This window comes from Rothia sp. HMSC069C04, from assembly GCF_001812895.1.
Taxonomy (GTDB): Bacteria; Actinomycetota; Actinomycetes; order Actinomycetales; family Micrococcaceae; genus Rothia.
This window is the reverse complement of the sequence record NZ_KV810755.1, coordinates 115,238-164,786: the sequence shown is the minus strand read 5'-3', so window position 1 is coordinate 164,786 and position 49,549 is coordinate 115,238. Positions and strand designations below refer to the sequence as shown.

37 protein-coding genes and 1 tRNA gene are annotated in these 49,549 nt (G+C 61.2%); 7 read left to right on the top strand and 31 right to left on the bottom strand.

Annotated features, from left to right (window positions below; translation table 11 throughout):
* Positions 1 to 73 precede the first annotated feature (73 nt).
* The 5 genes from HMPREF2879_RS07535 to HMPREF2879_RS07515 form a co-directional block, all read right to left on the bottom strand.
* Positions 74 to 1,861 carry a DEAD/DEAH box helicase gene (locus tag HMPREF2879_RS07535; RefSeq protein WP_070635170.1) on the bottom strand — a complete coding sequence of 596 codons (1,788 nt, stop codon included), beginning with the start codon at positions 1,859 to 1,861 and terminating at the stop codon, positions 74 to 76.
* A gap of 293 nt (positions 1,862 to 2,154) precedes the next feature.
* On the bottom strand, positions 2,155 to 2,454 hold the full coding sequence (locus HMPREF2879_RS07530) for a DUF3039 domain-containing protein (RefSeq protein WP_005506434.1): 300 nt from the start codon (positions 2,452 to 2,454) through the stop codon (positions 2,155 to 2,157).
* Positions 2,455 to 2,749: 295 nt separating this feature from the next.
* The gene (locus tag HMPREF2879_RS07525; protein WP_070635169.1) at positions 2,750 to 4,426 is read right to left on the bottom strand and encodes a transporter; all 1,677 of its coding nucleotides are present in this window, start codon (positions 4,424 to 4,426) and stop codon (positions 2,750 to 2,752) included.
* Complete coding sequence (locus tag HMPREF2879_RS07520) at positions 4,402 to 5,418, bottom strand: ABC transporter ATP-binding protein (RefSeq protein ID WP_049352977.1); 1,017 nt, start codon at positions 5,416 to 5,418, stop codon at positions 4,402 to 4,404. The genes HMPREF2879_RS07525 and HMPREF2879_RS07520 overlap by 25 nt, the downstream gene beginning before the upstream one ends.
* Before the next feature lie 319 nt (positions 5,419 to 5,737).
* On the bottom strand, positions 5,738 to 6,736 hold the full coding sequence (locus HMPREF2879_RS07515; protein ID WP_049350321.1) for a co-chaperone YbbN: 999 nt from the start codon (positions 6,734 to 6,736) through the stop codon (positions 5,738 to 5,740).
* Positions 6,737 to 7,030: 294 nt separating this feature from the next.
* Between HMPREF2879_RS07515 and HMPREF2879_RS07510 the strand changes: the two genes are divergently transcribed.
* Entirely contained in the window at positions 7,031 to 8,317 is a 1,287-nt protein-coding gene (locus HMPREF2879_RS07510; RefSeq protein WP_070635168.1) for an AI-2E family transporter, read from the top strand.
* A 181-nt stretch (positions 8,318 to 8,498) separates the two neighbouring features.
* Here HMPREF2879_RS07510 and HMPREF2879_RS07505 read toward each other — a convergent pair whose 3' ends face one another.
* Positions 8,499 to 9,317: an alpha/beta hydrolase gene (locus HMPREF2879_RS07505; RefSeq protein WP_070635167.1), complete on the bottom strand. Its 819-nt coding sequence runs from the start codon at positions 9,315 to 9,317 to the stop codon at positions 8,499 to 8,501.
* Between the two features lie 84 nt (positions 9,318 to 9,401).
* Positions 9,402 to 9,728 (bottom strand): ATP/GTP-binding protein, encoded by a 327-nt coding sequence (locus HMPREF2879_RS09220; RefSeq protein WP_083297885.1) that lies wholly within the window; start codon positions 9,726 to 9,728, stop codon positions 9,402 to 9,404.
* A 186-nt stretch (positions 9,729 to 9,914) separates the two neighbouring features.
* On the opposite strand from HMPREF2879_RS09220, the gene nucS reads away from it, so the two are divergent.
* Positions 9,915 to 10,628 (top strand): endonuclease NucS, encoded by a 714-nt coding sequence (nucS, locus tag HMPREF2879_RS07500; protein ID WP_005506450.1) that lies wholly within the window; start codon positions 9,915 to 9,917, stop codon positions 10,626 to 10,628.
* Positions 10,629 to 10,878: 250 nt separating this feature from the next.
* Here the strand turns inward: nucS and HMPREF2879_RS07495 are convergent, their stop codons facing one another.
* From HMPREF2879_RS07495 to HMPREF2879_RS07435, 13 genes are all read right to left on the bottom strand, one after another.
* Positions 10,879 to 11,136 (bottom strand): F0F1 ATP synthase subunit delta/epsilon, encoded by a 258-nt coding sequence (locus HMPREF2879_RS07495; protein ID WP_070635166.1) that lies wholly within the window; start codon positions 11,134 to 11,136, stop codon positions 10,879 to 10,881.
* Positions 11,137 to 11,138: 2 nt separating this feature from the next.
* Positions 11,139 to 12,602 (bottom strand): F0F1 ATP synthase subunit beta, encoded by a 1,464-nt coding sequence (gene atpD / locus HMPREF2879_RS07490; protein WP_005507810.1) that lies wholly within the window; start codon positions 12,600 to 12,602, stop codon positions 11,139 to 11,141.
* A 56-nt stretch (positions 12,603 to 12,658) separates the two neighbouring features.
* Positions 12,659 to 13,600 (bottom strand): F0F1 ATP synthase subunit gamma, encoded by a 942-nt coding sequence (locus HMPREF2879_RS07485; protein ID WP_049363885.1) that lies wholly within the window; start codon positions 13,598 to 13,600, stop codon positions 12,659 to 12,661.
* Positions 13,601 to 13,675: 75 nt separating this feature from the next.
* Complete coding sequence (gene atpA, locus HMPREF2879_RS07480) at positions 13,676 to 15,301, bottom strand: F0F1 ATP synthase subunit alpha (RefSeq protein WP_049340655.1); 1,626 nt, start codon at positions 15,299 to 15,301, stop codon at positions 13,676 to 13,678.
* 187 nt (positions 15,302 to 15,488) lie between these two features.
* Positions 15,489 to 16,301, bottom strand: coding sequence for a F0F1 ATP synthase subunit delta (locus HMPREF2879_RS07475; protein WP_049340656.1), 813 nt, complete (start codon positions 16,299 to 16,301; stop codon positions 15,489 to 15,491).
* Positions 16,301 to 16,858, bottom strand: coding sequence for a F0F1 ATP synthase subunit B (locus HMPREF2879_RS07470; protein WP_049326923.1), 558 nt, complete (start codon positions 16,856 to 16,858; stop codon positions 16,301 to 16,303). Before HMPREF2879_RS07470 ends, HMPREF2879_RS07475 begins: the two co-directional genes overlap by 1 nt.
* A gap of 51 nt (positions 16,859 to 16,909) precedes the next feature.
* Complete coding sequence (atpE, locus tag HMPREF2879_RS07465) at positions 16,910 to 17,113, bottom strand: ATP synthase F0 subunit C (RefSeq protein ID WP_005506461.1); 204 nt, start codon at positions 17,111 to 17,113, stop codon at positions 16,910 to 16,912.
* A 143-nt stretch (positions 17,114 to 17,256) separates the two neighbouring features.
* On the bottom strand, positions 17,257 to 18,048 hold the full coding sequence (atpB, locus tag HMPREF2879_RS07460) for a F0F1 ATP synthase subunit A (RefSeq protein ID WP_049347485.1): 792 nt from the start codon (positions 18,046 to 18,048) through the stop codon (positions 17,257 to 17,259).
* A gap of 111 nt (positions 18,049 to 18,159) precedes the next feature.
* Positions 18,160 to 18,420 (bottom strand): hypothetical protein, encoded by a 261-nt coding sequence (locus HMPREF2879_RS07455; RefSeq protein ID WP_012903763.1) that lies wholly within the window; start codon positions 18,418 to 18,420, stop codon positions 18,160 to 18,162.
* A 28-nt stretch (positions 18,421 to 18,448) separates the two neighbouring features.
* Positions 18,449 to 19,015 (bottom strand): hypothetical protein, encoded by a 567-nt coding sequence (locus HMPREF2879_RS07450; protein ID WP_070635165.1) that lies wholly within the window; start codon positions 19,013 to 19,015, stop codon positions 18,449 to 18,451.
* Positions 19,015 to 20,286, bottom strand: coding sequence for an MraY family glycosyltransferase (locus HMPREF2879_RS07445; RefSeq protein WP_070635164.1), 1,272 nt, complete (start codon positions 20,284 to 20,286; stop codon positions 19,015 to 19,017). Before HMPREF2879_RS07445 ends, HMPREF2879_RS07450 begins: the two co-directional genes overlap by 1 nt.
* A 271-nt stretch (positions 20,287 to 20,557) precedes the next feature.
* Complete coding sequence (locus HMPREF2879_RS07440; RefSeq protein WP_070635163.1) at positions 20,558 to 22,516, bottom strand: polysaccharide biosynthesis protein; 1,959 nt, start codon at positions 22,514 to 22,516, stop codon at positions 20,558 to 20,560.
* Positions 22,516 to 24,492, bottom strand: a complete 1,977-nt coding sequence (locus HMPREF2879_RS07435; protein WP_070635162.1) for a glycosyltransferase — start codon at positions 24,490 to 24,492, stop codon at positions 22,516 to 22,518. Before HMPREF2879_RS07435 ends, HMPREF2879_RS07440 begins: the two co-directional genes overlap by 1 nt.
* A gap of 532 nt (positions 24,493 to 25,024) precedes the next feature.
* Between HMPREF2879_RS07435 and HMPREF2879_RS07430 the strand changes: the two genes are divergently transcribed.
* Positions 25,025 to 26,026 (top strand): NAD-dependent epimerase/dehydratase family protein, encoded by a 1,002-nt coding sequence (locus HMPREF2879_RS07430; protein WP_070635161.1) that lies wholly within the window; start codon positions 25,025 to 25,027, stop codon positions 26,024 to 26,026.
* Positions 26,027 to 26,152: 126 nt separating this feature from the next.
* On the opposite strand, the gene HMPREF2879_RS07425 is transcribed toward HMPREF2879_RS07430, so the two are convergent.
* The 9 genes from HMPREF2879_RS07425 to argS form a co-directional block, all read right to left on the bottom strand.
* Complete coding sequence (locus HMPREF2879_RS07425; protein WP_070635160.1) at positions 26,153 to 27,343, bottom strand: L-threonylcarbamoyladenylate synthase; 1,191 nt, start codon at positions 27,341 to 27,343, stop codon at positions 26,153 to 26,155.
* 176 nt (positions 27,344 to 27,519) lie between these two features.
* Complete coding sequence (prmC, locus tag HMPREF2879_RS07420) at positions 27,520 to 28,422, bottom strand: peptide chain release factor N(5)-glutamine methyltransferase (RefSeq protein ID WP_070635159.1); 903 nt, start codon at positions 28,420 to 28,422, stop codon at positions 27,520 to 27,522.
* A 153-nt stretch (positions 28,423 to 28,575) separates the two neighbouring features.
* Positions 28,576 to 29,658 (bottom strand): peptide chain release factor 1, encoded by a 1,083-nt coding sequence (gene prfA, locus HMPREF2879_RS07415; RefSeq protein ID WP_049337341.1) that lies wholly within the window; start codon positions 29,656 to 29,658, stop codon positions 28,576 to 28,578.
* 142 nt (positions 29,659 to 29,800) lie between these two features.
* A complete protein-coding gene (gene rho / locus HMPREF2879_RS07410; RefSeq protein ID WP_070635158.1) occupies positions 29,801 to 31,954 on the bottom strand; it encodes a transcription termination factor Rho in 2,154 nt (717 codons plus the stop codon).
* A gap of 511 nt (positions 31,955 to 32,465) precedes the next feature.
* A complete protein-coding gene (gene thrB, locus HMPREF2879_RS07405) occupies positions 32,466 to 33,434 on the bottom strand; it encodes a homoserine kinase (protein WP_049363912.1) in 969 nt (322 codons plus the stop codon).
* Between the two features lie 123 nt (positions 33,435 to 33,557).
* Complete coding sequence (thrC, locus tag HMPREF2879_RS07400) at positions 33,558 to 34,658, bottom strand: threonine synthase (protein ID WP_070635157.1); 1,101 nt, start codon at positions 34,656 to 34,658, stop codon at positions 33,558 to 33,560.
* 157 nt (positions 34,659 to 34,815) lie between these two features.
* Positions 34,816 to 36,105, bottom strand: a complete 1,290-nt coding sequence (locus HMPREF2879_RS07395) for a homoserine dehydrogenase (protein WP_070616553.1) — start codon at positions 36,103 to 36,105, stop codon at positions 34,816 to 34,818.
* A gap of 316 nt (positions 36,106 to 36,421) precedes the next feature.
* Positions 36,422 to 37,942 carry a diaminopimelate decarboxylase family protein gene (locus tag HMPREF2879_RS07390; RefSeq protein ID WP_070635156.1) on the bottom strand — a complete coding sequence of 507 codons (1,521 nt, stop codon included), beginning with the start codon at positions 37,940 to 37,942 and terminating at the stop codon, positions 36,422 to 36,424.
* An 82-nt stretch (positions 37,943 to 38,024) separates the two neighbouring features.
* Positions 38,025 to 39,689 carry an arginine--tRNA ligase gene (gene argS, locus HMPREF2879_RS07385; protein ID WP_070635155.1) on the bottom strand — a complete coding sequence of 555 codons (1,665 nt, stop codon included), beginning with the start codon at positions 39,687 to 39,689 and terminating at the stop codon, positions 38,025 to 38,027.
* 74 nt (positions 39,690 to 39,763) lie between these two features.
* Between argS and HMPREF2879_RS07380 the strand changes: the two genes are divergently transcribed.
* From HMPREF2879_RS07380 to HMPREF2879_RS07370, 3 genes are all read left to right on the top strand, one after another.
* Positions 39,764 to 39,837, top strand: a tRNA-Arg gene (locus HMPREF2879_RS07380).
* Positions 39,838 to 40,076: 239 nt separating this feature from the next.
* A complete protein-coding gene (locus tag HMPREF2879_RS07375; protein WP_239669225.1) occupies positions 40,077 to 41,015 on the top strand; it encodes an NADP-dependent oxidoreductase in 939 nt (312 codons plus the stop codon).
* Between the two features lie 14 nt (positions 41,016 to 41,029).
* On the top strand, positions 41,030 to 42,163 hold the full coding sequence (locus HMPREF2879_RS07370) for an alpha/beta hydrolase (protein ID WP_246822933.1): 1,134 nt from the start codon (positions 41,030 to 41,032) through the stop codon (positions 42,161 to 42,163).
* Positions 42,164 to 42,236: 73 nt separating this feature from the next.
* On the opposite strand, the gene HMPREF2879_RS07365 is transcribed toward HMPREF2879_RS07370, so the two are convergent.
* Entirely contained in the window at positions 42,237 to 42,698 is a 462-nt protein-coding gene (locus tag HMPREF2879_RS07365; RefSeq protein WP_005506503.1) for a helix-turn-helix domain-containing protein, read from the bottom strand.
* 285 nt (positions 42,699 to 42,983) lie between these two features.
* Between HMPREF2879_RS07365 and hrpA the strand changes: the two genes are divergently transcribed.
* Positions 42,984 to 47,522, top strand: a complete 4,539-nt coding sequence (gene hrpA / locus HMPREF2879_RS07360; RefSeq protein WP_070635154.1) for an ATP-dependent RNA helicase HrpA — start codon at positions 42,984 to 42,986, stop codon at positions 47,520 to 47,522.
* A 384-nt stretch (positions 47,523 to 47,906) separates the two neighbouring features.
* On the opposite strand, the gene HMPREF2879_RS07355 is transcribed toward hrpA, so the two are convergent.
* Complete coding sequence (locus HMPREF2879_RS07355) at positions 47,907 to 49,274, bottom strand: hypothetical protein (protein WP_049350338.1); 1,368 nt, start codon at positions 49,272 to 49,274, stop codon at positions 47,907 to 47,909.
* Between the last annotated feature and the right edge of the window lie 275 nt (positions 49,275 to 49,549).

The window sequence follows — 49,549 nt, the reverse complement described above, 5'->3', positions numbered from 1 at the left end:
ATTTATAGCGTCCAAGTTTCGGGGCGCAGTTCACACACACCCGCGGGGCTTCTCTTTACGTTCTATCCACGTTCTAGCGTCGGCCCACGAACCAGTCCGATAGCTTATCGATACGCGCCTGAATCTGCTCCGCAGAAGCCTGTGCGACCGCCGGGCCGCCACAAATCTTACGCAGCTCATTGTGAATTACGCCGTGCGGCTGACCCGAACGAATCGACCACGCCGCCACGTTCTTCGCTAGCTTATTGCGCAGCGCCTTCAACTGGCGGTGATCCACCACCGAAGGCGCCGCCGTCGCCGGGCGACGTGCCGCGTGTTCACGCTGATGCGCACGCAGCAGCGTACCCACCTGCTCGGCGTCCAGCAGACCCGGAATACCCAGGAAGTCCTGTTCCTCCTCACTACCCACGGCAAGGTTGCCGGAGGCGAACTCGGCACCGTCGAACAGCACACCGTGGAAGGACGCCTCGGAGCCGAGCGCCTCAAACTTACCGCGTGCCAGCTGCTCGGAGGCGCGCTCCTCCCGGTTTGCTTCCTCGAGCAGGTGATCGTCCAGGCCCTCAACCATGGGGTCGATTTCCTGGGGCGCGCCGCGGTCGAGGGCGTGGTCGCGCTCGACCTCCATGTCGTTGGCGAGCATCATCAGCTGCGGCACCGAGGGCAGGAACACGGATGCGGTTTCGCCGCGCTTGCGGGCACGCACGAAACGTCCGATAGCCTGCGCGAAGAACAGCGGGGTGCTGGTGCTGGTGGCGTACACGCCCACGGCGAGGCGGGGCACGTCCACGCCTTCGGACACCATGCGCACGGCAACCATCCAGCGTTGCATGCCTTCACGGAATTCGTCGATTTTTGCGGAGGCTTCACGGTCGTCAGAGAGGATTACGGCGGGGTATTCGCCGGTGATTTTCTGAATCTGTTCGGCGTAGGCTTTGGCGTCCGCGTGGTCGGTTGCGATGACGAGCGCACCGGCGTCGGGCACGGTGCGGCGCACCTCGGTCAGGCGCTTGTCGGCTGCCGCGAGCACGGTCGGGATCCATTCGCCGTTGGGGTCGAGGGCGGTTCGCCACGCCTGGGAGGTGATGTCCTTGGTGAAGCCCTCCCCCAGGTTTGCCGCCATCTCCTCACCGGCGGAGGTGCGCCAACGCATCTGGCCCGAGTACGCCATGAAGATGACCGGGCGCACCACGTGGTCCTTCAGCGCGGGGCCGTAACCGTAGGAGTAGTCCGCTTTGGAGCGGCGGATACCGTCATTGTCGACCTCGTAGGTGACGAACGGAATCGGGGAGGTGTCCGAACGGAACGGGGTACCGGTCAGCGCCACGCGGCGGGTCGCGTCGTCGAACGCTTCACGCAGGCCGTCGCCCCAGGACAGCGAATCACCGGCGTGGTGAATCTCGTCAAAAATTACGAGGGTCTTCGTTTCCTCGGTGTTGCGGGCGTGTAGCTGCGGCTTATTCGCCACCTGCGCGTAGGTCAGCGCCACACCCTTGTAGTGGCGGCTGATGGTCACATCCGCGTTCTTGAAGTTCGGGTCAATGGGAATACCGACCTTCGCGGCGGCGTCTGCCCACTGCTTTTTCAGGTGGTCGGTGGGCGCCACAACGATGAGCTGGCGGACCGTGCCGCGGTTGAATAGTTCCTTGGCGAGGGTCAGCGCGAACGTGGTTTTACCCGCGCCGGGGGTTGCAACTGCCATGAAGTCGCGGGGGTTGGTTTCGAAGTACTTCTGCATGGCTTCTGCCTGCCAGGCGCGCAGGCTGACGGAAGTACCCCAGGGGGCGCGGTCGGGGTATGCCGGGGAGAGCTTCGGCTTCACCATACTGTCGAATAGGGTGGGTTCCTCTGCGGGTGCGCTCATTCTCTCCTTCTTCCTCGTCTGCCTCTGCTGGTACCCTCTGCCGCCTCAGGGCAGGTGCCTTTCCCCCGTTAGGAGGTGGCGCTCTAGTGTTCCTGATGCTCTGGCGGTCCGGGCACAGCGAGGTTAAATTCTAGAACCACATCCGCGGGTTGGGCCGGGCTGTGGTGCAAGAATTTGGTGCTCGTCAGCAAAGTCTCATGAGCGGTGTTGGGCCGTTGAGTCTTGCTGCTGCGGCGTGTTATTTATTCGTATTTATTCAGGCGTATTGTCTGAGGCGTGTCGTCTGGCGCGTATTATTCGCCGGAGCCGTTGTCGCCGTCGTTGCCGGGTGCGAGGCCTTCGTAGATTTCCTTACACTGGGGGCAGACGGGGAACTTCTGCGGGTCGCGGCCGGGTACCCACATTTTGCCGCAGAGGGCGCGTACGGGTTCACCGGTCAGCGCCGATTCGAGGATCTTTTCCTTGCGTACGTAGTGGGAGAAGCGCTCGTGGTCGCCGGGCTCAGAAAGCTGGGTTTCTTCGCGTTCGAGCAGAGCGGTACCGCCTGCGGTTCCGGGGCCAAAGGGGTCTTCGATGCCTTCGATCGAGCTCATGTTTCTCCTTGATGATGAGGTGGGATACATAGGGTGAGGGGTGCCGCTGCACGGTTGGGTGATCGGCGCCTTCTCTATTTTAGTAGCAGTTGGGAGGTGCTGAGCCCCCGGGCGGTCAATATGGAGGCAGACCACAGCTCAACCATAGACTCTTAGGTATTGCGGTGAGCTTCTTTCTGCTAGAAGTTCGGGGCTAGAAGTTCGGGCGGCACAGAAAAGGGGTTCCGTTCCAGGCTTAGTACCTAACACGGAACCCTTCTCTTTTATTCCTGATGTGCTGGAGCTTCGACTCTTGTTAGTTCGCTTGGAAGCGTGCCACACGCTCCAGCATCTTGGAGCTGACCTTGTCATAGCGGTGGCCGCCCCAGGCCACGCCGCCCACGAGCAGTGCAGCACCAATCAGCAGCTGAATCAAGCCACCGTAGACGAGAGTCAGCACATCCTGCGTGCCGAAAATGTACACGACAACAGAGATACCGCCAGGCAGTGCGCTGAGCATCACCAAAACTATAGAGAGCATCAGCAGCAGTTGCTTAGCAAAGCCGTCAGTGTTCTTCGGGTTCTTGAACGGGTTAGCCCCGGGAGGAGCCACCGGCGGACTGATGAAGGTATCCAGTACGCATCCCACGCCAGCCGCCGCGGCGAGCACGCCCAGCTGGTGCATCAGCACGATGGGGACGAGTTCCAAGTGTCCGTTTGCTACGCAGGCGACGAACACCATCACCACCACGATCGGAACCGTCAAGATGCTGTACCCCCAGAGACGACCAAGACGGTCGTCAATACCGCGCAGCGGGGAGAGCACGTGCAGGCTGAATGCGGTGTTGTCGTAGGAGACGAGGTAGCACATGTAGTAGCCGGTGAAGACGGTGCAGAAGTACATCCAGAATCCGAAGAGCTGCATCACGCCGCTATTGATAATCTGGTTAGCTTCAGCCGCGTTACCACCGTTGAAACTGACCTGACTTTCGAAGGAGCCTACAGAGCTCAGGAACAGGGGCATAGCCACCGTCAGTATCAGGTAAAGCATGGCGGTGCTTGCGGTCAGCAGCTGCAGACGGTTGTCTTTCAGAAATGAGTGCAGGGTTCGTGCCGCCACGGCACCACGCGGGGTTGCGGGGAACCGTGCCAACAGACCCAAATCACCCGCGGCGACTTCAGCTGCGCTCGCGTGGTGCGCGCTACCGCCCACATTCGCCATGGAGCGTGCCAGGTTCTTACCCCACAGCCACCATCCGCCAGCCAGGTAGACGAGGGTCAGAGCCAGGCAACCAAGGGCGGTGCCCATATTGCCGGTCGCCATAAAGTAGGGCACCGCAAATGCCGACCCGAAGGGCGTCACGCTGAGCCACGGCAGGTAGGGCAGCACCTCTTCCCAGTGCTTGGTCAGGTAGGTTATCGTTCCACCGAAGATAAAGCCGGCGCTCATCATCAGTAGCATGGCAACGATCATCAGGGTGTTGGCGATGCGCGGGTTATCATTCAGCGCCATGCCCAGGCGGTTGGCGAGACGAGCCCACACCATGAGGTTCGCAAGGCCGAGCACGCAGCAGATGAGGTACACGACCAGCGCGAGCGGTTGCGATATAAACGCGATCGCACCCAGCAGCACGGCAATGATGCTGGCAATGCCGGGGATACCCACGAACCCGCCGAGGAACTGGCCCTTCTGCAGGGTGGAGGGCTTGATGGGGAAGAGCACGAATCGGCTCTCGTCCAGGGTGCCGTCCAGTCCGCTAAAGAAAATGGGGACAATAGCCCAGGCGAGCGCAATAACCGCGCCTACCAGGAGGGTTCCGAGCTGACCGTATTCGGGTACCTCCGAGTTAGCGATAAAGTATGCGGAGCCGAGGCCGAAGAGCATACCGCCCGCGTAGAGCGCCGCAAAAATCAGGCCGATCAGTGCCCAGATGCTGCGGCGGAAGGAAGCGAGCACATACTGCCACTTTAGTGAGACGAGGTGCCCAACCATGACAATCCTTCCGAGGAGGTGCGGCCGCCGACCAGCTGCACGAATCGTTCTTCAAGGCTCATGCCGGCGCGTACTTCATCGACCGTTCCGGCGGCGAGAATACGGCCGGAGTCCATGACGGCTACGTGGTCGCACAGGCGCTGGACAAGGTCCATCACGTGCGAGGAGATAATGACAGTTCCGCCGGAGGCAACGAAGCCACGCAGAATGTCCTGAATATTAGCGGCGGAAACCGGGTCGACCGCCTCAAAGGGCTCGTCCAGGATCAGCACGGAGGGCGCGTGAACGAGAGCGGCGGCGAGCGCAATCTTCTTGGTCATACCGGCGGAGTAGTCGGCAACGGCACGGCCCGCAGCGTCGGTCAGGTCCATTGCGGTGAGCAGGTCCTTGACGCGGGATGCGACAGTTTCCTTATCGATTCCGTGCAGGTAGCCGGAGTAGGTGATGAGCTGTTCACCGGTGAGCTTGTCGAAGAGGTGCACGCCGTCGGGCAGCACACCCAGGTGCGCTTTGGCTTTGAGCGGTTCGGCCCACATGTCGATGCCTCGCACGTATGCGGTGCCTTCGCTGGGCATGAGCATGCCGGTGACCATGGAGATGGTGGTGGTTTTACCGGCGCCGTTGCGGCCGACCAGCCCGTAGAAGGATCCAGAGGGGATATCCAGGTTGATGCGGTCGACGGCGACCTTCTGACCGAATGCCTTGGTGAGGCCGCGGATTTCGATGGCGGGGCGAGCGCCAGCTGCAGGTATAGTCTGCGGGGTGACGGGTAGCTGCGGTGCTACCGATGCGGGAACTACAGCTTCCGGCGCTACAGGCTCGAGGTTTGTAGCTTCCGGCGCTGCAAATTCGGGGACTATAGCTTGAGGTACTGCCGCGGCGGGGGTTGCCTCTACTGTGGTCTCTAGTACCGGGTTGGTCTCTTGTACCGGGTTCTGCGGTGAACCTGGTTCTTGCAGGTTCGGGTCCTGGGGAAAGTGACTAGTGTTCATATTTTCACCCTACCACCCCCCCCCATGAGGTCTAGCAGGTTTGGTGATGAAACCTGCATTATTAAGTACTCACAATGCATAATATGGACATTTCGGGGTGCTATAGATGCCATCCAACCGCGCTATCAGACAGGTTGAGTCGCCTGCTCTCCCCACCCTTAAAACCGCTCAAACCCGCGAACGCAGAACGGGCTACAGCCTCCCCCGCAGCCCGAGTGCAGGGGTAGACGATAGCCCGTCCGTATTCAAAGTTTCAGCCGCCTAGATTAGCCAGAGCTCGCTAGACCGGCTCATGACGTTTCCCAGGCGACAGCGCCTTTTAGAACAGCGCCATAGTCAGTGCCGCACGCGCCTTGACGGTGCGCGGGTCAGATGCACCCACCACATCGAAGAGCTGCACGAGACGCTCGCGCACACGCGCCTTATCGTCAGGACCAACAGCGCTGAACAGGCGCAGTAGACGGTTGTACGCGTCCTCCACGTGGCCACCGACCAGGTCCAGGTCGGCTACGTTGAACGCGGCGTCAATGTTCATGGGATCTGCCGCGGCCGCCGCACGTTCGGTTGCCATGTCCAGATCCTTCACACGGGCGAGCAGTTCAACCTGTTCCAGGCCGAGCTTCGCTTCCTTATCACCGGGGTTCTCGGCAATTGCCTTGCGGTATGCGGCGCGGGCGCCCTCCAGGTCGCCGCGGTCGAGGGCGGCGACAGCTTCTGCGTGCAGGGGCGGCAGGGGCTTTTCATCTTCGGGAACGACCGGGTCGAAGCCGCCGGGCAGCTGGTACTGTGCCGCGAGTTGCAGAACCTGGGAGAGCACATCGCCGAGGTCTTCTGCGCTGACCGGGCCGGTGTAAATCGGTGCCGGGCGGCCCGCCAGAACGGCAACGCCCGCGGGCACGCCGCTCACGCCGAATGCCTGGGCAGCTTCGGGGAGCTTGGTGACGTCCACGGCAGCGCAAATCATGCTACCTGCGGCGGAATCAACAAGCTTCTGCACGCCTTCGAGCATCTGCAGGGAGGAGGGCGAGTGCGGCGCGTAGAGCGCAAAAATTACGGCACCCTGGCTGGAGAGCTGAACGAACTTCTGGAACTCTTCGGGGGTGTTGACCTCGTAGCGCCAGGTGGGAGCGGAGGGGGTCTGCTCGCCGCCCTGTTCGCCAGCAGACTGTGCCGCGTTGGGGTTTAGTTCCATGGCGTTGCGTACGGAGGCGGGAATCTCCTGCGCTGCCCCGTTCTGCGCTGCACCACCCTGCGCGACATGACCCTGTGCCGCGTTCTGGGATGCGCCGCGGTCTGCCGGATCAAAAATAATGCTCATCCTGGGCTCCTTTACGTTCTGTACCTATTGTTGCGTGCGGGCTAAATCCTTCACGCGTTCCTTCCTCTATTATCCCCACAACGCACCGTTGCGAGCGCCCGTTCTCTGTCGCCTACGCTCTGAGCTCATGCCGGGGATAGCGTTTGGGCTATTGCCCGATCCGTCCCGCAAATATCTCTCCCACATGCACTCCCCTGTCCTTGGGATTCACCGTGGACGCCGTAACAAAGTAAACCAGCCGGTAGAATGGCACAGTAGAGAAAAAATACCCGGAATGATTCGGAAAGGAAGAGCATGAGCGAGAAGAAAGCCTCAGAAGCTCCCGCAGAGACGACATCGTCCCCCGAGACGCGCAAGAAGGAATCCCTCACCGATCAGCTAACGGAGACCTTCAGCGAGCTGACCGAAAGCATTAGCCAGGTGCGTTCCAACCGCCGCCGCGCTTCTATGCCTCCTACGGATACCATTCCGGTGGTTCCCGCCGCTTCTGAGGATGCGCCTCCCGCACCGAAGGTGGTCGGCAACGGCAAGGCATCCATGATGCACAACCCGGTCGCTTTTGGTTTCCTCATGACCGTGGGCGTGGGTCTGGCGCTCTTCGCCTACTACATTTTCAACAATGTGGGTGCCCTGGTGGGTTGGGTGACCGGTGCTATTTTCATTGCTCTGGGTCTAGACCCGATTGTGCGCCGCCTGGAGTCTTGGGGCATTAAGCGCGGTATCGGCGTGATTGCTGTGCTTGCTGGTTTTGCTGGCGCTGTGACCGGTCTGGTCATGACCATTGGCCCAATTATTAGCGAGCAGGCATCTAAGTTTGTGCAGTACGCGCCGGGTATCTATCAGAACACAATTGATTCTGATTGGTACCACGAGCTTGATCAGCGTTTTAACATCAGCACCTGGGTGAATGAGAACGTCCCTAAGTTCTTGGAGTCAACGTTCTCCTCTTCACAGGTCAATAGCTTCATGTCGAGCTTGGTTTCTGCTGGGTCTACTTTGGCGCAGAGCGTGACCGGCGTGATTATTGTGCTGTTCCTGTCTCTATACTTCCTCACCTCGATGGACACCATCAAGGCGTGGGGTGTGCGTTTGGCGCCGGCGTCTAAGCGTGTGCGTGTCAAGTACATTACCGACAAGATTACTGAGTCGGTGGGTAACTACGTGATGGGCCAGGCGATGGTAGCCATTCTGAACGCCCTCTTCGCATTCTTCATAATGTTGTTCTTGGGCTTTAGCTTCCCGCAGTTGATGGCTTTGGTCGTTATGATTCTGGCGTTCATTCCGCTGGTTGGTGGCGTGATTGCGCTGATTTTGACCTCGCTGATTCTGCTGACTCAGGGTTGGAGTCTGGCGCTGTGGTTTGCGGTGGCGTACTTCCTGTACTTGCAGGTGGAGGCGTACCTGATTTCTCCGCGTATTATGGCTCGCGCTGTGTCGGTCCCTGCCGGTGTTGCGATTATTTCGGTGGCTGCCGGTGGCGCGCTATGGGGCGTGCTGGGCGCGCTGATTGCTATTCCGGTGGCGGCTTCCATGCTGATTCTGGTGCGTGAGGTGTTCATTCCTCGCCAGGACCAACTATAGTCACCGCCCAGTTGTAGTCGCCTCCCAGCTGTAGAGTCCCCTCTAGGTTCTCTACGCGCTCACGGCTCTTCCACCGAGCAGGCGTTTAAGACATAAGGCGGCGGCTTTGGATGTTCTATCCAAAGCCGCCGCCTTGATATTTTTATGCAGTGTTTTTACGCTGTGTTTTTATGCCAAACCTTTAGAGCTCAGTAATTTCTTCTGCCACCGGGCCGTTGTACTCGGTGGGCAGTTCAGTGGGCACACCGGTTACGATGCTGACAATAGTGTTCAGGACCTGCTGCACGGACTTCTCGCCCACCCACAGGTGCTTGCAACCCTCGAAGGGAATTACCCGAGTACGCGGTACAGCCGCGAAACGCTCACACGCCGCCGGAGGCTGCAGGTAGTCGTCGTGCTCGGGCACCAGCGCGTACAGCGGGTTCGAGATCTTATTCCACTCGTCCAGCTCAGCCGGGTGCACACGGTGCAGCGGCGGAGAGAGCAGAATAGCGCCGGTGAACTCGTCCGCGTATTCGGGCGCGTACTTGAGCACCAGCTCGGTGCCGAAGGACCAGCCGACCAGCCAGGGGTTCGGCAGGGCGCGCTCGCGTACGAACTTCAGGATTGCGTCGAAGTCCTTCTTCTCGGCAAAGCCGCCGTCAAAGACGCCTTCGCTGGTGCCGCGAATCGAGGAGGTGCCGCGAGTGTTGAAACGCAGCACCGCAATGTTCGACAGCGCCGGCAGGCGGAAGGACGCCTTCTTGTACACGTGCGAGTCCATGTAGCCGCCGTGGGTGGGTAGCGGGTGGAAGGTCACCAGGGTTGCCTTGACTTCGCCTTCGGGCAGGGCGAGTTCACCGACGAGGCGCTTGCCGTCCGCGGTGGTGACGGTGAAGTTCTCGCGGCGTGCCGGAAGCACAGTACGTGCCTTAATGGGGGTGGGCTCAGCGGCGGTGCTGAAGACGTAGCGGGCGGGATCGAATTCCTGCTCGCGGGTGATATCGGCGGTGTTGCTCATTGCGTTCCTTCAAGAAATGGATTCGAGAATGTGGTTTTGGTCAAGAATGTAGTCTTAGGCTGCACCTCAAGTGCAGTGTTCAGCCTATTTACGGCGGGTGCGCCAGCAATGCTGATGCCAGTGCCTGCGCTCGTCAATGGCGCGGCTACGGCCCATCGTGTGGCTTTCTTGCCACACCACCAGATGCGCTGTTCTGGGCGGAATCGGGCGGTAGCATTCGGGGCAGGTGTAGGTTTTTTGGGCGTTGACGGCTGCAATGTATTGCACCAGCCAGTCACCGTATCGGTCACGTTCCAGTCGGGGCGCTGGGTCGAGAATCCTGCTGATATCACGCCCTGCGGGTGCTTGACGGTGCCACTTATCGCTGGTGGTGCCGGATGCTCGCCTGCCGGGATGATTCTTACGTGCCATGAGCCCTATTCTACCGCGCCACTCAACTATCTCTACCTACCAGCCCTGCCGCTGTTCGCTCTGCGCTCTTCCTCATTCTGAGGCGGTACTCCCCCGCTCTGTAACCCAACCTGTACCAAGCACGGGTTCCCTAGCTCATACCCTCACCTGCTAGAGCCAAACACTCGTACCTGCTAGAGTGGACGGATGCGTATTGTCATTGCTGAATGCTCCGTAGATTATGAGGGCCGCCTCCGCGCCCACCTGCCCCGCGCTACCCGCCTGCTGATGGTCAAGAATGACGGCTCCGTCCTCATTCACTCCGACGGCGGTTCCTACAAGCCCCTGAACTGGATGAGCCCTCCCTGCTCCCTGCTGGTGGCTGAGCGTGAGGACGTTCCGCAGAGCATCCGTGAGGACCTGGAGTCCGATGTTCAGCAGCTGTGGACCGTTCAGGCAGCTAAGAGCGATGATCGCCTCATGATTCGTATCTACAAGATTGAGCACGAGCACGCCACCGACCTGGGTGTTGACCCCGGCCTCATCAAGGACGGTGTGGAAGCTGACCTGCAGCGTCTGCTCGCCGAGCAGATCCACACTCTCGGTGAGGGCTATTCGTTGGTACGCCGCGAGTACCCGACCGCTATCGGTCCGGTCGACATCATGGCGAAGGATGCGCACGGCGTCTCCGTGGCGGTCGAGCTCAAGCGTGTGGGCGATATTGACGGTGTGGAGCAGCTGACCCGTTACCTGGAGCTGCTCAACCGTGACCCGCTGCTGGCACCGGTGCGCGGCGTGTTTGCGGCGCAGACGATTAAGCCGCAGGCTCGTACCCTGGCTGAGGACCGCGGTATCCGCTGCGTGAGCCTGGACTACGACGCGATGCGCGGCGTGGACGATTCGGCTGACCGCCTGTTCTAGCTGACCGGCCTGTTCTAAGCTGCTCTAGCTAGGCGGCTGCACATAGATTAAGGGGCGCTTCCCATACTTTGTGGGAAGCGCCCCTTTTCTGTGCGCATTATCTTTCTATGCACACTGTCGTTCTGCACGCGCGCTCTTTCTGGGCACATGCTCTACCCCAGATACACCAATCGCCGGTGCCCCTCCCTATTCGGGGAGGAACACCGGCGAGGTGTACACAGTGGTCAATTCCCCTTACGGGGAACCGGCTTTAGATCTCTGCGTGCTTTGCAACGATGGTCACGTGATCGTTCGAGACGGTCAAGAAACCTGCGTTGAGGATGGTCTTAATGGGCTCACCATCAACGGGTTCAATGAGCAGCTCGCCGTCCTGTGCCAGCAGCGTGCAGGTGGGGATCATACCCGGCAGGATGCCGAGGTCACCGCTGACGGAGCGTGCACGAACGTACTTCGCTTCGCCAGTCCACACGACGCGTTCGCGGGAAACAACTTCAACTTTCAGAGCCATGATTACTTAGCTCCAGTCTGTGCCTTGATTTCCTCGTAGCGGCGCATAACGTCGTCCATACCACCAATGTTGTAGAACGCCTGCTCGGGGATGTGGTCGACATCGCCGTTGCAGATCATCTGGAAGGACTCGATGGTGTCCTTCAGCGGAACGGTCGAACCCTCGACACCGGTGAACTGCTTTGCAGTGTAGGTGTTCTGGGAGAGGAACTGCTCGATACGACGTGCACGTGCCACGACGATCTTCTGCTCCTCGGAGAGCTCGTCCACACCCAGAATCGCGATGATGTCCTGCAGTTCCTTGTTTTCCTGCAGAATAGCCTTCACGCGAATTGCGGTGTCGTAGTGCTCCTGACCGATGTACTGTGCGTCCAGAATTCGGGAGGTGGAGGACAGCGGGTCAATTGCCGGGTACAGACCGCGCGATGCGATTTCACGAGAGAGCTCGGTGGTCGCATCCAGGTGCGCGAAGGTGGTTGCCGGCGCCGGGTCGGTGTAGTCATCCGCAGGCACGTAAATTGCCTGCATGGAGGTGATGGAGTGACCACGGGTGGAGGTAATACGCTCCTGCAGCAGACCCATTTCGTCCGCCAGGTTCGGCTGGTAACCCACTGCGGAGGGCATGCGGCCCAGCAGGGTGGAAACCTCAGAACCTGCCTGAGTGAAACGGAAGATGTTGTCGATGAACAGCAGCACGTCCTGGTTCTGAACATCGCGGAAGTACTCCGCCATGGTCAGACCGGTCAGTGCCACGCGCAGACGGGTTCCCGGGGGCTCATCCATCTGGCCGAACACAAGAGCGGTGTCCTTCAGAACGCCTGCTTCTTCCATTTCGACCCACAGGTCGTTACCCTCACGGGTACGCTCGCCAACACCGGTGAACACGGAGGTACCACCGAAGTTACGAGCCACACGGGTAATCATTTCCTGGATCAGCACGGTCTTACCCACGCCTGCACCACCGAACAGACCGATCTTACCGCCCTTGATGTAGGGGGTCAGAAGGTCGATGGACTTAATACCGGTCTCCAGCATTTCGGTGGAGCCTTCCAGCTCTGCGAAGCCGGGAGCGGCACGGTGAATCGGCCAGTAGGTGTCAGCCTTAATCTCGGAGTTCGGCACGTCGAGTGCGTCACCAAGAACGTTGAAAATGTGGCCCTTCACGCCGTCACCAACGGGGACGGAGATCGGTGCGCCGGTGTCGACTACAGCCTGACCGCGGACCAGGCCGTCAGTCTGCTGCAGGGAGATAGCGCGAACGATCGAGTCGCCCAGGTGCTGTGCGGTCTCGAAGGTGATGGTGCGGGTGCGACCGTCGAGGGTCAGCTCGGTGGTCAGAGCGTTGTAAATCTCGGGGACCTGACCGGCGGGGAACTCGACGTCGACCACGGGGCCGATGACGCGGGCAATACGACCCGTTGCGCCCTGAGTCGGTGCGGAGACCGATTCGTTGTAGGTGGCAGTCATATTTCTCACTTACTTAGAAAGTTTGGACAGTTGATGGCTTCGTTGGCGTACAAGTACTAGGAGCCGAGGGCGTCTGCGCCGCCCACGATTTCGGAGAGCTCCTGAGTAATTTCCGCCTGACGTGCGTTGTTCATCAAACGGGTGTACTTGGTAATCAGCGTCTCAGCGTTGTCACCTGCGGTCTTCATCGCGCGCTGGCGGGATGCCAGCTCACTTGCTGCTGCCTGCAGGAGGCAGGAGAAGATACGCGATGCAATGTAGCGCGGCAACAGCGCGTTGAGCACTTCCTCGGCGGAGGGCTCGAACTCGAAGGATGCCGCCTGCTCGTACTCAGCCTTGGTCAGTTCCTGGTCGGGAACGATTTCCTCGCCCATAGCCTTTGCGTCACCCACGTGGATGGGCAGCAGGCGCAGGATCTTGGGTTCCTGAACAACCATCGACTTGAACTCGGTGTATACGATGTGCAGTTCGTCCACGCCGCCCTCTTCGAAGGGCAGGTCGTAGGCTTCGAGCAGCGCGTCACGAATTTCGACGGCAGTTTCAACACGAGGTGCATCGGTGTGCCCCTCCCACGCACGGGCGTAGGGGCGCTCACGGAACTCGAAGTAAGCCTTTGCCTTACGGCCAACCAGGTACAGCTGTACCTCCTGGCCGTTAGAGCGCAGCCTCTCAATCAGAGATTCGGTACGACGCAGGATAGCGGAGGAGTACGAACCTGCCAGACCGCGGTCACTGGTAACAACCAGGATTGCGGAGCGACGGTGTTCGTAGGTTCCGAGCTCGTGCGGCTTGTGAATCAGCGGGTGCTTAATACCGTGCTGAGTTGCAACCGCAGTCACCACGCGGGTCAGAGCGTTCGCGTAAGGGCCGGCTGCCTGAGCAGCGTTACGAGCCTTGTTAATGCGGGAGGTCGCGATCATCTCCATCGCCTTGAAGATCTTCTTCATAGACGACGTCGAAGCAATCTTCTGTCGGTAAACCCTAATCTGGGCTCCCATAGAGCTTCCTTTCTCCTTGCTTTCTGCCCCGCCCCAGCCTCATAGCTGAGGCGGGGAGAAGGCGAGGACTAATCGCTAACCGATGGTTTCCTGAGTGATGTCGCTATCGCGAGCTGCCTTGTGCTCCTCGTGACCTGCGTCGACGAGGTGGCTGCTGCCCTCAGACTTGAAACCCTGCTTGAAGTCAGTAACTGCGGACTTCAGAGCTGCAACGGTGTCATCCTCAAGCTTGCCGGAGGAAGCGATATCGGTCAGTACCGAGGTCTTGTGACGCAGGTACTCGATGAAGCCTTCCTCGAAGCGCAGCACGTCGGAAACCTCAATGTCGTCGAGGTGACCGGAGGTACCAGCCCAAATGGAGACAACCTGCTCTTCAACTGCGTACGGGGTGTACTGCGGCTGACGCAGCAGCTCGGTCAGGCGAGAACCGCGGGTCAGCTGTGCCTTGGTAGCGTCGTCCAGGTCGGATGCGAACATTGCGAACGCTTCCATTGCACGGTACTGTGCCAGCTCCAGCTTCAGGGTACCGGAGACCTTCTTCATAGCCTTGGTCTGTGCGGCACCACCAACACGGGAGACGGAGATACCGACGTCGACTGCCGGACGCTGGTTAGCGTTGAACAGGTCGGACTGCAGGAAGATCTGGCCGTCAGTAATGGAGATGACGTTGGTCGGAATGAAGGCGGAAACGTCGTTTGCCTTGGTCTCAATGATCGGGAAGCCGGTCATCGAGCCTGCGCCCAGGTCGTCAGAGAGCTTAGCGCAACGCTCCAGCAGGCGGGAGTGCAGGTAGAAGACGTCACCGGGGTATGCTTCACGTCCCGGCGGGCGGCGCAGCAGCAGGGACACAGCGCGGTATGCTTCTGCCTGCTTCGACAGGTCGTCGAAGATGATGAGGACGTGCTTGCCACCGTACATCCAGTGCTGGCCGATAGCCGAACCGGTGTAGGGTGCCAGGTACTTGAAGCCTGCTGCGTCGGATGCGGGAGATGCCACGATGGTGGTGTACTCCAGCGCGCCGCGAGTCTCAAGGGTGTGGCGGACAGCTGCAATGGTGGATGCCTTCTGGCCAACAGCCACGTAGATGCATCGAACCTGCTTGTTGGGGTCACCCGAAGCCCAGTTGTCCTTCTGGTTCAGAATGGTGTCGATCGCAATAGCGGTCTTACCGGTCTGGCGGTCACCAATGATCAGCTGACGCTGACCGCGACCAATCGGAATCATCGAGTCGATTGCCTTCAGACCGGTCTGCAGCGGCTCGTGAACCGACTTACGCTGGGTCACGCCGGGAGCCTGCAGCTCCAGTGCGCGGCGACCTTCAGCCTCAATGGGGCCCAGGTCATCGATCGGGTTACCCAGGGGGTCAACAACGCGACCGAGGTACGCGTCGCCAACGGGCACCGAGAGGACCTCACCGGTGCGGTGTACGACCTGGCCCTCTTCAATACCGGTGAAGTCACCCAGGACGATCACACCAATATTGCGGGTATCCAGGTTCTGTGCGAGGCCGAGGGTGCCGTCTTCGAAACGAAGCAGCTCATTCGCCATAACCGAGGGAAGGCCCTCGACACGAGCGATACCGTCGGAGGCCGATACAACTCGACCCACCTCAACACGTTCTGCATTGCCGGGTTCGTAAGACGCTGCAAACTCGTTCAGCGCATTACGGACATCTTCGGCATTGATGGTCAGTTCGGCCATCTTGTGTCCCTGCTCTCTCATTGTGGTTGCGTTCCGTCAACGGAACCAACCGAAACTTGCAATTCGGGTTGAACGGGCGGGCAATGCCGCCGCTTCTGCGAAGGAGGCATCTGCCACGCACCCGCTACCCGAGGTATCTTCTAAATCACCGTTGCGACGAACGGTTCAGCGTCGCTAGCTTGAGCCGCTAGCCGATGGAACGAGCCAGGTCGGACATGCGGGTCTCGACGGTACCGTCGATCACCTCGTCGCCCACCTGAACACGCAGACCGCCCAGAACGGCGGGGTCCACCGAAACGTCGAGCTTCAGCTCACGGCCGTACACGGCGTTGAGCGCGCGACCGAGACGTTCAAGCTGTGCCTGCGACAGCGCAATCGCGCTAGTTACTCGCGCAATGTAACGGTTCTGTCGCGTGACGATGATTTCTGCGAACTCATCGGCTACCCGTGCAGCGTGACGGCCGCGGGGGTTGGAGCCAACTCGTTCGAGCAGAAGCACACCTTCGGCGGTGGTGGCGGGGCCACCGAGCGCCACGGCGAGCTTCTTCTTTGCTTCTTTGCTTGCCTGATGGTCGGACAGCGCTTCCTGCGCCTGAGCGTTGGAATCAACGGTACGCACAAAGGTGAGTAGTTCGTTGAGTACCTCGTCCAGGGCGTCCACGCCACCGCGAGACTGAGCCGATGCGGTCACGGCGAGCACTGCTGCACGCTCCAGGGCATTCGCCAGATCAGCATCATCGGACCAGCGCTGAGCCACCGCACTGGTGAGCACAGCCATAGCCTGAGAAGAGATCTTGCCGCCGAAGACGGTGTTAGCGATACCCTGACGTGCTGCTGCATCACGCGAAGAATCGGTGACAGCACGGCGCAGGGTGCCGTTGTGGTCGAGAACATCAACCACAGCGAAAAGCTCGCTCGCCAGGTTCAGGGGCTGCAGGGAAGCGTGAGCTTCCAGCACCTCTTCCACCTTGCTCAGTGATTCAGTAGATACTCCTGCCATTACCGAGCCGCACCTGCGTTCTGCTTCTCGGTTTCAAGGTCAGCAAGAAAACGATCTACCACACGGGCCGATCGCTCATCATCGTTGAGGGCTTCGCCCACAATCTTGCCGGCAAGGGTCGTAGCAAGAGTGCCAACCTCGGAACGGAGGGACACTGCTGCTGCCGCACGCTCTGCCTCGATAGCCTTTGCTGCATTATCGCTAATGCGCTGAGCCTCAGCGGTTGCACGCTCGCGAGCATCGGCAATGATTGCCTCGCCCTCTGCGCGTGCCTCTTCACGAATCTTCTGAGCCTCCAGTCGAGCGCTTTCGAGCTGCTGGGTGTACTCATCGCGAGCCGCTGCAGCCTCTGCCTGTGCCTTCTCGGCCTTGGCAAGGCCACCTTCGATTGCTTCCTTACGGTCCTGGTAGATCTTCTCGAACGCCGGGACAACGTACTTAGCAACGATGTAGTAGAGGATCAGGAATCCGATGAGGGTAATGACAATTTCCCCGACGTCGGGAATCAGGGGGTTCGAAGTTGCCTCCGCTCCCCCTTCGCTTGCCAGATAAATCATGGAGGGAATCCTGTTCTATGGGATGGGTCGTTTAGGATGTGGCAGAGCCGGTTACTTGATGAAGACGAGAACCAGGCCCAGAATTGCCAGCGCCTCGACCAGTGCGAAGCCCAGGAACAGCATGGGCTGCAGGGTCTTCTGGGACTCGGGCTGACGAGCAACGCTGGTCATGTATGCCGCGAAGATCAGACCCACGCCGATGCCGCCGCCAATAGCTGCCAGACCGTAGCCAACCGCAGTGATGGAACCAACCATTATTTTTCCTTTCAACAGTGTTCGACCGGGAACATACCCGGACCGAACAGAGTTTGATTTGAGTTAATAGCCCGCACAGTGAACGTGTGGGTTGCTTTATTCACGCCCAATGACGAACGCGAAAACCTAAAAAACTAGAGAGTTTAGTGTCCCTCGGAAACCGAGCCCTGCAGGTACACAGCCAGCAGCAGAGCGAACACATAAGCCTGGATGCACTGAATCATGAATTCCAGGAAGTACAGGAACAGGCCCAGAGCACCGGGAGCAATAGCAGCCAGGTAGCCGATACCACCCAGAGTCTCAACCATGTAGGTCACCATGCTGGATGCAACCATCAGCGCCAGGTGACCACCGAACATGGTCGCGAAGAGACGTAGCGCGTGAGTTGCGGGACGAATCAGCAGGTTCGAGAAGAACTCGATCGGGATCAGGATGGGGTAAATCCACACCGGCAGACCCGAGGGCATGGTGATGTCCTTGAAGAAGCCGCCCAGGCCCTTGCGCTTGATACCAACGCCAACCCAGGTCAGGTACGCTACGCCAGCCAGTGCGTAGGCGCTACCGGGGTGCGAGAAGGTGGGCAACTGAACAAACGGAATCGAACCGTAGAGGTTGTTCACCAGAACGAAGAAGAAGGAGGCGAACAGAATCGGCACGAACGGCTTGTAGTGCTGTACGCCCAGGGTTTCCTTACCGAGGGAGTTACGAGCAAACATGTAGCCGGACTCAGCGATGAACTGAGTCTTGCCGGGAACCATGGCGCGCTTACGTGCTGCGGTGAGGAAGAAGACCGCGATAATCACCACGGACAGCAGAATCAGTACGTTCTGCTTACCGAAAGCGAAATCACCAATGGTGAAGAAGGGTGGCAGATGCATGTCTTCGGGGGTCGGCGGCACATAGGCTTCCGCGAGGATCAACCCGTTCTCGATCAAAGCAAGTCCTTTCTTGCTACTAGTGGCTTCAAGAGCCCATGTCTGCCTATAAACGACTGACATGCTAACTACATGGATGAATGTGTGACCTAGCGGTCCGCGTTCAATGACCTAGCGGTCTTTATTCTGCCTGGTCATATGGGTAAAGACGAGGGTCAAACCTCCGATAGCGCCAATCAAGACACCAACCCACACCAGCCAGGTGGTGGAGAAGACCAGGTCACCGAGGTAACCGATGCCGCCCCACACTGCTATACCGATGATCAGATAGAGAATCGACATGACTGCACCGGAGAGCCCTCCGTCAGACACCAATTCTCCGGTAGTGCGGAGCTTTTTATCTCCGTCCCACCACTTCTTCTCTTCGGCCAAACGTATTTCCTTTCAAACACCAATCGCGTTACCGACCATGGTCTTCCAGATCGGTGTCGAAGTATAGAATTCTCAGTCGTGCGATGCTGACTGTTTCAATAACAATCCACAGAATCACGCCGGTACATGCGCCTGCGAGAGTCCAACCGTGCCTCAGATTCTGGGGGAATGGCACAAACATCAATACCAGACCGAGTAGGGCAATCTTCACGAGGTAGCTCACCACCAGCGATTTGGGTACACCCCAGTCGAAAATGGGAGCAACCAACATAACTAATACGCCCAGAGTGAAGCATATATAGATTATCAGAAAGCCCAATGTTATTCCTAGCGCGCCCACGGGGCCCGCAAACAGGTACGCACTCATCATACCGCCCAACCAAGCCAGCAGAGAGTAAGCCGATACCCTGTAGAACAAAAATTTCCAGGAAAGCTCCTCGCTCTCGAAAGAAGAGGCCTTCAAACCTGCTTGAGCACGCTCTCGGCGGCGTTTCTGCTGCTTCTTGCGCTCCGCCGGCGGATACCACAGAACGTCCACCACGCGCCTCCAAACAGGCTCAACAGGAACCTGAGATTTAGTCTGCTCAGAAGCCATTAGTGTTTCTCCCCACGATTCTGATTAGACTGCGTCGAAGAAGAGGAAGCAGAAGAAGGCTGACCCGCACGGTCTTTCACGGAATCCGGCATGATCGGCTCCGGATGCAGCGAGGTCGGCTCCACATTCTCAGGAGTCGCAGGAACACCAGTTGCCGAGGTCAAAGAGCCGGTAGCAGGCTCCGAAATAGTCTTCTTCTCCTTAGGTGCAGAAGCAAAGCGCTTCGACAGGTCAATCGTAGACGTAGGAGCCTCACCGCCGAAGAGCTGAGGCATACGCAGATACACCACCAGCACGGCAAGAGCCACAAGAACCACACCAACAGCCGCCAGCACGGCGCCCGAAGCAAACAAATCAGAGGCAAACGCCAGCAGCACCCACACCAGAATGGTCGTACCGGTCACCACGGCGGTCGAACCAAGGTGGCTGAAACCAACATCCGTCAGACGCTGATAAGTGTGAGTACGGTGCGGCTTGTACCACTGCTCCCCCGCCATAAAACGACGGAACAGAGTCGTACCCGCGTCCGCCAGATACGTCATCAGCGGAGCAAAAGCCAACAGGAACGGAACATCCGCAAACCACGCGCCCACAGCCAACGTGCCCAGCGCCGCGCCCAAAACATAAGAACCCGCATCGCCCAAAAACACGTTCTTACCAGGGCGCACATTCCACGGCAGGAACGCCGCAAAAGCACCGGCAACAGCCACACCAGCCAAAGCCAGCCACGGAAGGTTCACCATCCAACCGGTCAGCGCATACGCCAAACCAGCCACCAGACCGTGAGCACCAGAAATACCGTTAATGCCGTCCATAAAATTCGCCACGTTAATGTAGCCGGCAACAAAAATCGCGCCAAGAATCAGCAGCAGAATGTTCGTGCCCTGCACCGTCGCAAAGCTCACGCTCACCAGTACGCCAATCACCAGCTGCAGGCCCGCACGACGCACAATGCTCACGCCGCGAATATCCTCAAGCCAGCCCAGGGCAAGAGCACACAGAATCGCCGCGGCAATCGTCACCGCCAGCTGCAAAGACTCAGCAGAACGGTACGTCCAGCCGAACAGGGTAGCCGCCACAAACGCCACAAAGGTCGCAGCCGCAGTCGCCAAACCCATACCGCGGTAGGTCGGAGCAGTATGCGAAGAACGCTCATTAGGAACATCCACCATGTTGTAGCGGTGCAAAATCGGGCGCACCGCAAACGGCAAAAGGGCACCCAAAACAAAAGCAAGAGCAAAAATGCTCAACAGCTCAGAAAAGGAGGTCATACCAGCTCCAAGGCATTGGCGCCGCTCCCCTGGACGCAAGCTCCAGAATTGCAGCTAAGGGACGATGTGTGCGTAGTGTGTGTGTGTGTTTACTTCGTATTCTATAGAACTCTTCAGTAGCCCGGGACTAAACGTTACAGAATCTCTCCATACGCTCTGCGTATTCTGCGTCCTGAAACGTTCTACCCCCGAGAATACCCCCGAGAAAGAGAAAACACCGGATACCGCACCCGCCACGCAAGTGCAGCATCCGGTGTCATTTCCGTAAAGATTAGAACGTCTGCGCATCCGCCAAAGTACGCGGATCAGGGGCACGCTCCAGGCCATGACGCTCATAGCCGCTGTGCTCGCGGTAGTTCTGAATCCACAGCTTATAATCGAGCTCATCAGGGTCAAGTGCCGGGGCACTCGACCGGGAAATATACCGGTTTTCCTCGCTCGGCACCAGCTTCTCGGTACCGCCGAAGAGAGTCTCATCCAGCTTCTCACCCTTGCGAAGACCAATCTCCTTGATTTCAACGTCGTAGCGTTCGTAGGCCTGGCGCATCGCCTTGGCCACGTCCAGGATCTTGACCGGCTGGCCCATATCCAGCACCATGACCTCGCCCGGACGGCCAATCGCACCGGCCAGCATCACGAGCAGGCAGGCATCCGCGATGAGCATGAAGTAGCGGGTCGCGCGCTTATCGGTCAGGGTAATCGGGCCGCCAGAGAGAATCTGCTTGGTGAAGAGCGGCTTAATCGAGCCGCGCGAACCAAACACATTGCCGAATCGCACCGAAACGTAGGTGTTGCCGGTTTTCTCGCCAAAGTACGCGGTCAGGCGCTCCGCCACGCGCTTGGACTGGCCCAGGGCCGTCTTCGGGTCCGCCGCCTTATCGGTCGAGACGTTCACGAAGGTCTTTACACCCACGGCCTCGGCGGCACGCAGCACGTTCAGGGTGCCCAGGGAGTTCGTCTTCCAGGCCTCCTGCGGGTAGGCCTCCAGCGCCGACACGTGCTTCAGCGCGGCGGCGTGGAACACCACCTCGGGGCGGCGCTCCCGGAAAATCTCCAGCAGGGTATCGCCCTCGCGAATATCCGCGAGGATGATGCGGTCGTCGTCCAGGCTTGACTCGTGCGTAATCGACACCTTGGTGTCCATCAGCAGAGTCTCGTCGTGGTCGAGCATCATCAGGGTCTCGGGCTCAAATTCGCTAATCTGGCGGCAGAGCTCAGAACCAATCGAACCGCCAGCACCCGTCACCAGAACGCGCTTGCCGTGCAGGTACGAACGGAGGATATCGCGATCGATATCGTAGTTAATCTCACCGCGGATTACGCGCATCAGGTCGTTATCGCTCGCGTTCACCAGGCGCTCACCCATCAGGCGGGCGTTCGCACTGCTGATACGCTGCACCTCAACCTTCAGGCGACGCATGCGCTCGCAGAAGGCCTCAAAATAGTCCTCCGGCATATCGGAAATCGTGACGATCACCTTGTGAGTGCCCGATTCGCGAATCGCTCGCTCAAGCTCGCGGTAGGTCGTAATCACCTGGATACCGTGGAACTTAGTGCCGGCCTTCAGCGGGTCATCGTCGAAGACCGCCACGGGGCGCAGCTTCGCCTCCTCATCGTGCAGCATGGAATCCATCACCATGCCGCCGATGAAACCGGCGCCGTACACAATCACCGGTTCGCCCGTCAGCTCACGCACCGCGCCGCGCTCGGTATAGACGCGCTTGGCCATGCGGGCACCGGCCATCATAATCAGGCTGAACGCCGCGGCAATCGCGGGCACACTGTGCGGAATGTGCGGCAGGCCAAGGAGCTCGTCCACAAAGGAGAAACCGGTCAGCACCACGCCCGTGCTCAGCGCCGCCGCCGCGGCGCGCCACGACTCGTCAAAAGATCCGTAGGAGTACACGCCGTTATAAATCTTGGCTGCCGCCAAGCCGAAAATCAGCTGTAGCAGCACCGCCCCGGCGGCCGTAATCGTCAGCGAAATGGGGTGGATGATGTCAAACACCGAGCCATTGCTTAGTAGCACGCTATAGCGCAACATGTACGCGAACAGCACTGCAAGAACCCAGGCGCTCGAGTCAATCAGCGCCTGCGCGATCAGCCACCACGGCTTGCGCTCGTACAGACGATTCACCAGAACGGCTCCAGAATCGCCCTCCGTCATCAGCGTGCCGCGCTGAGCAGCACGTCGTACCGCCTCGTGGGCGTCAGATTTCAGCTGGGCCATTAAAAGCCTCCTTCAGATGCGGCACCGGTAGAACGGTCCGAAGATGAGCGAGTAGAGGATGCGCGTGCGGCCACGGTGGACAGCGCGCGGAAAGCATTTCGGCGCAGGGCCTCGGGCACGAAGCGGTACACGCTGCGCACCGCCATGTTCTGCGCCCAGCGGGCCTTCGAAATGGCGTGGCCCGTGTACAGTCGGCGTTGAATCGCCCAGTCCTGCTTCCAGGCGTCCACTCCCCCGCGCTTCGTGTAGGCGCCGGCGCCCACGCGGTAACGCACGAGAGGTGTGGGCAGGTTGCCCAGGCGGTAGCCGGCGTCGCGCAGGCGCATCCACAGCCACCAATCCTCGGCACCGGGCACGTACTCGTAACCGCCGAGGGTCTGGACGGCACTCTTACGGAATGCCACCGAGGGGTGGTATATCGGGTTGCGCGAATCCATGGCGCGGAGCAGCCGTTCGGGCTCGACGATGGCCTCGCGAACCGACTCGACCGCCGAGTTGTTCTCGTTGACCTCGAGCATGGCCGAACCGAGCAGCGCGTAGCCACCCGCGGCCAGGGCCGGAATCAGCTCTGCGAAGCGGGTGGGCTCGGAAATATCGTCAGAATCGGCGCGCGCCACCAGCTCGTAGCTGCAGGCCCGCAGACCCGCGTTCAGTGCCTCGGCCAAACCCACGTTCTGCGGTAGCTCCACGAGCTGAATCGGCGGGCAATCCAGGTTCTCGGCGCGGGCAACCCAGCGGTCCACCACGGTGCGCAGCTCGGGGGTGAGCGGACCGTCCAGAACCAGCACGAGCTCGGAGGGGCGCAGGGTCTGGTTCAGCAGATTCGATTCCAGCGCCTGTTCCAGGTACGCGGGGTTCTCCTTCGCGTACACGCTCATGAGCACCGAGAAGTCGGGGGCGGAGCTCACGCATCCGGCGGCCCCGGCGTTTCCAGTCGCGACCGGCGCGGGGTTCGAGGCCGGAACGCCGTAGCGCCCCGGGAAGGTCAGCGGGTAGATGCCCTCCAGCACCCGGCGGTTCGGGGCGGGCGGGCGCAGGCCGTCACGCAGACCGTTCAGGAAGTACCCCAGGTAGGTCCGGCGGTCGTCGGTACGAAGCAGGGTGGAGACCCACAGGCGGGCCGAAGAACCACCGTAGAGCAGCTTTTCCAGCGGGTTCAGGGTACGCGAGCGCGTAAACACCCACAGCTTATTGCGCACGTCGTTATAGAAGCGCGGGCCGGGGTTAGCGTTCGTCGTGCCGAAGGTCTTGGTGTGGTGCTTCGCCACCGAGGAAGGCACCGCAATGCCGTCGCGGTGGTGAATCAGGCGGGTCGAGAATTCGAAATCGTCGTTCCAGATGAAGAATTCGGCGATGGGCAAACCGCCGTTACGGCGGATGGCCTGCGCGTCCATGAGAATCGAGACGAAGGAGGCGCTACGAATCGGGCGGGCCCCCACCGCGAGGGCGCGGGCGTGACGCCGCTCCCCCGCCGCAAACATCGTGCGAGGGGTGTTCATGGGGTGGTCCTCACCGTTCGTCCATACCACGCGAGAGGCCACCACCGCGGGGCGTTCGGCGGGAACCTCAGAGTAGCCGAGCCACGCTTCAACGGCCTCGGCAAGGGTGTTTTCGGTCGGCTCGGTGTCATCATCCATGACCCATACAAGGTCGGGGTTGTGGCGTTCCAGGGCGCGGTCGATGCCCACCGCGAAACCGCCGGCGCCGCCCATGTTCTGCCGCAGGGTAATACGGTCCACCGGCAGCTCGTACTCCAGGGAGTCCAGGTATGCGGCGGTGTCATCGGTGGAAGCGTTATCGACGATGACCACGGCGACCGGGCACATCCGGCCCGAGGCGATGCCCGCCAGGGTCTTGGGAAGCAAATCGCGGCGGTTGTAGGTTACGACCACCGCGACGGTGCGGGGTTCGTGCTGACCGTCATGTTCGGCGGGGTGCTGGGCAGGCGCGGGTCGGTCGCTGTGCTGTTCTGCCATAGTGTTCTCCCTCCGCGGCGCCGAGGCACCTTATCCGTTCGACGTTGAGGTATATCCTTCTCCGCGCGGGGACCGGGTGTTTCGGCGGTGCCCGCGACGCTCATGAATGAGGATATAGCTCTCCAAAGTGACCATTTTACCGGGGTCTTCACCTCGAGGTGAATCTTCCCCCACTAACGCACCCATTATGACGCATATTCAACCTCAACCGGTTGTTTTTTTCGCATATCGGACGGGACCGAACCCGCAATAGTTCGCCCTTCGCCAGAGGGTGAATAACCTCTAAGGATTAGGTGGAGGCGCAGGTTACGGGCGGGTATTACGGCCCGCAGCGAAGCAAAGTGCCGTTCAGCCAATGTTTTCAAGGCTGTTTTCGATGGCTCCCCTGTGCCCGAGCTGTGCCCGTCGTGCGAAAAAGCGACCAAAAACCGGTCACCGCCCCAACAATTCACCATAACCGGTGCAAATATGCGAAAGTTGAAATGACCCTGTTTTTCCCCGCACCGACCGCGGGCTTTTGAGAGGTAAAGACATGTCCGAATCCAGGTGGAAAGTCATTGGCGCCAGCGGCTTTGTTGGTTCCGCCATCGTTGCGCGTCTGAACGCAGAGGGGATCAGCGTCGATCCCATTGAAGCGCCCCGCCTCGCCACCCGCTCCCTTGACGTAGACAGCATTATCGACGAGGCAGAACAGCTGGAGGGCATCATCGATTCCCTCGCAGAAGCCTTCGCCAGCGCGCAGGTCGTGGTAAACGCCGCCGGCCTCGCCGCCCCGAATATGCAGGACCTGCCCCCGCTCATGGGCGCGAACGCCCTGCTGCCGGCTGTCATCGCGATTGCCGCCCAGCGCACCGGCGTGCGCCGCGTCATTCATCTCTCCTCCGCCGCTGTGCAGGGCCCCCGCCCCGTACTCGATGCCTCCGAGGAGACCGCCCCCTTCAGCGCCTACTCGTTCTCCAAGACCCTTGGCGAAGAGGCGCTGCTCGACCTGCAGGACTACTTCCTGGATGAGCACCCCGAGAGCGCACCCGAGCTGTGCATCCTGCGCGCAACCAGCGTTCAGGGTCGCGGCCGCCGCACGACCGAACTCTTTGCCAAGATGGCTTCCTCCCCCTTCGCATCGGTGGCCGGTGCGGGCCAGGGCAAGTCCCCCGTCTCCAGCGTGTACGCGCTGGCCGAGTTCGTGGTGATGCTCGGAACCTTCCCCGGCGAGCTGCCCACCATCGTGCTGCAGCCCTGGGAAGGCGCAACCGTCGCCTCCGCGTCGCTGGATGCGGGCCGCCGCAAGCCCCACCACCTGCCCGAATGGTTCTGCCGTGCGGCCATCAAGGCCGGCTACAAGGTATCGGAGCTCATGAACGATAGGTTCTCCGGTTCCGTGCGTAAGGTCGAGGTCATGTGGTTCGGTCAGGGTATTGACGATTCCTGGGCCCGCAAGAACAACCTGCTACCCACCCCGCGGGTGCGCGAGGTGTTGCGCACCGCCCACACGGCACTGGGTAAGAAGAAAGACCGCCGCTTCGCCAATAGCTAGGTGGCGCCGCCCCGGCGAGAAAACCGCCTAATGCGCGAGAGATAGCATAAGGGAACGCCCGATATATCTGCTGATATATCGGGCGTTCCCTTAAGTTTTACTCCTGAGTTTTAACCGTGGCCGGGCCTACAGGTGATCCTCGGCGGCTTCCGGGGCCTCGGCCTTAGATTCAGCCTCGGTCTTGGCTTCAGTCTCGGCCTTTTTCTGCTCAGCCTTCGCTTCAGTCTTCGGGGCGGCGGGTGCCTCGCCAAAGACCAGGGCTCGGGCAGTATCGGCGGGGACGGGCTGGACCCGCGGCTCATCCGCGCGAATCGGCTTGGGAGTGTTGTCGCGGTAGCCGCGCGAGCGCTCCTGGTCCACCGAGCTGATGCCGAATCCAGAACCCAGCGCGCTCGTAGCGCCCAGCAGGGAGGCGGCAATCGAACCGGCCGCGGGTGCCTCGGCGCGGCGGGCGGGTTCGCCGCTCACCGTGTGGGTGCTGTCCCACTGCTCGTATGCTTCGTCCAGGCCCTCCTGCTCGTCCAGCGCCTGCTGGGAGGCGTCCGAGGTGTTCGACGCGCTCTGCGAGGAGGCCTGCGCCTCCTCAACCTTGCGGGCCGCCTGTTCGTCGGCCTCGGCGCGGGTCAGAATCGAGGGGACCACCTCGCGGAGCTCCTCAACGGGAATCGCGCCCTCGCGCACCACCACGTAGGGGAACGAGGTGCAGTCCAGGATGGTCGAGGGAGCCGGCTCGCGTTCGGTCACCACAACCACGCCGTCCTCGTTGGGCTCGGATTCGTGGGGTTTCGGGCGGGGGCCACCGTCAATAATCACCGCGACGTCCTCACCCAGAGAGTCCATGGCGGCCTGGGCGGTCGCGGCGGCCTCCTGGCCGGTCTTGTTAGCGCTCGAGACGGCCAGCGGGCCGTGCTCGGTCAGCAGCTTCAGGGCAAACTCGTCGTCGGGAACACGCACCGCGACGGTGCCTCGGGTCTCGCCCAGGTCCCAGCTCAGCGAGGGGTAGGCGTGAAGAATGACGGTCAGCGCGCCGGGCCAGAAACGGTAGCCCAGGTCGTAGATGTCGTCCGGAACGTCATCCACCACGCCGGCGAGCGCCGCGATATCAAAGATGAGTACGGGCGGCGGCATGGTGCGGTCGCGGCCCTTATCTGCCAGCAGTTTGGCAACGCCCTGATGCGAGAAGGCATCGGCGGCAATACCGTAGACGGTATCGGTGGGCATCACAATCGTGTCGTGCGCCTTGAGGGCCTCGCGGGCGGCGTCCAGCGCCTCGCGGGTCTCGGTTTCAGTCGTTACGGGGTACAGCTTTGCAGTCACGGGTTATATTGTCTCACGTTTTATGGATTGCGGCGATAAGCCGGGGAGGGTGCGCGTCACAGGGTCGGCGCGTCGCGCCTCGTCGGCGGCCGATGCGGCTGATACGACGGTTAGGATGCGCGACGGCTCCGTTCGGCGGCCTCGCCCGGCCCGGAGGCTAGAAGTCGGCCCTGATGCTAGGAGCCCGCGGCGGCAGGTTTGTAGCCCGCGCTGTGCCGGGGCCTGCCGTTCAGGTCCCGTACCGGGTAGCACCGCTCGAAGCCAACGCGCGCCAGGAGCTCAGCGACGGCCTCTTCCTGGGTGTCGTCGTGCTCCATCATGAAGAAGCCGCCGGGGGCCAGCAGCTCGAAGGCGCGGGCGGCGATTGCCGAGGGCATCTGCATGCCGTCCGCTCCCCCGCCGTACAGCGCCATGTCCGGGTCGTGCAGGGCGGCCTCCGGGTCGGCGGGCACGTTCGCCGGCGGAATGTACGGCGGGTTGGAGAGCACCGCATCGAAGGTTCCGGCGAGCTCGGACAGGGCGGTGAGGGCATCCCCCTGAACCAGGTGCACGCCGAGCGGCTCCAGGTTCTTGCGGGTGTAGGGGATGGCGTCTTCGGAGAGCTCCACCGCGAAGACCTGGGCGTTCGGCAGTTCGCTCTTGACCGCCGCCGCAATGGCGCCGGAACCCGTGCACAGGTCGACGATGCGCAACCCACCGGTCGCCGACTCAGCGCGTGCGCTCAGCACTTTGAGGGCTTCTTCGACGAGTAGTTCCGTTTCGGGCCGGGGTACGAATACGCCCGGACCGACCGATAACTCCAGCCGGTAGAAGGGAGCGCGCCCGGTGATATGTTGCAGCGGCTCGCGCTCGGCGCGGCGGGCGACCAGCGCCTCGTACTCGGCGACCTGCTCCTGGGTGAGCCGCTCCCCCAGGAGCAGGGCCCGCTGTAGCTCGGCGCGAGAACCGCCGTGGAGCAGGTGCGCGGCGAGGAGCTCGGCGTCCACGCGGGGGCTGGGTACCTGCGCCAGGGCCGCGGTGGCGCGCGTGAGCACCTGCGCGAGCTCTTCCCCGCGCGGGTCGTGCACATTCACCTTCATGAGCTTTCCTTCTTCTGTACGTTCCCCCGCCAAAGACGGGAACGGAGCTCGGGCTACCGAGCCTCGTAAATGCAGATGGGGCCATCGTGTGACACGATGACCCCATCCTACGTTCAGCCGACCCACCCGCTCCTACGGGCGGGGCGTGCGGAACTACTTCTGCTCCTGGCCCACCTGAGCGAGGCGGTGCGCCTCGTCCATCTCAATAGCGGACTGAACCACCGGCTCCAGGTCACCGTTCAGCACGGCGTCCAGGTTGTACGCCTTGTATCCGGTACGGTGATCGGCGATGCGGTTCTCCGGGAAGTTGTAGGTACGGATGCGCTCCGAACGGTCCATGGTGCGCACCTGCGAAGCACGGTGTGCCGCGTTCTCAGCGTCAATCTGCTCCTGCTGGTGAGCCAGCAGTCGCGCACGCAGCACGCGCATCGCAGCTTCACGGTTCTGCAGCTGAGACTTCTCGTTCTGCATCGCCACGACAATACCGGTCGGCAGGTGGGTAATACGCACCGCCGAGTCGGTGGTGTTCACCGACTGACCACCGGGGCCCGAAGAACGGTACACGTCAATCTTCAGATCGTTCTGGTTAATCTCGATTTCCTCGGGCTCGTCCACCTCGGGGAACACCAGCACACCGGCGGCGGAGGTGTGGATACGGCCCTGCGACTCGGTCGCCGGAACGCGCTGCACGCGGTGCACGCCGCCCTCGTACTTCAGGTGCGCCCACACGCCCTCAGCAGGCTCATTCGAGGAGCCCTTAATAGCGATCTGTGCGTCCTTGTAACCGCCAACATCGGTGCTGGTCGAAGAAATAATCTCAGTCTTCCAGCCCTTGTTCTCGGCATAACGCATGTACATGCGCAGCAGGTCACCAGCGAACAGAGCCGCCTCGTCACCACCGGCACCAGCCTTCACCTCAAGAATGACGTTACGGCCATCATCCGGGTCACGCGGAATCAGCAGGCGGCGCAGCTTCTCCTGAGCAACCTCCAGCTCCTCCTCCAGGCCGGGAATCTCCGCCGCGAAATCCGGATCCTCATCAGCCATCTCGCGAGCAGCCTCAAGATCATCCTTCAGCGAAGTGTACTTGTTGTACGCAGTCACAATACCGGTCAGCTCCGCGTAACGGCGGCCCACACGGCGTGCCTTACCCTGGTTCGCCTGCACGGCGGGGTCCGCCAGCTGATTCTGCAGGTCAGCGTGCTCATCCAGCAGAACCTGAATAGATTCAAACATTCTGTTCTCTCTTCCATCTCCCGCACTTTACGCCGCACGGGCAGGCACTAGACATCTCGCACCCCTCACAACGGGGATGCACAAAACGAACGTCTCACGCGCCCCACCCACATGAGGAGGTGGGGCGCGTGAGATACGAGCCTTAGTCGACCAGACGCAGACCGTTCTTCTGAACCGTCAGAAGGAACTCCACGTTGCTTTCAGTCTTACGCAGCTGGTTGGTCAGAACGCCCAGAGCCTGCTCAGGCTCCATACCCGCCAGGGCACGGCGCAGACCCCACATAATCTTGATCTCATCCGGGGAGAGCAGGTTCTCCTCGCGGCGAGTACCAGAAGCGTTAATATCAACCGCCGGGAAGATACGCTTATCCGCCAGCTGACGGGACAGGCGCAGCTCCATGTTACCGGTGCCCTTGAACTCTTCGAAGATCACTTCGTCCATCTTCGAGCCGGTCTCAACCAGGGCGGTAGCCAGAATGGTCAGCGAGCCGCCCTCTTCAATGTTGCGGGCAGCACCGAAGAACTTCTTCGGCGGGTACAGTGCGGCAGAATCCACACCACCGGAGAGGATACGACCGGATGCGGGAGCCGCCAGGTTGTATGCGCGGCCCAGGCGGGTCATGGAGTCCAGCAGCACGACCACATCGTAGCCGAGCTCCACCATACGCTTTGCGCGCTCAATAGCCAGCTCAGCCACAGTGGTGTGATCCTCAGCCGGGCGGTCGAAGGTCGAGGCAATAACCTCACCCTTAACGGTGCGCTGCATATCGGTCACTTCTTCAGGACGCTCATCCACCAGGACCATCATCAGGTACACGTCCGGGTTGTTCACGGTAATTGCGTTCGCGATGGACTGCAGCATGAGGGTCTTACCCGCCTTCGGCGGGGACACAATCAGACCACGCTGACCCTTACCAATCGGGGACACCAGGTCAACCACGCGGGTGCCCAGCTTCTTCGGGGTGGTCTCAAGGCGCAGACGCTCCTTGGGGTACAGCGGAGTCAGCTTCGAGAAGACGCGGCGGTTCGCTGCTTCCTCAACGCTCTGACCGTTAATCGCCTCAACCTGAACCAGCGCGTTGAAACGCTGACGGTTATTCGACTCGCCCTCGCGCGGCACGCGAATCGCGCCGAGCACGTGGTCACCCTTACGCAGGTTGTACTTCTTCACCTGAGCCAGGGAGACGTACACGTCATTAGTGCCGGGCAGGTAGCCGGTGGTACGCACGAAAGCGTAGTTATCGAGAATGTCCAGAACACCCGAAATCGGTGCCAGCACATCGTCTTCGCTCAGGCGAGGCTCGTTCTCCTCGCGGCGGCGAGCCTGCTTCTCAGCACGCTCAGCCTGACGGTCACGCTTGGAACGGCGCTCAGTACGCTCGGTGCGCTCGGTGCGCTCGGCACGCTCTGCACGCTCAGCAGCCTTACGCTCGGCACGTTCACTACGCTCAGTGCTGCGCTCTGCACGCTCAGCCTGACGGTCACGCTTAGTGCGGCGCTCGGTACGCTCACCATCCTGATCGCGGCGACGCTCACGAGTGCGGGTACGCTTCGAGCTCTTCTCACCGTCGGGGGTACCAAAAGTCATATCCAGGGCAGCGTTCAGGCTGTCCAGGCTCGCGGTGCCGTCAGCGGTAGCAGCCTTCAGCTCAGCAGAGTTACCGGGCAGGTCAATCTGCTCCGAACGCTCGCCAATACGCTCAGCGGCCAGCTCAGCGCGCACATCCAGCGGAGGAAGCTCAGCGGGATTCTCGTCCTTACGGGTGCGGCGGGTACGCTTCTCCGCCTTCTCGTTCATCTCAGCCGATGCGTCCTCACCCTCAGCGGCACGGCGAGCGCGCGCACGCTTCTGAGCGGGAGTCTCGTAACGAGAGGAGCGGGTACGCTTCTCAGACTTTTCAGCCTTCTCAACGCCCTCAGCGGGGGCTTCAGCAGCCTCAGTGTTTTCGGTTTTCTCAGCCTTCGCCTCGGCGTCCTTCTGGGCGCGAGTACGGCGGGTACGGCGAGGCTTAGACTCTTCAGTCGTCTCAGCTACGGGGGCCTGGGCAGATTCAGCAGCCTCAGCGGGCGCCTCAGACTTAGATGCTTCAGACTTGGGCGCAGCAGGAGCGGCTACGGCGCCGCCACGCTGATGCTCCTCAAGAGCCTGAACCAGCTCGGCCTTCTTCAACTTCAGATAGCCGCGGATACCAAGCTGCTGGGCGAGGACACGCAGCTGCGCGACCTTCAAGTTTGCAAGTTCCGGTGCGGCAGCTGCCGTACCGTACTCATCGGTGACAACAATATTCTTTGCCAACTACAATTCCTTTGGTTATAAGCCCTGAAAATCTTCAGAATAAAGATCGGGCGGGCGCTATAGCGCGGTCAAAGGTTTAGACACTGCCGAAAGAAAACAGCAGTCTGCACCTTCGACTCCCTCGAACCGCACTGGAGGCGGTTCGCGTCTCTTACCGTACCCGCTGATTCAGACACAGCGAGCACACACGGAAGATAAGGCGCTCTATCACAAATGTGGGCAAGCCCAAACCATCATCTATAGAACCATCTACACGAGATGAAGAGGACGGATTGGTCACTTTGAAAGGGCACCCGCCGCGAAACCGAACCCTCAGAACAGTCTTCCTTATGCGTCAGAAATAAAGAAAGACATGAATCCCAAAGGCACTCCCCCGAACCTTGCCGGTTCCCGCTCAGACACAAAAAGCATCTGAGGCATCAGGGGAAACGGAAGTACGTTACGAAGGATAGTATCGACGGTCTACATTGAACGACGGGCGAACCTCAACGTAGGACGAACTAATAACGTCCTACTGAGTAACTATAACACCTTCAGTGTCAATTTCAAGGGGAAGAACCCGCCAGTTCAGGCGGCGATCCGCAATAACGCTACTAGGGTGGGTCGCCTCAAACTCGGCAATAGCGTCCTGAACCTGTCGCACCTGCTCATCGCCGTGGGCAAAGGTCAAAACGGTCGGGCCAGCACCAGAAATCACCGCCGCAAAACCCTGACCGCGCAGGTACGCAACCAGCGTAGCCGACGGTTCCATCGCGGTCACGCGGTAACCCTGATGCAGGTAATCCACGGTCGCATCCATCAGGTACTCGGGAGTATCAGAGAGGGTGCGCACCAGCAGCGCCGCACGAGCCGAGTTCGCCGCCGCCTCAACGTGGGGCATCTGCGCAGGAATCAGCGAACGGGCAAGCTTCGTCGACACCTCATAATCGGGCACAGCCACCACAGGGTGAACGTCAGGATGCACCGGAATAATCACGGTCTTCCAGTTACCCATCTCGCCCCAAGACACCGACAGGTTGCCGTAAATCGCCGGAGCTACGTTATCCGGGTGGCCCTCCATATCGGAGGCGACCTGTAGCATCTGCTCACGGCTCAGACGGTGCTCCTCCGGCAGCAGACCGCTCGCCGCGGCCACACCCGCCACAATAGCCGACGCCGAAGAACCCATACCGCGAGAATGCGGAATCTTATTATCAGCAATCAGCTTCACCGGCGGCAGTTCATCCAAACCAGCCGCCGCAAAACCAGCCTTCATCGCCTGCAAAACCAGGTGGCTCTCGTCGCGAGGAACATCCGCGCTACCCTCACCGCTGAGCTCAAACTCCAGGCCGGACTCAATGCGCTCAACAACCAGCTCATCGTAGAAGCCAAGGCCCAAACCCATGCTGTCATAGCCGGGACCCAGGTTAGCGCTCGTAGCGGGAACGCGAACCTTAACGGACGCGCCCACCGGAATATCAGAAATATGCAGGGAAGACATGAGAAGAACCTCGCGATCGGTGACGTAATGAGTGAATAGGTGAAAGATACAAAAAGGGGCTGTCATGCAGGTGCACCCCGCCCCGCAAACACGGGACGGAGTGCACATCGTAGTATGAACAGACTAGTTCAAATCAAGAATATCTGCCACAGCAACCACGTCGAAGGGAGCCTTAGTCGGCTCAACCTTCACGCCGTTCACAGCCTCAAGAGCCCACTGGGGGTCCTTCAGACCGTGACCGGTCACGGTGATGACGATGGTCTTACCCTCGGGAGCTTCACCGGCGCGGTGCTTCTTCAGCAGACCCGCAACACCGGCAGCCGAAGCCGGCTCAACGAAGACACCCTCGCGGGAAGACAGCCAGCGGTGCGCCTCCAGAATCTCCTCATCGGTGACAGCCTCAATCACGCCGCCGGACTCGTCACGAGCAGCTTCAGCCTTCTCCCACGATGCGGGGTTACCGATACGAATCGCGGTCGCAATGGTCTCCGGTGCCTCAATCGGGTGACCAGCAACGATCGGTGCAGCACCAGCAGCCTGGAAACCCCACATGATCGGACGCTTGGTCGCAACAGGCTCCAGAACCTCACCGTCACGGTTGGTGTAAGGCTCAGAGTACTCCTTGTAGCCCTTCCAGTACGCGGTGATGTTACCCGCGTTGCCAACCGGCAGCAGGTGGTAATCGGGAGCGTCACCCAGGGTGTCAACAACCTCGAACGAACCGGTCTTCTGACCCTCAATACGGTAAGGGTTAACCGAGTTCACCAGGAACACCGGGTAGTTCTCGCTGAGCTTGCGAGCAATCTCCAGGCAGTTATCGAAGTTGCCGTCAATCTGAATGATGTCAGCACCGTGAGCAATCGCCTGAGACAGCTTACCCATAGAAATCTTGCCGTCCGGAACCAGCACTGCACAGCGCATACCAGCCTGCAGAGCGTACGCAGCAGCCGAAGCGGAAGTGTTGCCGGTCGAAGCACACACAACAGCCTTCGCGCCGTCACGCTTAGCAGCGGTCATCGCGCTGGTCATACCGCGGTCCTTGAACGAACCGGTCGGGTTCATACCCTCAAACTTCAGGTAAACGGTGTTACCGGTCTCAGCAGACAGTGCCGGCGCGTGAATCAGCGGGGTACCGCCCTCGCCCAGGGTCACAGCCTTCACATCGTCTGCGAAGGGCAGACGGTCACGGTACTCATTGATAACGCCCTGCCACACGTGTGCCATTGGCTTCTCCTTCAATCTTGGCGCCCCGCCCGCCGGACCTCCCATAGGTCGGGCGCGGTAGCGGGTACGCGGGTTAGTTAGTGAGCGATGCACCCGCAAGCGAACATCGCACGTTTAGTGAGCGGCGCGTGCCGCACATAGATAATGCTTTTGAGCCTTAATGCTTCTCGGACTCCACGCGGATGACCGAGTTCACCTCACGCACAGTGTCCAGAGCATCAATCACAGCAATCGCACGGCGCAGATCAGAATCCTTCGCCGAGTGAGTCACCATACGAATCTGAGCCGCGCCCTCCTTCGGGGTGGACTGACGCAGAGAATCAACAGAAATACCGTGCTCGGCAAGGATACGGGTAATATTCGCCAGAACGCCCAGACGGTCCTCCACCAGAACACCCACCGAGTAGCGAGAAATCACGTTATCCAGGCTAGTTGCGTGCAACTGAGCGTGAGAAGTCTCCGGAACACCGGGACCGCCCAGCACCAGGCGACGAGCCAAAGACACAAAGTCACCCAGAACAGCCGAAGCAGTCGGAGCGCCACCCGCACCGGGACCGTAGAACATCAGCTCGCCAGCGTTCTCCGCCTCAACGAACACAGCGTTGAACGCACCGTGCACACCAGCCAGCGGGTGCTGACGCGGAATCAGGGTCGGGTTCACGCGAATGTTCGCGCCGTCCGCACCCTCGCGCTCACAAATGGCCAGCAGCTTGATGACGTAACCATCAGCATCCGCAGCCGCAACATCATCAGCGGTGATGGAGGTAATGCCTTCAGTGTGCACATCATCGATGGTGAAGTCAGAGTGGAACGCCAGCGAAGCAACAATCGCAGCCTTCGACGCGGCATCGTGGCCCTCAACGTCAGCGGTCGGGTCAGCCTCCGCGTAGCCGAGCTTCTGAGCCTCAGCCAGTGCGTCCGCGAAGGATGCGCCGGTGGTGTCCATCTGATCAAGAATGTAGTTGGTGGTGCCGTTCATGATGCCCAGAACGCGGGTCACACGGTCACCAGCCAGGGAGTCACGCAGGGGGCGCAGAATCGGGATAGCACCCGCAACAGCAGCCTCGTAAGAGAGCTGAGCACCGGACTCATCAGCGGCAGCCTGCAGCTCCACGCCGTGCTTAGCCAGCAGCGCCTTGTTGCCGGAGACCACGGACTTACCCGCCTTCAGAGCACGCAGAATGCGGGTGCGAGCCGGCTCAATACCGCCGGTCAGCTCGATGACCACATCCGCCGCATCAATCAGGGATTCAGCGTCAGTGGTGTACAGCGAGGGGTCCGCATTCCAGTGGCGGGATGCATTAGTATCGCGCACAGCAATACCGATCAACTCCACGGGGGCGCCAATGCGCTTTTCAAGGACGGCGTTATCCTCGACCAGGATGCGAGCAGCCTGGGAACCGACATTACCGGCACCGAGCAGTGCTACTTTGATCTTTTCAGCCACGATAGTCTCTTTCTACGGTCTGTTCCGGGTTCGCCCCGGTATCTCTTCGGGCTACGGTGTGGATGCGGCGCAGAGCACGCACTCAACAACCACTTTATCAAGAGCCGGGGACGGCTCAGCAGCCTCAAGCTGCGACTTTTACTCTCTGAGATGAGGTATCCCTCACAGTGATGAGGTGAACCTTATCTTCTGTCATGTTGTGAACGCACAAAACCGTGAAGACCCCACCCGCAACCGCCACCTCACGGCGTCCATGGCAGAGACGGGAACTTCACGGCTTTTCATGATGTCAGAATGGGTTCTTAGATATCCGTTCTTAGATATCCGAACCCATATCCAGCGCCAACATATCCTCCTCACGCTGACGACGAATCATCACGCGAGAAGGCTTACCCTCAGCAGTGGCAATCACCGGCGGGCGAGTCAAGAAGTTATAGTTCGAACCCAGCACATAGCAGTACGCGCCGGTCGCCGGAACCGCCAAAATATCGCCAGCCTGCAGGTCAGCAGGCAGGTAGCAGTAACGAACCACCACATCGCCAGACTCGCAGTGCTTACCCACCACGCGAGAGAGCACCTGCTCCCCCGCCGGGGCACGATTCGCCAGGGTCACCGAATAATCCGATTCGTACAGCACCGGGCGGGCATTATCGCTCATACCGCCATCCACCGAAACGTAGCGGCGCACGCGAATCTCGCCGTTCTCGTCCTCAATGCTCACGTTCTTAATGGTGCCGACCGTGTACAGGGTCGCACCCGAAGGACCAGAAATGGAGCGGCCCGGCTCAAACGACATATGCGGAATCGCCATGCCCAGGCTCTCACAGGTTGCCGCGACGGAAGCGGCAATCGACTCGGTCACCTCGGTAATGGAGCGGGGGTGATCCGCCTCGGTGTAGCCGATGCCGTAGCCACCACCCAGGTCCAGCTCCGGCAGGGTCACGCCCAGGTCACGGTTGAGGCGGTTCATGAACTCCAGGGCGGTAGTAGCCGCCTGCTCAAAGCCCTCCGCCTCAAAAATCTGCGAACCAATATGGCAGTGAATACCGCGGAAATCCAGGGAATCGGTCGCGTTCAGAATCGCGGCTGCCAGAGCCGCGTAAGAATCGGTAGCCTCAACACCCCAGTGCTCCAGCTCCTCCTCATCCAGACCAGCAAGCGCGGCGGTGCCGGGCTGCAGGGACATGCCGAACTTCTGATCCTCGTGCGCGGTCGCAATGGATTCGTGGGTCGAGGCATGCACGCCGGGGGTGATGCGAATCAGCACCGGAACCGGGGCGTACGGCTCCTCGCCCTCAGCCACACGCTCGGCGGCAAGCTCGGCGTACACGCGCTCAATGAGCTTGAGCTCGTCCACCGAGTCAGCCACCACGCGGCCCAGGCCGTTGCGGATCGCGCGGGCAATCTCAGCCTCCGACTTGTTATTACCGTGCAGGGCGATATTCGCACCGGGCACCTGCGCGCGCAGAGCCAACGCCAACTCACCACCGGAGGCGGTATCCAGGCACAGCCCCTCCTCGGTCGCCCAGCGCGCCACAGCGGTAGACAGGAACGACTTACCGGCGTAGTAAACGCTCACCTTCGCACCGTGCGCGGCGAAAGCCTGCTCAAAAGCGGTGCGGTAGGCGCGGGCGCGGGCGCGGAAGGTCGTCTCGGAGAAGACGTACTGCGGGGTTTCGTGCTCAGCAACCAGGTCGCTGACGGTCACGCCATCAATGCAGAGCTCGCCCTGATTATTGCGGGTAAAGGAATCCGTCCAGATCGTGCGGGACAGGGCCTCGGGGCGCTCGGGGTAGGTGAGCCATTCGGGGGCGTAGAGGGCGCGGGCTTCGCTCATCGTATCTCTTTCTTAGCTATCTTGCCGGCATACGCTCAACCCCCGCCCCGGTAGCACCGGGTCGGGGGTTGAAACGAGAGTATTACATGCGCTCGGGTGCGCTCACACCCAGCAGGTTCAGGCCGTTAGCCAGCACCTGCTGTGCCGCGTTGTTCAGCAGCAGGCGGGTACGGTGCAGGTCGGTGACCTCTTCATCCGCCTTGGGGGTGACGCGGGAGACACCGTACCAGCTGTGGTACGCCGAAGCGAGCTGCTCCAGGTAGCGGTTCACGCGGTGCGGCTCGTAGAACTTCGCGGCATCACGCACAGCAGCGGGGAACTGGCCGAGTACAGCCAGCAGCTCGCCGTCAGCAGCCGAGTCGAGCAGGGAGGTGTCCACACCGTCCTCAACCTTCACGCCAGCCTCCGCGGCGTTACGTGCCACAGCGGCGGTACGTGCGTGAGCGTACTGCACGTAGTAGACCGGGTTCTCGTTGCTCTTGGAAGTCAGCAGGCCCAGGTCAATGTCGATGGGGGTGTCCACCGAGTAGCGGGTCAGCTCGTAGCGGGCTGCGTCAACGCCCACAGCTTCGACCAGGTCCTCGAGGGTGACCACGGTGCCAGCACGCTTGGACATGCGGACGGGCTTGCCGTCCTTGACCAGGTTTACCAGCTGACCGATCATGACCTCAATCTGGTCGGCGCGGTAACCAAGAATCTGGGCGATAGCCTTCAGACGGCCCACGTAGCCGCTGTGGTCAGCGCCGAGCATATAAATCGCCACGTCAGCGGGGTTTACTGCACGGGTCATCTTGTCCTGGTAGTAGGCGATATCACCCGCCACGTAGGCGTGGTTGCCGTCAGACTTGATGACCACGCGGTCCTTATCATCGCCGTAGTCGGTGGTGCGCATCCACCATGCACCGTCAGCTTCGAAGAGCTGGCCGTTCTCGCGCATGGTCTCAAGCAGGGCGTCCACCTTGCCGCCTTCGAACACGGAGTTCTCGTGGAAGAACACGTCAAAGTGAGTACCGAATGCCGCCAGGGACTCCTTGATCTGATCGAACATCAGGTGAGTACCGATTTCGCGGAAAATCTCTTCGGGGTTCTCAGCCTCAAGCGCGTCGGGGCGCTGAGCCAGAATCTGGTCCTTAATGTCAACAATGTACGCGCCAGCGTAGCCGTCCTCGGGGGTCTCCTCACCGCGAGCAGCGGCAATCAGGGACCGCACGAAACGGTCAATCTGGGTACCGTGGTCGTTGAAGTAGTATTCACGCACGACGTTAGCGCCCTCAGCCTCAAGGACGCGGGCGAGCGCATCACCGACGGCAGCCCAGCGGGTACCGCCCAGGTGGATGGGGCCGGTGGGGTTCGCGGAGACGAACTCAAGGTTAATGGTCTTACCGGCGAACTTGTCGCTGCGGCCGTATGCTTCACCAGCCTCAACGATGGTGGCGGCAAGCTCACCGGCAGCTGCGGCGTCCAGGGTGATGTTCAGGAAGCCGGGGCCAGCAATATCTACGGATGCAACACCGGGGATGGCGCTAATCTTCTCTGCCAGAAGAGCTGCTGCCTCACGCGGGTTCTTGCCCACCTTCTTGGCGAGCTGCAGAGCGACGTTGGTTGCCCAGTCGCCGTGTTCGCGGGACTTGGGGCGCTCCACTCGGACGGCGGGCAGTTCAGCGCCCTCCACGAGGGTCAGCTGGCCGGAGGAAATGGTTTCTTCAAGGGCAAGCGCAATGGCTTCGGAGAGTTCTTCAGGAGTCATAACAAACTATTCTAGCAAGCCTTGGCAGGCGCCTGACCCTTTATCTAGTGCATATCTGATACCATAGGTGGGTTGCCTCTGTAGCTCAGCGGATTAGAGCACCAGTTTCCGGTACTGGGGGTCGAAGGTTCGAATCCTTTCAGGGGCACGATGTTCTTATTCGAGAGGGAACACGGGAGCCGATATCCGAGGCGTATTGTTCGGGTATCGGCTCCTTTTTATTTAGCGGCCATGCTGGGCAGCTCCCTCTTCAACTTCAGAGGGTGGACACTACCCTCCTGCCTGTTGTGGCAACGCTCGCACCCTTGAGAGAATAGGGAAACGCGCACACTGTTCAACTCAACCCGAACTTTAAGCCACAACAGCGGAGGTAAACCCGTGACCACCATGCGCCAGATTCAGCTCACCGAATGGGGCGACGAAAGCGTTCTGCACGAAGCAAACGTGCCTATCCCCGCCCCGGTGCGCGGTCACGTGCTCGTCAAGACGGTTGCCGCCGGTGTGAACCCGATTGACCTGACCACCCGCAAGGGTCTGGGCCCCGCAGCTCAGCTTGCCGACCCGTCGTACAAGCCGTTCGTTCCCGGTTGGGATGTTGCCGGCACCGTGGTTGCCACCGCTGGTGACTACACGGGTTTCAAGGTGGGCGACGGCGTTTTCGGTCTGGTGTCTTTCCCCGCCCCCGCAGGCGCGTACGCCGAGTATGTGCTTGCCCCGGCACATCAGCTGGTGAAGGTGCCCGCCGATGTTCCCTGCGCGCAGTTGGGCGGCGCTCCCCTGGCGGCGCTGACCGCATACCAGGCGCTCTTCGAAGTGGCGCGATTGAAGGAAGGTGAGCGCGTGCTCATTCACGCCGGTGCCGGAGGTGTCGGTCATCTCGCCGTTCAGTTGGCTGCGCAGGCTGGCGCTCAGGTTTTTGCGACCGCCTCCGCGGCGAACCACGAGTTTGTGCGCTCTTTGGGTGCCCAGCCCATTGATTACCGCACCGAGGATTTCCGCGCCGTACTGGGCCAGACCATGGACGTGGTGCTCAATTCCACCGGTCAGCAGACTTTCCTCGATTCGCTGGAGGTGCTGGTTCCCGGCGGCCGCATTGTCACCCTGACCAGCCCCGACCCGCTGGATGTTGCGCGTGAGCGCGGCTTCGAGGCGCAGTGGCTGACGGTTCACCCGGACCGCACGCAGATGCAGGAGATTGCCCGCCTCATGTCCTTGGGCCTGTTGAAGGTGCACGTGGATCAGGTGCTTGATTTTTCGCAGGCTGCGCAGGCTCACGCCCTGGTTGCGACGGGTCGCACCCGCGGCAAGATCGTGCTGGTTCCCTAACGCGGCGCTGATTCATGCAGACTTCTGAGAACGCGCCGACCGTTGAGAATACCGATTACCGCTCTGGTTTTTACCGCGAGGCGGGCTTTTACGATGCCCACTCGCTACCCGACTATGGCGCGCAGTCGCCGGTAACTCGCGAGGCGTTCGCCTACGACTTCTTCCCCGCGACCGAGGATATCTCTTCCCCCGCGCCACTGCTGGTGTGGGTTCACGGTGGCGCCTGGCGCTTCGGCACCAACCAGGCCCTACGCGACACTATCCTGCGCACCCCTGGCGGGGAGCAGCCCAACACCCAGGCGCTCATGCGCACCGCTTTTCAGCAGGCAGGCTGGGCGGTCGCGTCCATCAACTACCGGTATTCGCATCAGGCACTCTTCCCGGGTGCCCTGCACGATGTGAAGGAGGCGGTGCGTTTCTTCCGCGCCAACGCGCACGAATTCGGTATTGATCCGCAGCGCATTGCGGTAGCGGGCGGAAGCGCCGGCGGGCACCTGAGCATGATGGTTGCGCATACGGGAGATTCCGCCGCCGGTGACTCTGTATTTGGGGAGTCTGCGAGCATACCCGAGCACGCCAAGCACGACGAATACTTCGAGGGCAGGGCGGCAAGCGCCTACCCGTCCCATAGTTCGCAGGTGGCGGCGGCGGCTTCGTTTTACGGGGTCAGCGATTTGAGGACCATCTTCACCGATCGCCCTCTGGCTGGCTACGCCCTCGATCATCCCGAGGATGATGGCGCCGAATGGCGACTGCTGGGAAGCACCTACCCCGTACCCGCAGATGTGTCTACTATCGACGCGTCCAAGGGTGAGCGGGCGGTTCCCGGTGTCTGCATCGAGCGCGCCCAAAAGAACTGGGAGCGTGCGCATCCTATTGATGCGGTACGCCCCCAGAAACGAGTGAATAAGGTCGAAAGTGCCTCTGCACAGGGTGCGAGCGGCGGTGCCACTGCCCTCATGCTCGTGCACGGTATTAGTGATTCGTGTGTGCCGTACCAGCAATCGGTGCGGGTGTATCAGGCGCTGCGCACGCGGCAGGTGCCTACCGATTTGGTGCTGGTTCCGGATGCCGAACACGGGGATTCGCGCTGTTTTAGCCCCGATATTGTTCAGCAGATGCTGCAGTTCTTCAACCGTACTGTTTAGTTCAACCGCGCTTTCTAGAACCGCGCTGTCCGGTCTGGGTGATTGATCAGAAAGTAATCGACCAGATGCGGGTTTAGCGAACGCGGCGGTTCACGTATTCGTGCTCGAGGCGGTAACGTTCGAGGTCGTCAAAAGCAACGCGACGGTGCGTGTTAATGCGCTCGAACGGAATATCTCCGCGCTCCAGCAGGCGAACAACGGTCGGGCGGGATACGCCCAGGTAGTCTGCCGCCTCCTGCGTGGTCATGAGGCGGTCCTGGCGTACCACGCAGACGTCCTTACGGTCGGCGAATGCGCGCGCTACGGAGGTGAGGGGTCCGTACATTTCGGGGGAAATCTGTACGCGCTCGCCGTCGCCGGTGACCAGGTAGAGGGTTTCTTCGGCGCTGAGGCGGTCGAAGTGGGTGCGCAGACTCGCGTGAACGAGGGCTTGGAAGAGCTCTTCGCAGCGGTGGTGAATTTCTTCGTGCTGTCCGTCTTCGCAGCAATCCAACACTGCAACACGTGTTGCCGGGTACGTCTTTGGTGATGGCATAGTCACTCCTTCGTTACTGTGTTATTCACCACTGTAGCAGTTGAACGAAACTATCGAAAGAAAGTTAAGAAGCGCAGTTAATTCGCATCTACGGTGCATAAAATTCAGATGAATAATTATTAATTCTGTAGATAGCATTTGATGTCATTTATTATACATTAACTGCTCTCCTGGGGCCTGTATTCCCCCGCCGCCCACCCCGGGGTTCCCGCGAACAACCCCAAATATGACAAACAAAGCACACCCCAAGCCCACCGCGGGCAAGGCGAGTACACTGGATAGGATATGTCTGAGCAGAAATCCACGAAGAAACACGCAGATACTTCTAAGGCCCCCCGCACCGCCCCCACCATGGCGAGCATGGCCGCCGCAATCCACGCGGCAAAGGTACGAACCTCCGAAAAGACCGCAGAAAAAGCCGCTGGCAAGACCGCAACTACTGAGAACAACGCGGTAAAAAACGGCGCCCCAAAGAAGGGCGCACAGAAGAACAGTGCCCAGAAGAATAACGCAGACCGCAAGAACTCCTCCCGGGGCACCTCCGAACGCAACTCCAACGCCTCCCGCTCCAACCGACGCGCAGGCGGTCCCAACCGCGCCCGCAAGCAGGGCAACCAGCAGGGTATCCAGCAGGGCGATAACAAGGGCAACCAGCAGAACCGCCCGGCACCGCGCCGCTACGAGCCGCTCATTCCCGAGGTCATCACCTACCCTGAAGAGCTGCCCGTCAGCGAACGTCGCGAAGACATCATGAACGCGATCCGCGACAACCAGGTTGTCATCATCGCGGGTGAAACCGGCTCCGGTAAGACCACCCAGATCCCCAAAATGTGCCTCGACCTGGGCCTGGGAGAGAAGGGCCTCATCGGCCACACCCAGCCGCGCCGACTCGCCGCACGCTCCGTGGCCGAACGCATCGCCGAAGAACTCGGCCAGAAAATCGGCGAAACCGTCGGCTACCAGGTGCGATTCACCTCCGAAGTGGGCGAACACAGCGCTATCAAGCTCATGACCGACGGCATTCTGCTCGCCGAGATTCAGAACGACAAGCTGCTGCGCCGCTACTCCACCCTCATCATTGACGAGGCGCACGAACGCAGCCTGAACATTGACTTCATCCTCGGCTACCTCAAGCGCATCCTGCCGCAGCGCCCGGATCTGAAGGTCATCATCACCTCCGCGACCATCGACCCGGAGCGTTTCGCACGCCACTTCTCCCCCAGCTACGTGCCGGGCAAGGGCATCGTCGACGAAAACCTCAGCGCCGAAGAACGCGAAATCGCCGAAGCGATTCTGCCCGACGATGCGCCACCCATCATTGAGGTGTCCGGCCGAACCTACCCCGTGGAAATCCGCTACCGCCCCCTCGAAGGCGACGAGCTCTACCTGGATGACGAGGAAGTGGCCGAAGACCGCGACCCCACCGACGCGATTCTCGACGCCATCAAGGAGCTCTCCAAGGAGGCACCCGGAGATATCCTCATCTTCTTCTCCGGCGAGCGCGAAATCCGCGACGCCAAGGACGCCATCGAGGCAATGGTTCTCAAGTCACCGCGCCTGAACTACGAAGTGCTACCCCTGTACGCGCGCCTCTCGCTCGCCGAACAGCACCGCGTATTCTCCCCCGGATCGCGCCCGCGCATCGTGCTCGCCACGAACGTTGCCGAAACCTCGCTGACCGTACCCGGCATCAAGTACGTCATCGATACCGGCACCGCACGCATCTCCCGCTACTCGGCACGCACCAAGGTTCAGCGCCTGCCCATCGAACGCATCTCGCAGGCAAGCGCCAACCAGCGTTCCGGTCGATGCGGTCGAGTCAGCGACGGCGTCGCAATCCGCCTCTACTCTGAGGAAGACTTCAACTCACGCCCCGAGTTCACCGACCCCGAAATTCTGCGCACCAACCTCGCAGCCGTCATCCTGCAGATGATCGCAATCGGCGTGGTCCGCGAACCCGGCGACATCTCCCGCTTCCCGTTCGTGCAGCCGCCCGCATCCCGCGCCATCAATGACGGCGTGAACCTGCTGCGCGAACTCGGCGCGCTCACCGAACGCCCCCGCCAGCCCCGCAAGGGCCGCGGCAATAGCGCAACCCTCACCGCCATCGGCCGAGCCATGGCGGCATTCCCCGTGGACCCGCGCCTGGCCCGCATGATCATTGAAGGCGGCCGCCGCAACTGCGCCAAGGAAATGATGGTGCTCGCCGCCGCCCTGACCATCCAGGACCCGCGCGAACGCCCCGCCGATGTGCGCGCCGAAGCCGATGCGATGCACGCTCGCTTCGTCGACGACACCTCCGATTTCTCCTCCTTCCTGCTGCTCTGGGACTACATCAACGAGCAGCAGGCGGCGCTGTCCTCCTCGCAGCTACGCAAAATGTGCCACCGCGAATACATCAACTACCTGCGCATCCGCGAATGGCAGGACCTCTTCGCGCAGCTGCGCGAAATGGGACGCACCGCCAACATTCACGCCAGCGGCGGCAGGGACATCAATGCCTCCGCCCACGAAATCGACATCCACAAGAGCCTGCTCTCCGGCCTGCTCTCGCACGTGGGCGCCAAGGAAGAACGCGAAAAGGACTCCAAGGGACGCAACCGTGGCCCCCGCGAATACCTCGGCGCACGCGGCACCAAGTTCGCGATCTTCCCCGGCTCCGGCCTGTTCAAAAAGAGCCCCGACTGGGTGCTCTCCGCCGAACTCGTCGAAACCTCCCGCCTGTGGGCGCGCACCAACGCCTCCATCGACCCGCAGTGGATCGAAGAAATCGGCAAGCACCTCATCAGCGTGCAATACTCCGAACCGCACTGGTCCCTCAGCTCCGGCGCGGCAGTCGCCTACGCCAAGGGCACCCTCTTCGGTCTGACCATCTACGCCGACCGCCCCGTACAGTACGCCCGCGTAGACGCCGCCGCAGCCCGCGAACTGTTCATCCAGTCCGCCCTCGTCGAAGGCCAATGGCACACCCAGCACAAGTTCTACCTGCGCAACCAGCGCGCCCTCGCCGAGGTTGAAGAGCTTGAGGCACGCCTGCGCCGCCGCGACCTGCGCGTGGACGACTCCGTGCTCTTCGCCTTCTACGACGCACGCATCCCCGCCCACGTGACCGACGTGCGCGCCTTCGACAAGTGGTGGAAGCAGGCACGTCTCGAAGACGACAACTACCTGGACTTCAACCCCGAAAAGCTCATCAATGAGGAAGCCGCCGACTACGACGACTCGCAGTTCCCCCGCCAGTGGGTGCAGCGCACCGACAGCGGCGAACTCACCCTGGACCTGCGCTACGAATACGCCCCCACCGCAGGTGTAGGAGGCGCCCGCACCGAAGCCGCCAAGCGCGACGGTGTGGCCGTGCAGGTGCCGATTCTCTTCCTCAACCAGCTGAGCCACGAACCGTTCCGCTGGCAGATCCCCGGCCTGCGCCACGAGCTCGTGACCGCGCTCATCAAGTCGCTGCCCAAGGCGATTCGACGCAACTTCGTGCCCGCACCCGACGTGGCGCGCGCCGCCTGCGCCGCCCTCGAGGAAGACTACTCCCCCGCAACCGACGAGCTGCTCCCCTCCCTGGCACTCGTACTACGCCGCCTGCGCGGCGTCGTTGTCGAGCCCGAGGCCTTCAACTGGGACGCCGTGCCCGAGCACCTGAAGATGGGCTTCCAGGTGCGCAACGCCCGCAACAAAATCCTGGGTGAGGGCAAGGACCTGCGAGCCCTGCAGCAGCAGCTACACAAGGAGATTCGCAGCGCCCTCGCCGACTCGCTCGGTGCATCCGACGAGGCCATGGCGAAGATGGTTGCGCTCGCGCAGGGTGGATCAGGCAACTCAGGCGGCTCGGGCAACTCGGGTGGCTCCGCTCGTCCGGGCAGCGCAAAGGGCGCGAAGAACCCGGCGAAGGGCACCCAGGCCGAGGCGGGTGCATCCGGCGGAGTACGCGAGGTCACCGGCCTCACTGCCTTCCCCGCCGACCTCTTCCCCAACGGAGAAATCCCCCGCAAGGTACAGCGTGTCATCGCGACCCAGGCGGTTAACGGCTACCCCGCTCTCGTGGACGAAGGCTCTAGCGTGGGTCTGCGCATCTTCCCCACCGAAGCAGAGCAGCTGCACGCGCAGCGTCGCGGCATCATCCGCCTGCTCCAACTGCAGGTGCCCTCGCCCGTACGCTACGTGAGCGAACACCTCTCTCACAAGGAGAAAATCGTCTTCACGCAGAACCCGCACGGCTCCATCGACGAACTCATCCGCGACTGCACCGTCGCGGCACTCGACCACCTCGTGCCGCACACCCCCATCTTCACTCACACCGAATACAGCGAACTCTACGAGCACGTGCGTGCCGAACTCATCGAGACGGTCTTCGACGTCACCAAGCTCGTCGCCGAAATCCTCTCCGAAGCCACCGCGCTGAAGAAGGCAATCAAGAAGGCCACCTCGCTGACGACCATGCACGCCGTCTCCGACGTGAAGGCACAGATGGAGAACCTGGTCTACCCCGGGTTCGTGGCGCAGACCGGCTACGATCAGCTGGTTCACCTGCCGCGTTACCTGAAGGCCGCCCAGGTGCGCCTGACGAAGCTCGGCCCGAACCTACACCGCGACAACCAGCTGATGCTCACGGTGCAGGATCTTGAGGATTCCTACGATAACGCGGTCAAGTCGCTGCCGGCCGGCACCATCGTGCCGGATGCGCTCCGCCGCGTGAACTGGATGATTGAGGAGCTGCGCGTCAGTTTCTTCGCCCAGGAGCTCGGTACCGCCTACACGGTGTCTGAGAAGCGCATTGCGAAGGCTCAGCGTGAGGCGCTGGACGCCATCAAACGCTAGCTTGTGAGATTACGTCTTGTGCGGATGGCGGTGTTCGTCCTCGCTCCTACTCAGGTGTAGGTGCGCCGCATGTTTCCTCCGCGCCTACGCAGGGGCACCCGTCACCCGGACGCTCCGTCCTCTCCTTGCTTCGCTGCGGAGAGCGTCCGGGTTGACACCCTGAGGGCGCTTCCGGAAAACACGGCTGCACCTGCAGCACAAGCAAAGAGCCCCCACACGAGGTAATCGTGTGGGGGCTCTTTGCCGTTCACAGCGCAAGCTAAGCCGGGAACCTAGCGCGGAAAGGCGGTGTCGTCCGTAGCGACATCAGGGTGCCCGAGCTCTGCGAGGGCGGGTGCCCCTGTAGGAGCGAGGACGAACACCGCCTCTCAGCGGGAGAAGCGTTTAGGCAGCCGCCTCGCAGAAAGTTACCGTCACCGAACCGTTACCGCGCTCGCGCATCCACTGCGGCGCGTTCTCAGCCGAAACGATGGAGCCATCAGTCACGGACGGGGCGATGTACGAGCCGCCCGCGCCACCGGCGCCGCCCTGCATCGTGTAGCCCAGGCCCTGGCGCACACCGGTCGGGCTGTTCAGCCACTTCTGGATCAGCACAATCGAGGAAACGGACTGTGCCGCGCCGGAACCGCCGCCTCCGTAACCTGCGCCGCCACCGCCGGACACCACGGACTGGTAGCCGTTGAAGTTCTGCGCGTACGCACCCTCATCGTTGTAGATGTCCAGGTCCCAGCTGCGGTCCTCGTAGGTGCCCTTCTCGTGCACGCTGGCGGGGTTCTCATCCAGCTGGTAGGAGTATGCGCCCGCACCATCGCCGCCGTTGCCCGCGAAGCCGCTCGTGCCCGCGTTACCGGCAACAAACTGGCTGAATAGCACCTGGTTGTTGGTGGTTTCAAAGCCGATGATGGGGCCGCTAGCCGGCAGAGTGCCTGCCGCGCCGCCTGCACCGCCTATACCCGCTGCGCCGCCGAAGCCGGAGTTGTAGGTCAGGACCTTGGAACGTTCCGCATTGTAGACTTCGTAGCCGGGGGTGCCGTTGGAGCCCGCCGCTGCGGAGGCGCTACCCGCCGCATCGAACTGCGGGGATGCGTCCGAGCCGAGGGGCGCCACACCGGCGTCGATCTGGCCGTTGAAGTTGGAGTACCAGGGGTCTGCGTAGGACACGGCGGAGGTGGTCATGCCCGCGCCGCCACCGCCGCCTGCTACAGCTACGACGACGCCGTCGATGAGCAGCGCGGAGGAGCCGCCGCCGGATGCAGCGTACACCTGGCTCTTGGAGTTTGCCGGGTCCGCATACTTGGCGTCGACCTGCGCGGTGATGGTGGCGGGGATGGTGTAGGCGGGTACGGAGCCGCCGTTGCCGTATCCTTCACCACCTGCGGTGGGGGTGAGGGAGCCGTCACCGATACCGCCTGCCGCGGCGATAATCTGCACGGTGGAGCCGGGGGTGACGGGGACGATGCCGCTGACCTTCGCGCCGGAGCCGGCGGGGGTCATACGATTGTTGGTGCCGCCCGCGCCGCCGACCAGTTCAAAGTGGAGCTTGTGGACATTGTCGGGCACTGCGAAGGTCTGCACGGTCTTGGTGCCTTCTTCGGTGCCGGAGATGTTGTACGCCGGGTGTGCGGCGAGGGTGCAGTCGTTGGTTGCGGCGACGGATGCCGCGTAGGAGGGGATGGTTGCGGAGGCGGCGACGACGGGTGCCGCCCAGGCTGCACCGGCGACGAGCTTGCGGCGGGTCAGAGATGTAGACATGGTATGCCCTTTATTCGGGTGGGGTGATGTGTTTGTGGCGCGGATGCGGGAGCCTGCAGGCCTGCGCCCGGACGCCGAGGAAAAGCATACCTTGAACCTCAGCTTTAACATAAATCCCTGGCTAGCCCACTGTGCGGGAGCTTTAGGACACCTCGCGCCGCTCCTTTCCTGCGCTCCTGCAGGGGAACCCACCACACCCGGACGCTCCGCTTCTCCTTGCTTCGCTGCGGAGAGCGCCCGGGCGGGCACCCTGATGTCGCTTTCGGAAGGTGCGG

Coding starts and splice junctions, on each gene's coding strand:
- HMPREF2879_RS07535 (WP_070635170.1), bottom strand. CDS start 1,861: ATGAGCGCACCCGCAGAGGAACCCACCCTATTCGACAGTATGGTGAAG.
- HMPREF2879_RS07530 (WP_005506434.1), bottom strand. CDS start 2,454: ATGAGCTCGATCGAAGGCATCGAAGACCCCTTTGGCCCCGGAACCGCA.
- HMPREF2879_RS07525 (WP_070635169.1), bottom strand. CDS start 4,426: ATGGTTGGGCACCTCGTCTCACTAAAGTGGCAGTATGTGCTCGCTTCC.
- HMPREF2879_RS07520 (WP_049352977.1), bottom strand. CDS start 5,418: ATGAACACTAGTCACTTTCCCCAGGACCCGAACCTGCAAGAACCAGGT.
- HMPREF2879_RS07515 (WP_049350321.1), bottom strand. CDS start 6,736: ATGAGCATTATTTTTGATCCGGCAGACCGCGGCGCATCCCAGAACGCG.
- HMPREF2879_RS07510 (WP_070635168.1), top strand. CDS start 7,031: ATGAGCGAGAAGAAAGCCTCAGAAGCTCCCGCAGAGACGACATCGTCC.
- HMPREF2879_RS07505 (WP_070635167.1), bottom strand. CDS start 9,317: ATGAGCAACACCGCCGATATCACCCGCGAGCAGGAATTCGATCCCGCC.
- HMPREF2879_RS09220 (WP_083297885.1), bottom strand. CDS start 9,728: ATGGCACGTAAGAATCATCCCGGCAGGCGAGCATCCGGCACCACCAGC.
- nucS (WP_005506450.1), top strand. CDS start 9,915: ATGCGTATTGTCATTGCTGAATGCTCCGTAGATTATGAGGGCCGCCTC.
- HMPREF2879_RS07495 (WP_070635166.1), bottom strand. CDS start 11,136: ATGGCTCTGAAAGTTGAAGTTGTTTCCCGCGAACGCGTCGTGTGGACT.
- atpD (WP_005507810.1), bottom strand. CDS start 12,602: ATGACTGCCACCTACAACGAATCGGTCTCCGCACCGACTCAGGGCGCA.
- HMPREF2879_RS07485 (WP_049363885.1), bottom strand. CDS start 13,600: ATGGGAGCCCAGATTAGGGTTTACCGACAGAAGATTGCTTCGACGTCG.
- atpA (WP_049340655.1), bottom strand. CDS start 15,301: ATGGCCGAACTGACCATCAATGCCGAAGATGTCCGTAATGCGCTGAAC.
- HMPREF2879_RS07475 (WP_049340656.1), bottom strand. CDS start 16,301: ATGGCAGGAGTATCTACTGAATCACTGAGCAAGGTGGAAGAGGTGCTG.
- HMPREF2879_RS07470 (WP_049326923.1), bottom strand. CDS start 16,858: ATGATTTATCTGGCAAGCGAAGGGGGAGCGGAGGCAACTTCGAACCCC.
- atpE (WP_005506461.1), bottom strand. CDS start 17,113: ATGGTTGGTTCCATCACTGCGGTTGGCTACGGTCTGGCAGCTATTGGC.
- HMPREF2879_RS07450 (WP_070635165.1), bottom strand. CDS start 19,015: ATGGCTTCTGAGCAGACTAAATCTCAGGTTCCTGTTGAGCCTGTTTGG.
- HMPREF2879_RS07445 (WP_070635164.1), bottom strand. CDS start 20,286: ATGACCTCCTTTTCTGAGCTGTTGAGCATTTTTGCTCTTGCTTTTGTT.
- HMPREF2879_RS07440 (WP_070635163.1), bottom strand. CDS start 22,516: ATGGCCCAGCTGAAATCTGACGCCCACGAGGCGGTACGACGTGCTGCT.
- HMPREF2879_RS07435 (WP_070635162.1), bottom strand. CDS start 24,492: ATGGCAGAACAGCACAGCGACCGACCCGCGCCTGCCCAGCACCCCGCC.
- HMPREF2879_RS07430 (WP_070635161.1), top strand. CDS start 25,025: ATGTCCGAATCCAGGTGGAAAGTCATTGGCGCCAGCGGCTTTGTTGGT.
- prmC (WP_070635159.1), bottom strand. CDS start 28,422: ATGAAGGTGAATGTGCACGACCCGCGCGGGGAAGAGCTCGCGCAGGTG.
- prfA (WP_049337341.1), bottom strand. CDS start 29,658: ATGTTTGAATCTATTCAGGTTCTGCTGGATGAGCACGCTGACCTGCAG.
- thrB (WP_049363912.1), bottom strand. CDS start 33,434: ATGTCTTCCCTGCATATTTCTGATATTCCGGTGGGCGCGTCCGTTAAG.
- thrC (WP_070635157.1), bottom strand. CDS start 34,658: ATGGCACACGTGTGGCAGGGCGTTATCAATGAGTACCGTGACCGTCTG.
- HMPREF2879_RS07390 (WP_070635156.1), bottom strand. CDS start 37,942: ATGAGCGAAGCCCGCGCCCTCTACGCCCCCGAATGGCTCACCTACCCC.
- argS (WP_070635155.1), bottom strand. CDS start 39,689: ATGACTCCTGAAGAACTCTCCGAAGCCATTGCGCTTGCCCTTGAAGAA.
- HMPREF2879_RS07375 (WP_239669225.1), top strand. CDS start 40,077: ATGCGCCAGATTCAGCTCACCGAATGGGGCGACGAAAGCGTTCTGCAC.
- HMPREF2879_RS07370 (WP_246822933.1), top strand. CDS start 41,030: ATGCAGACTTCTGAGAACGCGCCGACCGTTGAGAATACCGATTACCGC.
- HMPREF2879_RS07365 (WP_005506503.1), bottom strand. CDS start 42,698: ATGCCATCACCAAAGACGTACCCGGCAACACGTGTTGCAGTGTTGGAT.
- hrpA (WP_070635154.1), top strand. CDS start 42,984: ATGTCTGAGCAGAAATCCACGAAGAAACACGCAGATACTTCTAAGGCC.
- HMPREF2879_RS07355 (WP_049350338.1), bottom strand. CDS start 49,274: ATGTCTACATCTCTGACCCGCCGCAAGCTCGTCGCCGGTGCAGCCTGG.